The sequence below is a fragment of the Acinetobacter bereziniae genome (genome assembly GCF_016576965.1).
Classification (GTDB): domain Bacteria; phylum Pseudomonadota; class Gammaproteobacteria; order Pseudomonadales; family Moraxellaceae; genus Acinetobacter; species Acinetobacter bereziniae.
Map to the genome: position 1 here is coordinate 3805956 of NZ_CP066119.1, position 57671 is coordinate 3863626.

At 37.9% G+C, this 57671-nt stretch carries 49 protein-coding genes and 1 pseudogene (2 of these 50 cut by a window edge); 23 read left to right on the forward strand and 27 right to left on the reverse strand.

Features of this window, described 5'->3' with window-relative positions; translation table 11 throughout:
- Together rhtC and I9192_RS17725 are read right to left on the reverse strand one after the other, a co-directional pair.
- On the reverse strand, positions 1-38 hold the 5' portion of the coding sequence (gene rhtC, locus I9192_RS17720) for a threonine export protein RhtC (protein WP_005033578.1). Its footprint begins 583 nt before the window's first position; the window shows 38 of its 621 coding nt (coding positions 1-38); the start codon lies at positions 36-38; its stop codon lies beyond the left edge, outside the window.
- A gap of 155 nt (positions 39-193) precedes the next feature.
- Entirely contained in the window at positions 194-3316 is a 3123-nt protein-coding gene (locus tag I9192_RS17725; RefSeq protein ID WP_005033581.1) for a DNA translocase FtsK, read from the reverse strand.
- Between the two features lie 311 nt (positions 3317-3627).
- On the opposite strand from I9192_RS17725, the gene trxB reads away from it, so the two are divergent.
- The 4 genes from trxB to I9192_RS17745 all read left to right on the forward strand — a co-directional run bounded on the left by trxB (position 3628) and on the right by I9192_RS17745 (position 7880).
- Positions 3628-4581 carry a thioredoxin-disulfide reductase gene (trxB, locus tag I9192_RS17730; protein WP_200149961.1) on the forward strand — a complete coding sequence of 318 codons (954 nt, stop codon included), beginning with the start codon at positions 3628-3630 and terminating at the stop codon, positions 4579-4581.
- A 109-nt stretch (positions 4582-4690) separates the two neighbouring features.
- Entirely contained in the window at positions 4691-6241 is a 1551-nt protein-coding gene (locus I9192_RS17735; RefSeq protein ID WP_005033585.1) for a class I SAM-dependent methyltransferase, read from the forward strand.
- A 69-nt stretch (positions 6242-6310) separates the two neighbouring features.
- Entirely contained in the window at positions 6311-7042 is a 732-nt protein-coding gene (gene aat, locus I9192_RS17740) for a leucyl/phenylalanyl-tRNA--protein transferase (RefSeq protein ID WP_005033587.1), read from the forward strand.
- Positions 7043-7064: 22 nt separating this feature from the next.
- The gene (locus I9192_RS17745; protein WP_005033589.1) at positions 7065-7880 is read left to right on the forward strand and encodes an arginyltransferase; all 816 of its coding nucleotides are present in this window, start codon (positions 7065-7067) and stop codon (positions 7878-7880) included.
- Between the two features lie 41 nt (positions 7881-7921).
- Here I9192_RS17745 and rimI read toward each other — a convergent pair whose 3' ends face one another.
- The 7 genes from rimI to I9192_RS17780 form a co-directional block, all read right to left on the reverse strand.
- The gene (gene rimI, locus I9192_RS17750) at positions 7922-8380 is read right to left on the reverse strand and encodes a ribosomal protein S18-alanine N-acetyltransferase (protein ID WP_005033592.1); all 459 of its coding nucleotides are present in this window, start codon (positions 8378-8380) and stop codon (positions 7922-7924) included.
- Positions 8381-8488: 108 nt separating this feature from the next.
- Positions 8489-9370 carry a metal-dependent hydrolase gene (locus tag I9192_RS17755; RefSeq protein WP_005033594.1) on the reverse strand — a complete coding sequence of 294 codons (882 nt, stop codon included), beginning with the start codon at positions 9368-9370 and terminating at the stop codon, positions 8489-8491.
- 220 nt (positions 9371-9590) lie between these two features.
- Positions 9591-10781 carry an elongation factor Tu gene (gene tuf, locus I9192_RS17760; protein WP_004718491.1) on the reverse strand — a complete coding sequence of 397 codons (1191 nt, stop codon included), beginning with the start codon at positions 10779-10781 and terminating at the stop codon, positions 9591-9593.
- Between the two features lie 93 nt (positions 10782-10874).
- A complete protein-coding gene (gene fusA, locus I9192_RS17765; protein WP_005033597.1) occupies positions 10875-13010 on the reverse strand; it encodes an elongation factor G in 2136 nt (711 codons plus the stop codon).
- 187 nt (positions 13011-13197) lie between these two features.
- Positions 13198-13668, reverse strand: coding sequence for a 30S ribosomal protein S7 (rpsG, locus tag I9192_RS17770; protein ID WP_004655203.1), 471 nt, complete (start codon positions 13666-13668; stop codon positions 13198-13200).
- Positions 13669-13846: 178 nt separating this feature from the next.
- Positions 13847-14221: a 30S ribosomal protein S12 gene (gene rpsL, locus I9192_RS17775; RefSeq protein WP_002050319.1), complete on the reverse strand. Its 375-nt coding sequence runs from the start codon at positions 14219-14221 to the stop codon at positions 13847-13849.
- A gap of 147 nt (positions 14222-14368) precedes the next feature.
- A complete protein-coding gene (locus tag I9192_RS17780) occupies positions 14369-15835 on the reverse strand; it encodes an EcsC family protein (protein WP_005033599.1) in 1467 nt (488 codons plus the stop codon).
- 348 nt (positions 15836-16183) lie between these two features.
- Between I9192_RS17780 and I9192_RS17785 the strand changes: the two genes are divergently transcribed.
- From I9192_RS17785 to I9192_RS17815, 7 genes are all read left to right on the forward strand, one after another.
- Positions 16184-17275 (forward strand): ATP-binding protein, encoded by a 1092-nt coding sequence (locus tag I9192_RS17785; protein ID WP_005033601.1) that lies wholly within the window; start codon positions 16184-16186, stop codon positions 17273-17275.
- Positions 17275-19845 carry a DUF5682 family protein gene (locus I9192_RS17790; RefSeq protein ID WP_005033603.1) on the forward strand — a complete coding sequence of 857 codons (2571 nt, stop codon included), beginning with the start codon at positions 17275-17277 and terminating at the stop codon, positions 19843-19845. Before I9192_RS17785 ends, I9192_RS17790 begins: the two co-directional genes overlap by 1 nt.
- Complete coding sequence (locus I9192_RS17795; protein ID WP_005033606.1) at positions 19842-21026, forward strand: VWA domain-containing protein; 1185 nt, start codon at positions 19842-19844, stop codon at positions 21024-21026. The genes I9192_RS17790 and I9192_RS17795 overlap by 4 nt, the downstream gene beginning before the upstream one ends.
- Positions 21023-23155 carry a hypothetical protein gene (locus I9192_RS17800; protein WP_005033608.1) on the forward strand — a complete coding sequence of 711 codons (2133 nt, stop codon included), beginning with the start codon at positions 21023-21025 and terminating at the stop codon, positions 23153-23155. The genes I9192_RS17795 and I9192_RS17800 overlap by 4 nt, the downstream gene beginning before the upstream one ends.
- A 114-nt stretch (positions 23156-23269) precedes the next feature.
- Positions 23270-27109, forward strand: a complete 3840-nt coding sequence (locus I9192_RS17805; protein WP_005033610.1) for a DUF4132 domain-containing protein — start codon at positions 23270-23272, stop codon at positions 27107-27109.
- 284 nt (positions 27110-27393) lie between these two features.
- Positions 27394-28626 carry a beta-ketoacyl synthase N-terminal-like domain-containing protein gene (locus tag I9192_RS17810; protein WP_005033612.1) on the forward strand — a complete coding sequence of 411 codons (1233 nt, stop codon included), beginning with the start codon at positions 27394-27396 and terminating at the stop codon, positions 28624-28626.
- Between the two features lie 82 nt (positions 28627-28708).
- Positions 28709-29161, forward strand: a complete 453-nt coding sequence (locus I9192_RS17815; RefSeq protein ID WP_004830008.1) for a CopD family protein — start codon at positions 28709-28711, stop codon at positions 29159-29161.
- A gap of 481 nt (positions 29162-29642) precedes the next feature.
- On the opposite strand, the gene I9192_RS17820 is transcribed toward I9192_RS17815, so the two are convergent.
- The 5 genes from I9192_RS17820 to I9192_RS17840 all read right to left on the reverse strand — a co-directional run bounded on the left by I9192_RS17820 (position 29643) and on the right by I9192_RS17840 (position 35451).
- Positions 29643-30746, reverse strand: coding sequence for an acyltransferase family protein (locus tag I9192_RS17820; RefSeq protein ID WP_200149962.1), 1104 nt, complete (start codon positions 30744-30746; stop codon positions 29643-29645).
- A gap of 243 nt (positions 30747-30989) precedes the next feature.
- Positions 30990-32423 carry an amino acid permease gene (locus I9192_RS17825; RefSeq protein ID WP_005033615.1) on the reverse strand — a complete coding sequence of 478 codons (1434 nt, stop codon included), beginning with the start codon at positions 32421-32423 and terminating at the stop codon, positions 30990-30992.
- Between the two features lie 181 nt (positions 32424-32604).
- A complete protein-coding gene (locus tag I9192_RS17830; protein ID WP_004830021.1) occupies positions 32605-32976 on the reverse strand; it encodes a RidA family protein in 372 nt (123 codons plus the stop codon).
- 10 nt (positions 32977-32986) lie between these two features.
- Positions 32987-34102, reverse strand: coding sequence for an alanine racemase (gene alr / locus I9192_RS17835; RefSeq protein WP_005033617.1), 1116 nt, complete (start codon positions 34100-34102; stop codon positions 32987-32989).
- An 89-nt stretch (positions 34103-34191) separates the two neighbouring features.
- Positions 34192-35451, reverse strand: coding sequence for a D-amino acid dehydrogenase (locus I9192_RS17840; RefSeq protein WP_004830025.1), 1260 nt, complete (start codon positions 35449-35451; stop codon positions 34192-34194).
- 138 nt (positions 35452-35589) lie between these two features.
- Here I9192_RS17840 and I9192_RS17845 point away from each other — a divergent pair, with 138 nt between their 5' ends.
- On the forward strand, positions 35590-36054 hold the full coding sequence (locus I9192_RS17845) for an Lrp/AsnC ligand binding domain-containing protein (protein ID WP_004830027.1): 465 nt from the start codon (positions 35590-35592) through the stop codon (positions 36052-36054).
- Positions 36055-36114: 60 nt separating this feature from the next.
- Here I9192_RS17845 and I9192_RS17850 read toward each other — a convergent pair whose 3' ends face one another.
- Complete coding sequence (locus I9192_RS17850) at positions 36115-36759, reverse strand: HAD-IA family hydrolase (protein WP_004830031.1); 645 nt, start codon at positions 36757-36759, stop codon at positions 36115-36117.
- A 105-nt stretch (positions 36760-36864) separates the two neighbouring features.
- On the opposite strand from I9192_RS17850, the gene I9192_RS17855 reads away from it, so the two are divergent.
- The 4 genes from I9192_RS17855 (at position 36865) to I9192_RS17870 (ending at position 39943) form a co-directional block, all read left to right on the forward strand.
- Entirely contained in the window at positions 36865-37632 is a 768-nt protein-coding gene (locus tag I9192_RS17855) for a hydroxymethylpyrimidine/phosphomethylpyrimidine kinase (protein WP_005033620.1), read from the forward strand.
- Between the two features lie 95 nt (positions 37633-37727).
- Positions 37728-38273, forward strand: coding sequence for an FG-GAP repeat protein (locus I9192_RS17860; RefSeq protein WP_005033622.1), 546 nt, complete (start codon positions 37728-37730; stop codon positions 38271-38273).
- 162 nt (positions 38274-38435) lie between these two features.
- Positions 38436-39242, forward strand: a complete 807-nt coding sequence (locus I9192_RS17865) for a helix-turn-helix transcriptional regulator (protein WP_005033624.1) — start codon at positions 38436-38438, stop codon at positions 39240-39242.
- Positions 39243-39328: 86 nt separating this feature from the next.
- A complete protein-coding gene (locus tag I9192_RS17870) occupies positions 39329-39943 on the forward strand; it encodes a LysE family translocator (protein WP_026040317.1) in 615 nt (204 codons plus the stop codon).
- A gap of 139 nt (positions 39944-40082) precedes the next feature.
- Here the strand turns inward: I9192_RS17870 and I9192_RS17875 are convergent, their stop codons facing one another.
- The 3 genes from I9192_RS17875 to sugE (I9192_RS17885) form a co-directional block, all read right to left on the reverse strand.
- Positions 40083-40562 carry a methylated-DNA--[protein]-cysteine S-methyltransferase gene (locus tag I9192_RS17875; RefSeq protein WP_005033628.1) on the reverse strand — a complete coding sequence of 160 codons (480 nt, stop codon included), beginning with the start codon at positions 40560-40562 and terminating at the stop codon, positions 40083-40085.
- Between the two features lie 42 nt (positions 40563-40604).
- Positions 40605-40922, reverse strand: coding sequence for a quaternary ammonium compound efflux SMR transporter SugE (sugE, locus tag I9192_RS17880; RefSeq protein ID WP_004830040.1), 318 nt, complete (start codon positions 40920-40922; stop codon positions 40605-40607).
- 90 nt (positions 40923-41012) lie between these two features.
- A complete protein-coding gene (gene sugE, locus I9192_RS17885) occupies positions 41013-41330 on the reverse strand; it encodes a quaternary ammonium compound efflux SMR transporter SugE (RefSeq protein ID WP_005033630.1) in 318 nt (105 codons plus the stop codon).
- A 217-nt stretch (positions 41331-41547) separates the two neighbouring features.
- Here sugE (I9192_RS17885) and I9192_RS17890 point away from each other — a divergent pair, with 217 nt between their 5' ends.
- Positions 41548-42039 carry a DUF6985 domain-containing protein gene (locus I9192_RS17890; RefSeq protein ID WP_005033632.1) on the forward strand — a complete coding sequence of 164 codons (492 nt, stop codon included), beginning with the start codon at positions 41548-41550 and terminating at the stop codon, positions 42037-42039.
- A 50-nt stretch (positions 42040-42089) separates the two neighbouring features.
- Here I9192_RS17890 and I9192_RS17895 read toward each other — a convergent pair whose 3' ends face one another.
- The 7 genes and pseudogenes from I9192_RS17895 to I9192_RS17925 all read right to left on the reverse strand — a co-directional run.
- On the reverse strand, positions 42090-43022 hold the full coding sequence (locus tag I9192_RS17895) for a copper resistance protein B (protein ID WP_005033635.1): 933 nt from the start codon (positions 43020-43022) through the stop codon (positions 42090-42092).
- Positions 43009-45045 (reverse strand): multicopper oxidase domain-containing protein, encoded by a 2037-nt coding sequence (locus tag I9192_RS17900; RefSeq protein WP_010591033.1) that lies wholly within the window; start codon positions 45043-45045, stop codon positions 43009-43011. Before I9192_RS17900 ends, I9192_RS17895 begins: the two co-directional genes overlap by 14 nt.
- Before the next feature lie 56 nt (positions 45046-45101).
- Complete coding sequence (locus I9192_RS17905) at positions 45102-45527, reverse strand: hypothetical protein (protein ID WP_228129519.1); 426 nt, start codon at positions 45525-45527, stop codon at positions 45102-45104.
- A gap of 409 nt (positions 45528-45936) precedes the next feature.
- Entirely contained in the window at positions 45937-46623 is a 687-nt protein-coding gene (rpe, locus tag I9192_RS17910; RefSeq protein ID WP_005033643.1) for a ribulose-phosphate 3-epimerase, read from the reverse strand.
- Between the two features lie 268 nt (positions 46624-46891).
- Positions 46892-48025: a M48 family metallopeptidase gene (locus I9192_RS17915; RefSeq protein ID WP_005033646.1), complete on the reverse strand. Its 1134-nt coding sequence runs from the start codon at positions 48023-48025 to the stop codon at positions 46892-46894.
- Between the two features lie 20 nt (positions 48026-48045).
- The gene (locus I9192_RS17920) at positions 48046-49152 is read right to left on the reverse strand and encodes a YjgN family protein (protein ID WP_005033649.1); all 1107 of its coding nucleotides are present in this window, start codon (positions 49150-49152) and stop codon (positions 48046-48048) included.
- 171 nt (positions 49153-49323) lie between these two features.
- A pseudogene (locus I9192_RS17925) lies at positions 49324-49722 on the reverse strand (alpha/beta hydrolase-fold protein); the annotation flags it as partial.
- Positions 49723-49820: 98 nt separating this feature from the next.
- Between I9192_RS17925 and I9192_RS17930 the strand changes: the two are divergent.
- Genes I9192_RS17930 through I9192_RS17950 form a run of 5 tightly spaced genes read left to right on the forward strand, consistent with a single transcriptional unit; the run spans position 49821 to position 55709 of the window.
- Positions 49821-51203: a tyrosine-type recombinase/integrase gene (locus I9192_RS17930; protein WP_200149963.1), complete on the forward strand. Its 1383-nt coding sequence runs from the start codon at positions 49821-49823 to the stop codon at positions 51201-51203.
- A 5-nt stretch (positions 51204-51208) separates the two neighbouring features.
- Positions 51209-52999, forward strand: coding sequence for a hypothetical protein (locus tag I9192_RS17935; RefSeq protein WP_200149964.1), 1791 nt, complete (start codon positions 51209-51211; stop codon positions 52997-52999).
- A complete protein-coding gene (locus I9192_RS17940) occupies positions 52992-54992 on the forward strand; it encodes a site-specific integrase (protein ID WP_200149965.1) in 2001 nt (666 codons plus the stop codon). Before I9192_RS17935 ends, I9192_RS17940 begins: the two co-directional genes overlap by 8 nt.
- The gene (locus I9192_RS17945; protein WP_200149966.1) at positions 54985-55401 is read left to right on the forward strand and encodes a hypothetical protein; all 417 of its coding nucleotides are present in this window, start codon (positions 54985-54987) and stop codon (positions 55399-55401) included. The genes I9192_RS17940 and I9192_RS17945 overlap by 8 nt, the downstream gene beginning before the upstream one ends.
- Before the next feature lie 11 nt (positions 55402-55412).
- Positions 55413-55709 (forward strand): hypothetical protein, encoded by a 297-nt coding sequence (locus tag I9192_RS17950; protein WP_200149967.1) that lies wholly within the window; start codon positions 55413-55415, stop codon positions 55707-55709.
- Between the two features lie 31 nt (positions 55710-55740).
- On the opposite strand, the gene I9192_RS17955 is transcribed toward I9192_RS17950, so the two are convergent.
- Positions 55741-55950 (reverse strand): helix-turn-helix domain-containing protein, encoded by a 210-nt coding sequence (locus I9192_RS17955; RefSeq protein WP_200149968.1) that lies wholly within the window; start codon positions 55948-55950, stop codon positions 55741-55743.
- A gap of 85 nt (positions 55951-56035) precedes the next feature.
- Here I9192_RS17955 and I9192_RS17960 point away from each other — a divergent pair, with 85 nt between their 5' ends.
- Positions 56036-56521, forward strand: a complete 486-nt coding sequence (locus I9192_RS17960) for a hypothetical protein (RefSeq protein WP_200149969.1) — start codon at positions 56036-56038, stop codon at positions 56519-56521.
- Here the strand turns inward: I9192_RS17960 and I9192_RS17965 are convergent.
- On the reverse strand, positions 56513-57671 hold the 3' portion of the coding sequence (locus tag I9192_RS17965; RefSeq protein WP_200149970.1) for a putative phage abortive infection protein. Its footprint extends 221 nt past the window's final position; only the last 1159 of its 1380 coding nucleotides appear in the window; its start codon lies beyond the right edge, outside the window; the stop codon is at positions 56513-56515. The two genes, I9192_RS17960 and I9192_RS17965, sit on opposite strands and share 9 nt — an antisense overlap.

A 57671-nucleotide genomic window follows, 5' to 3' on the forward strand; every position in this document is an offset into this window, starting at 1 on the left:
AAATGAATAAAGATTAAAGTGCTTAATGCAATCAACATTTGCTAAATTCCATTTAAAGATGGCTGTTTTATATTAGTGTGAAAATTCATGTTTTACCACACATGTATTTCAGCTTTTTATGCGAAGTATAATTGAAATTTTTTATATAATAGTGAAGTTGCAATCGGTCGAAACCCATTGCAACTTGATCGAGTTAGACCAGAATATCCCGTTTACCGTTAGGTCCTTGTTCGCTGACAATGCCCTGCTCTTGCATTTGATCGACAATACGTGCAGCACGGTTATAACCTAAGCTAAACTTACGTTGTAACGATGATACTGATACCTTGCGGGTTTCCAATACAAAGGAAACACATTGGTCATACAGTGCATCACGGTTTGGATCACCATCCCCGTCCTCAAAACCACGTGAGGTCGGTTCCTCATCAAATGGGGTAAGAATTTCATCGATATAATTTGGCTCACCACGTTCACGCCACGCATCACAAATGCGGTTTACTTCATCATCGGAAATAAATGCACCATGCACACGTTCGGGATCAATTTTACCCGGCCCGAGGAAGAGCATGTCACCGTGACCGAGCAAATCTTCTGCACCACCACCATCAAGAATTGTGCGTGAATCAATTTTACTGTTTACGCGTAATGCTACACGGGTTGGAATGTTGGCTTTAATTAAGCCTGTAATTACGTCTACAGACGGACGTTGTGTCGCTAGCAGTAAATGAATACCAGCCGCACGTGACTTTTGCGCCAGACGTGTGATCATCTCTTCTGCCTTTTTGCCCACCTGCATGATCATGTCTGCAAATTCATCCGCCACAATCACAATAGATGGGAGAGGTTGCAAACGTGGTGCGCGTTCCTGCGTAGCAGAATCACTGGCTTTCCACGTTGGGTCAATCAAGTCCTCGCCATTGGCAATAGCTTCTTCAACTTTACGGTTATAGTCCGCCAGTTTACGAATCTTCAAGAATGACATCAGTTTATAACGACGTTCCATCTCATTTACACACCAGTTCAAAGCACTTACAGCATCTTTCATGTCTGTAACAACAGGGGTCAATAAATGAGGAATATCATTATAATTTGCCAATTCTAATTGCTTAGGGTCAATTAAAATCAAACGTAATTGGTCTGGCGTATATTTCAATAACATCGATAAAATCATCGAGTTAACTGCAACCGACTTACCCGAACCCGTTGTCCCTGCAACCAGCATATGGGGGGCTTTACCTAAATCAGTAATCACTGGATTACCTGAAATATCTTTACCCATTGCCATTGAAAGCAAACCGTTTGGATCTCTAAAAGCAGGAGTTTCAAGCAACTCAATCAAACGCACCATTTCACGGCTGCTATTGGGCACTTCAATGCCGATATACGGTTTACCTGGAATAACTTCAACAACACGCACCGAAGCCATAGACATTGAACGTGCTAAATCTCGTGAAATATTGGTGACTTTGGAAGCTTTAACGCCTGGTGCAAGATCCAACTCAAAACGTGTTACTACAGGTCCAGGTTGTGCTTCAATGACTTTTGCTTTGACATTGAATTCTTGTAGTTTAATTTCTAGCAATTCAGATAAACGTGAAAGTTGTTCAGCTGTAAAGTTAACCTTTTTATTTGGATCAACTTTATCCAGTAACTCAAAGCCTGGCAAAGTAGGTAAATCACGACGCTTTTGGGCAACCTGCATTGCTCGTGACATTGGTCGACCAAAAGCGTCTGTAAGCGGTGCATCTAAGTCGAAGTCATCTTCAAGTTCTGCAAACTCAGTCTGCAATTCATCTTGAGGTTTACCTGCTGTTTCTTGCCACGCCTCCCTAAACGCATCTTTATCGGAAGAAATCAGAGATTTCTCTTCTTCGCTCACCAAAGTTGATGCTGCTAAATGAGTTTGAATATTGGCACGGGTAAACGGCGAAGATTGGGCATAACTACTGGTGGTTCTTGCCTCAGCCGTTGTTCTAGGCTCAATGGAAGACTGCTCTGAATGCGTTATATCATGTGCTTCAGCAAATGGATCATCAGCAAGTGAAGCAAGTTCATCCAGTTCATGGGCTAAACCTGATGTTGTCACAACAGTCGGTGCAGTCGCTCCAGCAACATTGGCAAAACTCGTGGTGGGCTGAATTGTATCTGTAGATTCAACTTGCGTATGTGCTGTATTGGCATTGAATGGTGTATGAATATCTGTTGCAGTTTGCCCATTCGGAACAACAGATAATAATTCATCAAAAACTTGATCATCATCCCAGTCAAGTGATGATTTTTGTTTTGTCTCCACATGACTTACTGATGTATGTGCATGCGGTAAATGATCAGGATATTTATTTTCAGTTTGATCTTCTGAAGCTCTTAATAATGCATCTATATCACGATTGTGATCTTGATCTTGATTCAGTGCTTTCCATACTTCACCAGATGAAACCGTACGTTGACTGTCTTGTTCTAAACGATGCGCCTTTTCTAAAGTGCGTTCCAAGGTTTCATCATCGATATCATCTCGATCAAAGTGAGTCTCTTGATGAGCTTTATGTTCTTGTTCAATCATGTCATCAAACAAACGCTCAGCCGTTTGATTATGTTTAGTATTTTTAACAATTAAATGTTCTTTAGGCTGTTGCTCTTGATCAGCTTCAGTAAATTCTGCCTGTGCTGTAATCGGCTCAGCTTTATGCGAATGCACTTTATTCTTTTGTGGTGAAGTTAAATCATAGGCTGACTCACTTTCAGGCACATTTTTATAAAATAAATCTTGTAAATATGCAGGTGTGGCTTTCAACATTGCCCATGTTTTATTCCATTGGATTCCAAAAGCCAAAGTAAATAACACAATGAGTAAAATCAGGATAAAAATTACAGCACCATAGATGGTCATCAGTTGAGATAGACTTTCACCTAATTCATAGCCAATAATCCCACCCGAGGCATTTGCCAATGTATCTGCAGGCACATTCCATAACAAATACAATAAACTCGATGTCGCCAGCAAAATGAAAAATTGAGCAGCATAACGAAATGGACGACTCACAAAGCTTCGTGGCCACCATACTTGTATGGCTTCAATAAACATAAATACAGGGATAAGTAGACTTGCCCAACCTAAGAAACCAAACAATAAATCAGCAATCCAAGCACCTGCAACACCACTGGCATTTGAAACCTGTTGTGTATCACTGGAAATATGCATCCAACCTGGATCAAATGGGGTATAAGTCACTGTTGCAAGGAACAGATAGATCCCAAATGAAATCAAGAATATTGTTGTTAAAAAGCGCTGTGCATAAACATTTGACACCGCAGTCATATACGATCCTGTAACCAATTATTCAAATTACTCTTTTCTGAAGCTTTTAAGCTTTTCTTGAGAGAAGAAATTTTTATATTATGCACCTGTTCTTAAAAAAAAGATGCACTATTATTTACTTGTGTTGTAAAGCATTGTTAGAAATTTAAAGTTTTATTTGCATGAAAATGCTCAACAAACTTATTTCGTCTTTCTATATAGCTCAATTCGATTTAGATGATCAATATTATCGACATTGAAGCCACACAACTTTGACCAAGTTTCACGTATAATTCGAGCAATTGCTATATTTTTTATAAAAAGGATGACTTATGAGCGCTCGTCACTCTCGGTTGATTATTCTCGGTTCTGGTCCTGCGGGTTATAGTGCGGCAGTATATGCAGCACGCGCCAACTTAAAGCCAACATTGATTGCCGGTATGCAGTTGGGTGGTCAATTAACCACGACGACTGATGTTGAAAACTGGCCGGGCGATGCTGAAGGTTTAACAGGTCCTGCATTGATGGAACGTATGCAAGCCCATGCTGAACGTTTTGGTACTGAAATACTCTACGATCACATCAATGAAGTTGATTTGAAAGTGCGTCCATTCGTTCTCAAAGGCGACATGGATGAATACACCTGTGATGCTTTAATTATTGCGACTGGTGCAACAGCACAATACTTAGGTTTAGAGTCAGAACAAGCCTATATGGGTCAAGGTGTCAGTGCATGTGCAACTTGTGATGGTTTCTTTTACAAAAACCAAAAAGTCATGGTTGTGGGTGGCGGTAATACTGCGGTCGAAGAAGCATTATATCTTTCCAACATCGCATCACATGTAACGCTTGTACACCGTCGTGACAAATTGCGCTCAGAAAAAATTCTTCAAGATCATCTCAATGAGAAAGTTAAAGAAGGAAAAATTTCGATCATCTGGAACCATCAGGTTGAAGAAGTTCTCGGTGACAGCAACTCAGGCGTAACTTCTGTACGTCTTAAATCAACCCAAGATGACTCATTACAAGACGTTGATGTTTCAGGTCTGTTTGTTGCGATTGGTCATAAACCAAATACTGCGATGTTTGAAGATCAACTTGAATTGCGTAATGGCTATATCCAAGTCCGCAGTGGTACAGCAGGTAATGCAACAACAACATCTGTTGCAGGTGTATTTGCTGCAGGTGATGTGGCTGATGATGTGTATCGTCAAGCAATTACTTCGGCAGGTTCAGGCTGTATGGCTGCACTTGACGCAGACCGTTATTTAGATGGCTTAGAATAATTTCATTATTTTTGTAAAAACAAACCGCCTACATGGCGGTTTGTCTATTTTTGATTTATAAATAAACAAGATCAATGATTTTAAATAAATATCAATTATAGGAAAAAAGATGACAACAACGTGGACCGATGGCTACCAGACTGAAGTAAATTACACCTATGGCTACTACAAAGATCTTAGCCCCAATTATCAGAAATTTTGTTTACTACTCAATGGTGTAGATTGCCCACCTGCAAAAGATGATCATAAACATTGTGAACTCGGTTTTGGACAAGGGGTCAGTCTGAATATCCATGCCACTTCTAGTTTCGGCTTATTTTTTGGTACTGACTTCAACCCTGCACATGCAGCACATGCCAATGTTTTGGCTGAACAAACGCAAGTTCCGCACCATTTTTATGATGCCAGTTTTGAAGAATTATTGAATAAAGATCTACCGATGTTTGACTCCATCAGCCTGCATGGTATTTGGAGTTGGATCAGTCATGAAAACCAACATATTATTTTACAGTTCATCCGAAAATTTTTAAGCCCAAACGGGATTGTCTATATCAGTTATAATTGCTTAACGGGTTGGGCAGCCAATATGCCGATTCGAGAGTTATTTCATAGTCATTTTAAATTTAACAGCACCAGCACCAACCCACTGCAAAAAGTAAATGACTCACTTGAGTTCAGTGAAGCCTTACTCACTCAAAATCCGTTATTTGCACAACGAAATCCCAATGCACTCAATAAAGTTCAAGACCTCAAAAAACAAAATCCCAATTATTTGGTTCATGAATATCTCAATCAAGATTGGCAATGTTTTTCATTTCAACAAGTGGTACGAATCCTAGAAGAAATTAAACTGACCTATGCAGGTTCAACTGATTTAAATACCCATTTAGATAATATTAATTTTAGTGATCAACACCAGCAGTTTTTAAATACCATTGAGCATCCGATCTTTAAAGAACAATGTAGAGATTACTTTGCCAACACTCAATTTAGAAAAGATCTTTTTATTCGTGGTAAAAATACCCTCACCCCACTCGAAATTCAACATCGTCTGAGAAATACAGCTTTTGTGCTATTGATTGCACCTGAAAAGCTACCTACCACTATTGCTGGCTACTTAGGTGAATTTGATTTGCTCCAAGAAGTTTACCAACCTTTAGGCGCACACTTTAAAAATTCTGACTATCAGCCACAAACCCTTGCTCAACTCGAACAAGTCATGCCTGATATTACCTATGCCAAACTGTTAAATGCGCTGGTGATCTTGTGTCACTTAGGTTTAGCTCAGCCATGTCAGCACCAATTATCTGACGAAACAATACAACAAGCACAAAAGTTAAATCACTACTTCCTCGAACAAGCCAGTTATCATACCAATTATCAGGTTTTGGCATGCCCACTAACTGGAATTGGTATCCCAAGTGATCAGTTTACTCAACTTTTCTATCGTGCCCATTTTGTTGATGGTTTAAATTCTGCATCAGAGTTTGCTCAATATGTTTGGGATGTCCTCACACAATTAAGATGGTTGGTCTTGGATAAACAAGGGCAGCCTGTTTCTGACACTGAAACCAGCCTGAAAATTATTGAAGAAAAAGCACAGTTCTTTTTAGACAGCGATAAACTCAAAATTGCTCAACAATTGAAACTTTTTGCATAGCTTCTATTTAGACATCTCTATTCAAGATCAGCTAAGATAAAGCTGATCTTTTTTTATTGATGATATTCCGTGAACTCATTAGCACCTTCACAATTTATTTTCCCCGATCCAATAGAAGCTGATCCAGACGAACAAGGTTTAATTTGTATTGGCGCAGATTTAGATCCATCAACACTCTACGAAGCCTATACCCATGGTTTGTTTCCGTGGTTTTCTGAAGGTGAGCCGATTTGCTGGTGGAGCCCTGAACCAAGATGTATTATTCGTCCTCAAGACTATAAGCCCAGCAAATCACTGCTGCGCAACATGAAAAAGTTTGATTATCAAATCACCATTAATCATGCTTTTGAACAGGTCATTCGTTCGTGTTCACTGCCCCGTCAATATGCCGATGAAACCTGGATTTCTGAAGAAATTATTCAAGGTTACTGTCAGCTTTTTCAGGCGGGTTATGCGTATAGTGTTGAAGTTTGGGACCAAGACAAAATTGTTGGTGGGCTTTATGGGGTCAGTATTGGGCACGGTTGTTTTGGTGAGTCCATGTTCAGCACACAAACGGATGTCTCTAAAATGGCGTTTTATACACTGATGCTCTTAGGTCGCGAAAATGATTTGCCATGGATTGACTGTCAGCTAGTCAATGATCACTTAATCAGCTTAGGTGCTTGCACACTTTCTCGCCATGAATATCTTAAATCGTTACAAGATGTAATAAAACAGCCCCCTATAGATTGGAAAAGTTATCAAGAGCGTGTATTTTCAAGTAAAACAATAGCGAATTTTTCGCGCTTAATGGAATGACAATAAAAGGAGGGGCTGATTTATGAATTCTTATCATCCTAAGTCCCTATTGAACGACTTACAGTACTATATTACTCCACCCCATGATTGCAGCTATCTAGAAAATAAATCTGCACGTATGGTTTTTCTCGATCCTGTACATCGCATTGATGTGGTCACGCTTTCTGAATTATCACGCGTGGGTTTTAGACGCAGTGGTGACTTTGTTTATCGCCCTGAATGCCATCTGTGTCGTCAATGTTTATCTTGCCGCGTCCCCGTTGCTGAATTTCAAATGAACAGTGCGCAAAAAAAAGCATGGAAACGCAATCAAGATCTCACAGTAAAAATTATTTCCACCCAAGAGGCGAGGCAAATACATTATCAGCTTTATGAACGTTATATTATTGAACGGCATGCTGATGGTGATATGTTCCCTCCGAGCTATGATCAATTTGAAAAATTCTTGATCCACAGCTGTACCAATAGTTTCTTTCTTGAACTGTGGAAAGATGATCGTTTAATCAGTGTGTCTACCTGTGATCAATTGGATGATGGTGTCTCTGCGGTCTATACCTTCTTTGATCCAAGTGAAAGCAAACGCTCACTTGGCGTTTTTGCGATACTAAAGCAAATCGAATATGTTAAATCGTTGAGCTTGGATTATGTCTATTTAGGCTATTGGGTTCCACATGCCAACAAAATGAATTACAAATCCCAATATGCCCCATTTGAATTGTTACTAGACGGACAATGGCGTCGTATCAATCGACATTTGGACGCCAAAGAAATTCAAGAGTTAGGCGATATGTTAATGACCACACTCCCTTCTGAGTGGAACGAGCCAATTATTAAATAATCGGCTTGAGCTGTTATTTAAACTATTTTTGTTAAATCATTTTATTTAAATAACTTCGAAAAATCATCACTACATGTTTTGACCATAATGATGGCATGCTCACGGCTACCATCTTTATTGGGATAGTAGTTTTTGCGCAAATCAATCTGATGAAAGCCAGATTTTTCGTACAATGCGATTGCTGCTTGATTTGACTCACGAACTTCAAGAAAGATTTGTACAGGATTATTTTTTAACAAGGTTATCGATTCCTCTAACAGTTGATAACCTAACCCTCTCCCCTGCTGACTTGGATGAATAGCCATGAGTAATAGATTTGCCTCATCTAGCACAGGTTGCAAAATACAAAAACCAACAACTTGATGGTTCTGTTCAATTACCGTGCTCACATAGCTTGTGATGGACTCCTCGAATTGACTTATTTTCCAAGGATGGCTTTGTACTTGATTTTCAATTTCAGCCACAACATGTAAATCTGAAGCTTGCATTAAACGAATCATCTTCGTTCATTAACTCAATATAAAAAATGAATTATATGTAATTTATACAATTAGTCGAATAAAAAAGAGCAACAAATGTTGCTCTTAGATAATGCTCTCAATGAAACATTAAAGCCCTAATTTTGCTTTCCATGTTTCAAGCAAACTAACTGTATCTAAATCATTTGGATGAAATCCAGGTTTAAAGTAAGCCAACATCTCTTTGGTCATGCCTGTAATAATGCCTTTTGAGGGGCTATAAGCATATTTATAAATGATGCCGAGCTCTTTTAGATTAAGCTTTCCATCCTCTTTTAATAGACGTACAACAAATGAAGATTGCGCCATAAAGATCAGTACCATTGAAACCACCAAGGCTGTTGTACGTAATCCATAAGCTTTAATGCCTTTACCAAAGACCGCTTCATACACATCAAAAGCCACCGCTTTATGCTCATTTTCCTCTACCGCATGCCAATACCACATATATGACATGGTTGGATCGGTCATGAGCTTTTGAATATGTTCATTTATCAATAGTTGAGAGGCTATCGTGGCAGTAAAGTGTTCTAATGCTGTTGTCGCAGTCAAATCAACCATTTCTTGAGTCATGCCAAATGGTTTAACAACTCTTGCAAACCATTTTCGTGCACCTTGAATAAGCGCACCTGTTTCACGTTCATACTTCTCAACATCGTGTCCAAATCGTTTTGCGGATGCATTAAAGTTTTCATGCTCTTTGGTGTGCATGGCTTCTTGACCAATAAAAGCACTGATTTCTTTTTGCAATGCTTGATTGTCTTTAATTGCTGGGTGATAACGCACTGCGCGTACAGAATCAATAAATAACTTTTCACCATCTGGGAACAAAGCAGATAATGCCGTCATGAAATGTGTAATACCTGCAGAGTCATTTGCCCAGTATTCAGGTACATCGTCAAAATTAAAATCCATACGACGTACAGGGAAGGTTGCACCAGCACGGTTTGAAATATTCACTTTTGCATTCATTGCAGTTACTCCTATTAAGCGAGATATCACTTAAATTCTTTATGTTTGTTTTTCTCTTTCTTTATCTTACTTTTTTATAATTTTTGGATAATTGCAGATTAGGTCACACAAATATCAGTTAAGGACAGCTTTAGACTGTAATTGTCTGACAATTTATAGGTTTTGTTTTAGCCATAAAAAAAGCGCCCCATAGGAGCGCTTTTTTATACACAATCAGCGATTATGCAGTTACTTTAGCAACTACACCAGCACCAACTGTACGACCACCTTCACGGATCGCAAAACGTAGACCTGGGTCCATTGCGATTGGGTGGATCAATTCTACTGACATTTCAACGTTGTCGCCTGGCATTACCATTTCAACACCGTCTTGTAATTGGATTGCACCAGTTACGTCAGTTGTACGGAAGTAGAATTGTGGACGGTAACCGTTAAGGAACGGAGTATGACGACCACCTTCTTCTTTAGAAAGTACATATACTTCTGCGTCGAATTTAGTGTGCGGCTTGATTGTACCTGGTTTAGCAAGTACTTGACCACGTTGTACGTCTTCACGCTTAGTACCACGTAAAAGTACACCACAGTTCTCGCCAGCACGACCTTCGTCTAGAAGTTTACGGAACATTTCTACGCCAGTTACAGTTGTTTTAACTGTATCTTTAATACCAACGATTTCAACTTCTTCGCCTACTTTAACGATACCAGATTCTACACGACCTGTTACCACTGTACCACGACCAGAGATTGAGAATACGTCTTCGATTGGCATCAAGAATGCTTTGTCGATTGCACGCTCTGGTTCTGGGATATAAGAGTCAAGCGCTTCAACAAGTGCAAGAACTGCAGATTCGCCATACTGACCAGCATCACCATTAAGTGCAGCAAGTGCTGAACCACGGATGATTGGAGTGTCATCACCTGGGAAGTCATAAGTAGAAAGAAGTTCACGAACTTCCATTTCTACTAATTCAAGTAATTCTTCATCATCAACAAGGTCACACTTGTTAAGGAATACAAGAATATAAGGTACACCTACTTGGCGAGAAAGAAGGATGTGTTCACGAGTTTGTGGCATTGGACCATCAGTCGCAGCACATACAAGGATCGCACCGTCCATCTGAGCAGCACCAGTGATCATGTTTTTAACATAATCGGCGTGTCCTGGGCAGTCTACGTGAGCGTAGTGACGGATTGGAGAATCGTATTCTACGTGTGAAGTATTAATTGTAATACCACGTGCTTTTTCTTCTGGTGCAGAGTCGATTGCTGCGTAGTCTTTAGCTTCACCGCCGTAAGTTTTTGCACAGATAGTTGCAATTGCAGCAGTTAAAGTTGTTTTACCATGGTCAACGTGACCAATTGTACCCACGTTTACGTGTGGCTTATTACGTTCAAACTTAGCCTTAGCCATGAGAGCTTCCTTTTTTAACTACTCATGCAGGGTCACTGCATGAGCACTTGGTTTTTAACTATGAATTAGTTTGGGCTTATAGTAATCGAAAGATTACTCGTCGTCACCTTTTTTACCGCCAGACTGGAATTTAGAAATGATGCCTTCAGCCACGTTACGTGGAGTTTCAGCATATTTAGCAAATTCCATAGAGTATGTCGCACGACCTTGAGACATAGAACGCATTTGAGTCGCGTAACCAAACATCTCAGCAAGTGGAACTTCAGCACGAATTGCTTTAGTACCGCCAGGTAAGTCATCCATACCTTGAACCATACCACGACGACGGTTTAAGTCACCCATGATATCGCCCATGTAGTCTTCTGGAGTTTCTACTTCAACTTTCATGATCGGTTCAAGCAAAATCGGATCTGCTTTCATGAAACCATCACGGAATGCGTAAGAACCTGCCATTTTGAACGATAATTCGTCAGAGTCGACATCGTGGTAAGAACCGTCAAATAATGTCGCTTTGATACCCACAACAGGGTAACCAGCCAAGACACCATTCTTCATACGTTCTTGAATACCTTTGTCAACTGCACCGAAGAATTCTTTAGGTACAACACCACCAACAACTTCTTCAGCAAATTCGTATTCTTTACCAGCTTCAGGATCAAGCGGTTCTAAACGTACGTATACGTGACCGAACTTACCTTTACCACCAGTTTGACGAACGAATTTACCTTCTTGTTCAACAGACTTTTTGATTGTCTCACGGTAAGCAACCATTGGTTTACCAATGTTCGCTTCAACACCGAATTCACGTTTCATACGGTCAACGATGATGTCAAGGTGAAGCTCACCCATACCCGCAATAATTGTTTGACCAGATTCTTCGTCAGTGCGAACACGGAACGATGGATCTTCTTTCGCCAAACGACCTAAAGCAATCGACATTTTTTCTTGGTCAGCTTTAGTTTTTGGCTCAACTGCAAGTGCAATTACTGGCTCAGGGAATTCCATACGCTCAAGTGTGATGACATTTTTCTCATCACAAAGTGTATCACCTGTAGTTACGTCTTTAAGACCTACACACGCAGCGATATCACCCGCACGGATTTCTTCAACGTCTTGACGATCGTTTGCGTGCATTTGCACGATACGACCAATACGTTCACGTTTAGATTTCACTGGGTTATAAACAGAATCACCTTGTTTAAGAACACCAGAGTAAACACGTACGAATGTCAAGTTACCTACGAACTTGTCGTTCATGATTTTGAACGCCAACGCAGAGAATGGAGCTTCGTCAGATGCTTCACGAACAGCTTTAGTTTCAGCTTTATCGTCAAGTACACCTTCAATCGCTTTCACTTCTGTAGGTGATGGCAAGAATTCAATTACAGCATCCAACATACGTTGAACACCTTTGTTTTTGAACGCTGTACCACAAAGCATTGGTTGAATTTGACAAGCTAATGTTTGAACACGTAAACCAGAAACGATGTCTTCTTTATCAAGATCACCATTTTCAAGGTATTTGTCCATTAACTCTTCAGAAGCTTCAGCAGCAGCTTCAACCATGTTTGTACGCCATTCTTCAGCAGTCGCTTGAAGATCAGCTGGAATATCGCCGTATTCGAACTTCATACCTTGAGAAGCTTCGTCCCAAATGATCGCTTTCATTTCGATCAGGTCGATAACACCTTGGAAGTTTTCTTCAGCACCAACTGGAATCACAACTGGTACAGGATGTGCACCAAGACGTGTTTTCATTTGTTCAACAACACGGAAGAAGTTTGCACCTGTACGGTCCATCTTGTTCACGAATGCTAAACGAGGTACTTGGTACTTGTTCGCTTGACGCCATACAGTTTCAGACTGAGGTTGTACACCACCTACAGCACAGTAAACCATACAAGCACCGTCAAGAACACGCATAGAACGTTCAACTTCGATTGTGAAGTCTACGTGTCCCGGTGTATCAATTACGTTGATACGGTGTTCAGGGAACTGTTTACTCATACCTGACCAGAATGTAGTCGTAGCAGCTGAAGTGATTGTAATACCACGTTCTTGCTCTTGTTCCATCCAGTCCATTGTTGCTGCACCATCATGTACTTCACCGATTTTGTGAGATACACCTGTGTAGAACAAAATACGTTCTGTAGTCGTGGTTTTACCAGCATCAATGTGCGCAGAAATACCAATGTTACGATAACGAGAAATTGGGGTTTGACGAGCCATGATTTCTTGCATTCCTAAATTTTGTTGTTTAAAACAGGACGCATCAATGAAGCATTGATGCGTACGGATACTCAATACGTAATGGGCAACTTAAATACCCGCAAATCCCCCACTTTGGTAGAGGGCGATGTTAAATCGAGCTGCAATACGCATGAGTATTCTCCTGATAAGGGACTGTTTTAGCCGCTTAGAAGCGGTAGTGAGAGAAGGCTTTGTTAGCTTCAGCCATACGGTGCACATCTTCACGTTTTTTGATCGCTGCGCCTTTACCTTCAGCTGCATCAAGCAACTCACCAGCAAGACGTAACGCCATAGTTTTTTCAGAACGCTTAGCAGCAGCATCTACTAACCAACGCATAGCCAAGGCAGTACGACGGGATGGGCGTACTTCCATAGGTACTTGATAAGTAGCACCACCAACACGGCGTGCTTTTACTTCGACCATAGGACGAACTTTTTCAAGAGTAGTCTCAAAAAATTCAACTGGGTCAACTTTGTTTTTTTCTTGAACGCGGTCTAAAGCACCGTAAACGATACTTTCAGCAATAGACTTTTTACCATCTTGCATTACGTGGTTCATGAATTTAGCGATTGTTTGGCTACTGAACTTAGGATCCGGAAGGATTTCACGAGCAGCAACTACGCGACGTCTTGGCATTTTAATCTACCTATAAATATGACACTTCAGGTTTATCCAGCATCAGCACAAAGTGTCATGTGCTATTCGCTGGCCTTACTACACGTCGCTTGAATTTCACAAAATTAATGCAGAAATCAGACAAGCGAGACGATAAAGGATTGTGGTTCTATCGGCTTAAGAAGCGAATCTCGAAAGATTATTTCTTAGGACGTTTAGTACCGTATTTTGAACGAGACTGGTTACGATCTTTAACACCAGCACAGTCCAAAGAACCACGAACGGTATGGTAACGTACACCTGGTAAGTCTTTAACACGACCACCACGGATAAGAACAACACTGTGCTCTTGTAGGTTATGACCTTCACCACCGATATAGCTAGAAACTTCAAAACCTGAAGTTAAGCGAACACGGCAAACTTTACGCATTGCTGAGTTAGGTTTTTTAGGTGTAGTTGTATAAACACGTGTACAAACACCACGACGTTGTGGACAAGCCTTCAACGCAGGAACTTTTGATTTTTCAACCAAAGTTGTACGACCCTTACGGATCAACTGATTTGTTGTTGCCATATGGCAATTCTCCCGTTAATAAAAAGCCTCAAAAAATTACCACTTTTTGAGGGCATGCAATTGTAAGCCAAGATGTAAAAATGGTCAATATTCAACGTACTGTCAAATATTGACCATTTCGAACTTTGCAGATAAAACCAAGCAAACTTATTCCGGCTTATTTTCTGATTTTTTATCAGTAGCTTCTGCGTTTTTTCCAGTGCCTTTTACTGCATTTTCAGCATTAACTTTCGGTTTGGCTGGTGTACGTTTTTTTGTTACAGTTTTTGCGGCTGTCGTTGCCTTTACCGCAGAAGTTGAAGTAGCTGTAGCTGGCTTTTTCTGTACATTGCGGCGAGGTTTTGCCGGGATCGATTTTTCATCCAACTGTTCAGACGTGTTTTTTCCAATATGCGTATCAGCTAATTTCTGAATACCCTGCTCAACTTTTTCTACAGGATTTGAAACAACATCTTTCTCATTGGGTTTTTCTTTCACTTCAACTTGAGTAATGGTTTTGTTCTCAATTTGTGTGTCTGTTTTCTCTGGATTACTCTTTTGCGATGAATCCACTAAAAGTAATGGATTGGCATCAGACAGCAACTGAGTAAACTGCTCATAAGCCTCTAAAGTATCGATTGTTTGATCAGGGTGCTGAAGCAAATATTGACGTGCTCCTGAAAAAACGATTTGAGCTTGCGCTGTGGCATCATCCACCAATTTCCAACTATATACAGCGCTGATTCCCATCGTGGCTAAAGGTGTTAAACGCGTCAACAGATTAAACTGTGGAAGATTATTCATCCATGATAATTTAAATGAACCATCTTCATTGGCAATCCATTTTTTTAACAGCTCAGCATCATTTGCTGAACCTAATAATTGCTGGAGTTGATTGACATTATGGGTTTGCAAAACACCCGCAAATGTTCGAATTGCCGCAATTAATGCCTGCTTTTCAGCGACAGTCCCAAGGTCAATCTGTTTAAAAATATATTCTACAACGGTATGGTCTTTAGCCTGTAACTCAAAACCATATGCTCGCCCAGTATGGTAAACACTGCGTAGCGCCAGAGCCAAGGAAGTTGGTACATCAATAATCGCACCAACGCCTCCAACCGCACCTGTCAATGTCCCCTGAATTGCGGCAATAATCTTATTTTGATTCGCTAATGCAGTACTGATCCGTCGTGAACGTTCAGTATCTTGACTAAGTTCTGCTAGATTTTTTGCACCAACCTCTTTTAATACGGACTCAGCAGAGGTCAACTCAGAGACAAAATCATTGAGTTTATCGAAAAGGAAATCTGACAGTTTTTCATTTAAGTCTGGGGAAATAAATGAAGCAACATGATTGATTTTTTTTGAATGTTTTCCCAACAGTTTGCCAGTTACATTGGGTAAATGCTCACGCATCATTTGCTGAGGATTTTCATATTTTTTTCGCTCAAAAGCATTTTTTTCTTGGGCTGTACCTTGAACAACTGAGTCTGCTTGAGGGCTTTGTGTAAGCTTACTGACTGTTCCTGGCGCGACATGCTGAAGCACATTTAAACCCGTTTCACTGAGTTTTTTTGCTACACCAAAAGCATTTGAAATAAGTCCGCTTGAATGTTTTTTATTGGAATTTACCATCTGCATCCTCTGTAACTATGTTTATATTACTAATACTAAGACATATACCCTGAGTCTGCTGACAAATCATCTACGATGGAATCAGCAACACCCCCTGTACATTAATGTACCGAATCATTCACCAATACAATTACTATTTCATAAAATTTCAGTACAGATCAGTATACGATACAATTATAAACAATCTGAACGCTACTCGATGGCGATAAATCAATATATTTTCTTATAAACAATAAGATTAACAAATAGATGTCACAATTTGTCGCGAACAACAATTGAACGGGTGGTGATCTTGGCTTTTGCCAGTTATGATAGTTTTATTCCTTCAAATATATTTACTCAATGATTATGAAACAGAATTTACAGAGTCAAATTAAATACAGTTCAGAACAAAAATATCAAGCAGAACTTGAGCGTTTAAAAGAACAGGATCAACACAGAAAACCAGCAGGTTGGCAACTTTCAGCGTATGCGGTTCGTTCATTTATTTTAGGTGATCACAAACTTGATATTCAAAAAAAGTTTTATGGCGATGATGCACTTGTTGACCGTGCCTTAGTCACATTGATGGGAAATCAAGGGCTGATGCTGGTAGGTGAACCGGGGACGGCTAAATCCATGCTTTCAGAACTGTTCAGTGCAGCCATCTCTGGAAACTCTCATCTCACTATACAAGGAACTGCGGGTACAACCGAAGACCACATTAAATACTCATGGAACTATGCCCTGCTATTGTCAGAAGGTCCTACTGAAAAATCACTGATTCCATCCCCCTTATTTCACGCCATGAAAAATGGTCAAATTGCACGGTTTGAAGAAATCACCCGTTGCCCACCAGAAATTCAAGATGTTTTGGTGTCATTACTTTCAGAAAAACAAATGATGATTCCAGAAATGGGACAAGATTTTAACTTAGCTGCAACTCAGGGTTTTAATATCATTGCCACAGCCAACTTACGTGATCGTGGTGTACATGAGATGTCAGCTGCATTAAAACGCCGCTTTAATTTTGAAACCGTCAAAGCGATTCGTGACCGAAAGTTTGAAATTGAGCTGGTTGGATTGCAGCTGAAACAGCAGCTTGCAGAACTTTATCAAGAAATTCAAATACGCCCACAAATCATTGAGCTATTAGTCACTATTTTCAATGAATTAAGAACAGGGCAAAGTCTACAAGGTGCAAGCTTAAAAACACCTGATGCGGTCATGTCTACAGCCGAAGCTGTAAATATCGCCCATGCCGCAGGACTTCAAGCCATCTATCTGAGTGACGGTATTTTAAAAGCAGAGCATATTGCACAACAGTTGGTTGGGGTTGTCTTTAAAGATAATCCAGATGATGCCAAACGCTTGCGTTATTATCTGGACACAGTAGTAAAAGAACGGGCACGTAAAGATGCCGATTGGAAAAGTTTTTATGAAGCCAGTCGAGAGTTTTAATGATGCAACTACTGGACCCAATCACAGTCATTGATGAAATGCCCGCTCGATTAAAACAAGCATTTCACCTTAAACAACAATTGGCACAGCAAAATGTATTCTTTGCACCTATTCGCCATCATAGTCCAGCCTGTGCTTTTGCTTTAAAACAATACATCAATGAAATCAAACCCACACATATATTGATTGAAGCGCCAACCAGTTTTGAGTTCTTGATTCAAAGCTTACAAGACCAAGCCACCGAGCCTCCGATTGCGATCTTCGCGCAAGCACAATCTCATCACAACGGTTCCCCGTCTCGCGCACAACAGGATGAACAACATCAAGCCAATCAATCTCAACCTGAGTTTTTTTCTGCCTATTTCCCCTTTTGTGAATATTCACCAGAATGGGTGGCGATTCAAGCGGCAAAACAGCAGCATGCAGAAGTTAAGTTTATTGACTTGGATTGGACTCAGCAAAGCATTTTAAAAAGTCAGCAAAAGGATGCTGACTGGCAACAAAAAAGTTTGATGTCTGAACGATATTTTGCACATAGCCAATATATTCAAAAACTTGCTGAAAGCATGCATTGTCGAAATCATGACGAACTATGGGATCATTTATTTGAACTACAAAACGCCAGTCAACTACAACAGGCGCAACGTTTTTTTGATGATGTGTTTGTGTGGTGCTCATTGGCGCGTTTGGATTATGAACGAGAGGTACTTTTACGAGAAGCCTCTTTACACCGTGAAGACGTGATGTGGAATTGTATCCAAAAGGTGATGAATCCCGAACACAAAGTTTTAGTGGTGACAGGCGGGTTCCATAGTATTGCCTTAATTGAAAATTTGAGTGATACCGCTCAGGCTGAACGCTTTATTGTTCAAGACTCAACTCAAAAGTGGCAAGAACAAGCATGGCTGATTCGTTATAGTTTTGATCGTCTTGATGCTCTGAATGGTTATGCTTCTGGAATGCCATCACCAGCCTACTATCAATACCACTGGCAAAACTTAAATACTCAGAACACCCCAACACCAGCAGATCAACAACAAGTTTTTTTTCAGTATTTAAATGAATTGTGCCATTTTTTAAATCAACAAAATGCGCTTGATATCACCCCATATATTGCACTTAAAAATACTGCGGAAATCGCATGGCAATTGGCGGTACTGCGCGGACACAATCAACCTAGCCGTTATGATCTACTCGATGCATTACAATCTGCACTGATCAAAGGTGAAATGGATGATGGGCAACAACACTTATTTACCCATATCTTTCAATTTTTAAGTGGACAACGACTTGGTAAAGTTGCACAGAATCAACATAGTCCAGCCTTACTTCAAAATACCTATCAACAAATTAAGACTTACCGTTTTAATCTCAATGACACTATTTTACGTCATCGAAAACTCGATATTTATCGTAAACCATTGCATCAAGAAATCAGTCAATACTTACATTTATTGGAATTTATCGGCTGTCATTTTGCACAACGTATTTCAGGACCTGATTTTGTGCAAGGGGCAAGCTTGGACCTTCTATTCGAGGAATGGCGTTATGCATGGACCCCTAGTGTTGAGGCACGCTTAATTGAACTAGCTGAAATGGGCAATCAGCTTGAACAGATTGCTTTGATTAAAATGTGCAAGTTGCAGCAAGAAAATGAAAAACAGGGTATGGGGCAATCTGCATTTGAAACTGCTAAGTTATTGGCTCTCGCCTGCCGTTTGAGATTGAAACAGCATTTAAAACTGTTGAATCAGCAACTCGATGGATATCTTGAAAGCGATCAAAACTTGGCTTCAGTAATTGGCGCAGCACAACAACTCTACTATTTATGGCATGGTAGCAAACTACTCAAGCTTCCAGAACAAATGCTATTAAAAAGTTTAAGCTTTGCAGTCTATCAAGCCTGTTTTTTACTTGATCAACTTTATGATACCCATGAAGAAAAAGTTGAACAAAATCTGAAAAACCTAAAAAGTTTACATGAACTGATTTTAAACATCCAACAACAGAAGATGCCGCTTGAACATCATGTATTTAAAACGCAAGACTTCGATTTATTGAGTTTGATGTATGAACAGATTGATCTAACAAAACTGGATGAGTTCCATCTCAATGCATTGAAAGGTGCACTGCATACTTTACAGTTTTTAGATCATCAAATCGAGCAACAGCAGCTTCAACAATACTTACAACTGGCGTTTGCCGCAGGCAGTTCTCCTGAAGATTCGGTGCAGTATTTACATGGCATGTTTTTTATTGCACCAGAAATCTTTGTACAATCAAAAGTAGCAATTGATGCATTACATCAATTGGTCAGCCATTGGACTGAAGATACCTTTATTCAGATTTTGCCTGATTTACGTTATATCTTTAGTCAACTCACGCCTAAACAAAGTACACAAGTGTCTAAACTTATCGCCCAAATCACAGGGCTTGGAAATGACACCATTCTGGATCAGGTATTGAGTCATATCAGTGAGCAAGATGTATTACAAGGCGTTCAACTGAATCAGCAACTTTATAAAATATTTGCATATGACCATTTAGAACACTGGGGAGCAAACTCATGAGCCAATTGCCTCCTGAACAAAATCAACATGACAACTCAGACAGCCATGTTTCGCTTGATGCAATGGATCAAGCACGTCGCTGGCGTCTGATGTTGGGTCGTTACGCGGATCAAAATTTATCTGCTGCTACGCTCTCTGGCGAGCAATTGAAGCTTGAACGCAATCTCGATTATCTCTATCAAAATGAATATAAACATCGTGGAATCCAACAAGGTAAAAATCGTCATGGTGGTTTAGAAGCATCCCAATTAAATGCAATTAATTGGCTGAATCAAAGTCGCAAACTTTTCCCAAAATCGACTTTTGAACGCATGCAAAAACAAGCGATTGAACGATATGAATTAACCGAGTTATTTAAAAATCCTGAACATGTTCGACAACTTGAACCCAATCCAGCTGTAGCCAAAGCCTTACTGAGTATGCGTGGTCGTTTAAACAATGAGATGAAAGCGGCTATTCGAGAGCTGATTCAAAAGGTGGTTGAGGAATTACTACAAAAAATTCGTACACAATTTTTACAAGCCTTTCAGGGGCGTCGTAATCGTTTTAAACGTTCGCAGCTAAAACAGGCACAGAATTTTGACTGGAAACGTACCATTCAGTCCAATCTGAAAAACTACCAGCCTGACTTACAAAAACTGATTATTCAAACGCCTTATTTTAATGCCCGTGTCCAAAAGCATTTGCCTTGGGAAATTGTCCTCTGCGTGGATCAAAGTGGTTCAATGATGGACTCGATCATGTATGCTGCGATTTGTGCCAGTATTTTAGCTGCACTGCCTGCAGTAAACATCAGTCTGGTACTGTTTGATACTCAAATTGTTGATCTCAGTCATTTGGCGCATGACCCTGTTGAAGTTCTACTCACCATGCAACTTGGAGGAGGAACAAATATTGGGCAGGCTTTACAATATTGTCAAAAGAAAATCAAACAGCCTCATCGCAGTATTTTAGTTTTGATCAGCGATTTTGAAGAAGGAGCATCTGTTCAACAGATGCTCAATACCACCAGTCAACTCAACCAACAAGGTTGTAAATTACTTGGACTTGCAGCACTCGATCAAGCTGCCAATCCCGTTTATGACAGTAATATGGCACAAAAACTCCAAGAACGTGGCATGCAAATCGCCGCAATGACACCTGAACATTTAGCGACTTGGTTTGCAGAGGTAATGCAATGAGTTGGCAGATATATACCCTATACGATGAAGATAGCCTCATTATGCACAGTAATGCAGGCTTATTAAGACGTGCACGAAAAGCGCTCAATGACGTTGAATTACTTCAACACAGTGATGAACAACTACTTTTTAAAGTTGAAGAATGTGAGGTTCTATTACCGATAAAAGGAATCACTCAGGCGCAATGTAATTGCCCTGCTCAAGGTTGTTGCAAACATATTTTAACCAGTATTTTATGGGTTCAAGAAAACGTCGCTCAATTTTCAACAAATCAGCTTGTATTGGAAAATACGACTGAAAGTACAACTCTGCAACAAAGCTCCAATACATCCGTTACCTCTGAGCACGCCACAGCATCTGCAAAAGAACAACTCTTGGACTTTGATCCAAGCAAAATTCAAAAGCAGGCAGGTAAAGCCAATATTCGTTTAGCTTATGAATTTATTCAAAATTGGTTAGCACAACCCGAACAATGTCAGATTGACATTCAAACCAATAAAATTTCTTTTCAAACAGATTTAAGCCCTGATCCTGTTCTACTCTACCCTGCAACTGGATTTGAAGGCATCTTGTCAGAAATCAATCACAAACAAAAAATTGCGGGGCATTTAGCATGCGTCGCTTATTTCTTTTTGCAATATGCACCAGAAAAATGGCAATGGTCGATTGAGTTAAACGAACAACAAAACAATCCAAACCAACAACTTGCTTTGGATGATCGTGAGTTCATCGAAGAACTTAAAACAATTTGTCAGAACTTTATTCAACACGGTTTATCTCATCTTGCCAAAGAAAGCGTTATGTCACTGCATATTTTAAATATGCAGGCACGCGCCCAAAACCTTCCTCGCCTAGGCAGTTTATTACGTACACTACATGGCACTATGCGGCAATTTTTAGAGGACGATATACAGGTTGATGAACAACAGATTTATAATCAATTGGCACATCTATATGCTTATTTGACTGCACTTTCAGAAATTGAGTCTTTAAACCCAGAGTTTCAAACAGAAGCTTTAGCCAAGCTTCGCGGTGTGATACAACGTGATTATCAAAATGAAACGATTGCTCATTTGATTCCACTGGGTTGTGAATGGTGGAGTACCGACAGCGGTGCGCATGGTTTAACGGTGTGTTTTTGGGATGTTTCTGAACAACAAATCAAAGAAGTCACTCAAGCTAGAGCCAATCATTTAGACCGCACTTTTGATATGCATAGTGCAGCTAACACAGGAATTTGGGGAAGCTCTTTAAACTTTTTACTTCAACACCAACTTGAACTGACCCATGCAAAATCAAGTTCAGATACTCAGCTCAGTGCAAGCACAGATACCCGTTTTTTACAGAAAGGTTCATTCAATGAGTTGAACATTTCTGACTTAGACCAGATGAATATCGGCGTATCTGAATGGCAAACTTTACAAAAGATGTTTGTCCCACATTCAAGTCTAGAACAACTCAAATCACGTTATGTTCTGTTGCGCCATCGCAGTATCAATGCACCTGAACTTAACGAGCTTGAACAATATTTTGAATATCGCGTGACAGACCAACAAGACATTGCGTTGAAATTAGTGATTCCAATCGAAGCAGAATATCTTGTTCGAATTAAGCATCTTACCCATCTTATCCAAAATGAAAAAATCCTTGCAACCTTGGTGCGTGTTAAAACAACACAACAACAGTTGCAATTCATTCCATGTAGTGTGATTTGGCAATCCTCCAAAGGATTAAAAATTTTTAGTCTTGACTATGACCATCCAATACAAAAGAAAAGTAGTTTGGCTGAACTCATCACAGGACGAATTGAAAAGCTTCTGGAACAGAAAAAACAATGGCAAAAGCAACAACATCTGTCTGCTTTAGAGGTGTTGGTTTTAGAAACACAAACATTGCTTGAGTTTTATGCCAATACAGGTCGTTCTCAATTTGATCGTGATGATCAAGATAAACTCAATGAGCTTGCCCAACAATTTGCAGACTTAGGTTTAAGTTTTATTCGCAACACATTACAAATGGGTTCTACTCAAGACGCTCTTGCAACGCAACTTTTAAAATGGCGACATGTTTTATTACAACTACAACGTTTAAATCAAAGAATCGTTTTAGAAGGACAAGTTACGTCGTGATAAATTAGTCCTGGTATTTAAATTGATGATATTTTTCTATAATTTTGCTGAACAACCTAGCGAAGTATTAAAGACTATAGAAAAGCAACACGCAGTTGCTCAAAAGGAATGTATATGTTAAATCAACTTTTTTCAAAAATAGAGTCTATGTTTTCGAAGCCTGAAGATAAAAGCATTCAAGCACAACAGGCAAACTCATCCCCAGCTGAAGATATTGACAAATATAATGAGAACCTCAAAAGTAAAGTAGAAAAGCTTTATCATATTTTTAGCCCTTTGGCTGTCATTGAAGAACAACTTGATCAGCATGTAGTTTTATTTATTTTGGAAGGTGAAAACCCAGAAATTCTCATCAAACTACAACAGTACACCGATGAAAAAGCGTTACTTTTATTGGGCAAGCCTGGCACTTATAGCTGGTATTGGCCTCAAAATAGTCAAGCACTAGATAAAAAACAAAACAAGCTTGCTGATGCAGCATTAAAACTACGCCGTCGTTATTATGGCGAGATTTTTGATGAATTAAACGCTGATCAAATTACCCGTTTTGCCAAAGTGCTCGAAGCCGCCACCAAGCAAAAAAATTTCACCAATATTTATGAAAAGGTACCTTCTTGGTTTATCTACCTCACCGTAGATGCATTTATCACTGCTTTTGACAGCCAGCATTTTAGTGAAACTGATCCAAATAAATTATTAAAGCAAAATTGGACACAACAAAAACTGGTCGATTTACTTGAAAATGAACAGCAAGGTTTAGGGCAAGAGCTGTTAGCTTATTTATTTGAACGTCAAAATATAGACAGTTACCATGCCAATAAATTAGAAAAATTATTGCTCTTAAAAGACACCAAAGAATTTATTATTGAACGCCTAGAACAATTAAAAAACATTATTCCCAATCTAAGCATTATCGGACAGGAAAACTTTTTAGATTATATTGTTAAACAACCTTCTCTAATCAAACAGGTACCTGACTTAATTGTAAAACTCGCGATAGGTAAGTCTAAAACGATCCGTACCAAGGCAACCAGTTTGCTGAGCAATCTCAATGCTGAAGATAGTCAAAAATATTTACAGCACAGTTTACTGGAAGGTTCTAGCCAAGAACGTGGCTTTTCAGCAGATTTATTGGCGCGTTTAGGTGCAGACAATCTTGCTGTTTTAGAACAAGCTTTTGAGCAAGAAAAGCAAAAGTCCGTACAACAAATCCTACAAATGGCAATTCAACGCTTAAGATCCGTTGACAGTGCACAACTTCAAGAAAATATTGAAACCCCTGAATTTAAGCCCTTTATCGAACAAAAAATTCCACAGAGTTTTTCAGAGGTTATTTTAGAAAATTATCAGCAAATTTTAGCAAAAGCTGAACAAAATGCGCTTGATGAGATTGAAGAAAATAAAACTGCCAACTACAAGCGCAACTGGGCACAAGACCATTTAAAACAATTGAAGAAGATCAGTCGAGAGAGTTTATTGGCACTTGTGGATCAATTAAATGGTGATGCACCATTTAAAAATTTTCACAATGTTGAAAATATTATTACCTATAAAAACAAATATAAAAAATATCCTGAGTTTTCGATAATCCACGCTGCTCGAATTGTTTCTACACGAAATCGAGACTGGATCTATTGGCCAAACTTATTTGAAATGCTACGTCCAGAGGAATATGCTCAATATGAGTTGCGTCACATTGTCCAAGCTTTAGAGGCAGCTAAATTTTTCAGTCCTCAACGTAAAGTTGCTAAAGGTATTTTATCGTCATCATCTTATTATGAAAGTTTGCAGGATTATATTTACGACGCAGATAAAATTTGGCCATTCTTTGCTGAGAATCAACAATACTTAACAGAAGCTTTAGGGCTTTCCCCATCACTCGAAAAAAATGAATATCAAAGCTTTACCCCATCTGATGCAATTTTTGTGTTGAAATGCTTCCCGTCATTGCCAACTCAATTTATTCCACGTTTATTGGAATTTGCCTTAGGTGAAAACAAACGACTACGTTATGAAGCTCAAGAAACCTTGCAACACCTTCCTGATATCCATCAGCGTGCGATTGAAGCGCTAGACTCAGGTAAACAAGAGATTCGAATCACAGCAATTGAATGGCTCGCACGATTACAAAATCAAGATGCAGTCAAGCCACTAAACGCTTTATTGAAAAAAGAGAAAAAAGAAATTGTACGTGCTGCACTATTAACCGCTCTAGAAAAATTAGGGCAAGATATTAGCGCCTATCTCAAACCAGAAGTATTACTCAAAGAAGCAGAAGACGGACTCAAAGGAAAACTATCGGCAAGTTTTACTTGGTTTGATTTTGAAACACTGCCAAAAGTGAAATGGAAAAATGGCAAAGCTGTCGATCCTAAGATCATCAAATGGTGGGTGATTTTGGCTGAAAAACTGAAAGAACCAAAAGCCAATGAATTATTACAGCGGTACATGGGCTTAGTTGATGAAAAAGACCAAGTTCAACTGGCAAACCATTTATTACACAGTTTTATTCATCAAGATACTTTGCAAACACCACTTGATGAAGCAACACAATACGCAACCAAAGAAGCGCCTAGTCGCTTAAGCTCTTATCGCGATGCCTATAAACGCTACGGTGAGAAATATCCTGAGTATTATGCCAAATACGCGACCATCACTTTAGAAGAGGTGATTGAAGAAATTAAGCGTGAACGTTTAGGGCTCTATCTTGGTTCTGCAATCAAGAGTAAAGGTATGCTTTCACTCACAGCTAATGCACAAGGAAGTTTTGCAGTCAAACAACTCCAAAACTATATGAAACAGCACTACCCGCGTCGCTCGCAAATTGAAGCAATGATCAGTGCATTGTCCATCAGCAATGATCCTTTGATTATCCAGCTATTGCTTGCACTTTCTCGCCGTTATCGTACTGCTTCAGTACAATCCCTTGCGAATGCTTTAGTCGCCGAGATCGCAGAACGCAATCAATGGACCAGCGATGAACTTGCTGATCGCACCATTCCAACTGCCGGCTTAGACGAAAATGGTGTATTACAACTACAATATGGCTCACGTAACTTTACTGCCATTGTGGATGATAAAGACAAATTCATTTTAAAGAATGAAGAAGGAAAAGAAGTTAAAGCCTTGCCTGCTGCACGGCAAAATGATGATGAAAGCTTAATCAAAGAGGCTAAATCACTATTCAGCACCAGTAAAAAAGAATTTAAACAAGTGGTTGATATGCAAACAGGTCGTTTGTATGAGGCGATGTGCAGTGAACGTCAGTGGAATGTTGCTGAATGGCAAGAATACATCTTTGAACATCCAATTATGCGTCGCTTGATTCAACGTCTGACTTGGCTTGAAATTAAAAGCAACGGTGATAAAGTCAGTTTTAGACCGAGTGATGACGGTGCACTGTTGAATTTGGACGATGATGAAATTGAACTCAGTCCTGACAGTAAGATTCAAATTTCACATGCGGTTTTAGTTGGTAAAGAAGAAGCCCAAGCTTGGATTGCACACTTCAAAGACTATAAAGTGAAGTTTTTATTTGAACAAATGACTCATCATTTACCTCAATTTGAAGATGATAATGTCACAGAGATCAGTGATCATAAAGGTTGGCTAACCGATACATTTACCTTGCGTGGTGTAGTGACCAAGTTGGGATATCAGCGTGCCAGCATTGAAGATGGTGGCTCATTTGACCGATATACCAAGCCTTATAAACAACTGGGAATCGATGTCGAAATTACATTCAGTGGCAGTTATGTTCCTGAAGAGAACATTCCAGCAGTGCTATATGAATTGGCATTTAGTAAAAAAGCCAGCCGCTCTTGGAACAATAATGAACTCCCAATCAAAGAGATCCCACCTATTTTACTGGCAGAAAGCTACGCGGATTATTTAAAAGTCGCTGCAGCAACATCTGGTTTTGATCCAGAGTGGGAAAAGAAAACTCCGTGGTAAGCCATATTTCTTTAAAGTTGATTTAAGAAACCACCAATCAAAACCATCTATAATGACTTGTTGTTATGGATGGTTTTGCCTAATTGATGTAAATTCTCATGATTCATTAAAATGCTAAACCACGCCATAAAATCTTGGGTTTTCAATCAATTAAACAACATTTAATCCTTGAAGTTAATCGTGTAAATGATGCCTGAGAATCAGTATCTTTCGCCATTGAACTGAAAAACTAAACGCGTTTAAATGTGACCATTCATTCTGTATTCTAAAATAAAGGACTTTGCATGAACCGTCGTGTTGTGATCACTGGTATGGGTATTAACTCATGTATCGGTAATACATTGGAAGCTGTTAAGCATTCTTTGGAAAATGGTATTTCAGGAACACGTCATAATTCAACCTACGAAGAACTTAATTTTAAAAGTCATGTCAGTGCTGCGGCTGAACAAGATTTTGATGCTATTGACCGTAAGCTGAAACGCTTTATGGGTGTTTGTGCCATGTATGCGTATAATTCAGCGCTTGCAGCTGTTGAACATGCAGGTTTAACTCCTGAACAAATCGGTGGTAATCCTCGTTATGGTATTGCAGGAGGCTCAGGTGGTAACTCAACTGCTTCTGTCGCAGAAATGGTTAAGCTTTTAGAAGAAAAAGGTGCACGTAAAATCGGACCTTTCTTTGTACCGCGCAATATGTCAAACACAATCACCGCCAATGTCGGTGTTGCATTCAAACTACAAGGTGTTGCACATTCCATTACCAGCGCTTGTGCAACTTCTGCTGATGCCATTGGTTATGCTTACAACCTGATCCAATTGGGTAAACAAGATTTAATGCTTGCTGGTGGTGGTGAAGAAGATCACTGGTCACAAAGTTTATTGTTTGATGCAATGGGCGCACTTTGTTCTAAATACAATGAAACGCCTGAAACAGCCTCTCGTCCATACTCAGCTGACCGTGATGGTTTTGTTATCGCTGGCGGTGGTGGTTTCGTTGTACTTGAATCACTTGAACATGCCCAAGCTCGTGGTGCAAATATCCTTGCTGAAGTTGTTGCTTATGCGGCGAACTCTGACGGCGCGGATATGGTTGCACCATCAGGTGAAGGTGCAACACGTTGTATCCTTATGGCACTTGAAGAAGCTAAACAACATGGTGTAGACAAGATTGACTATGTCAATACTCATGGTACTTCCACTCCTGCTGGTGATGTAACAGAATTATTGGCTATGGGACGTGCGTTCGGTGAAGGCAATGTACCTCCACTCAGCTCAACCAAATCTATGACAGGTCATAGCTTAGGTGCTGCTGGTGTTCAAGAAGCAATTTACTCTGTATTGATGATGCAAAACGATTTTATCGCACCAAACATCAATGTGACTGAACTTGATGAAGGTGCAAAAGGTTATGACATCGTACTTGAAAAACGTGACGCAAAATTGAATACTGTGATGAGTAACAGTTTCGGTTTTGGCGGTGTAAATGCTTGTCTCATTTTCAAAAAATGGGAAGGCTAATTTAAGCAATTCTGATCATTCATGGTTTATCTATACTGTGAATGATCAAGTTTTCGCACACTGCCCTTAAAAGGGTAAATTGATGGATGCTCCTTCTGAAGCTTTCCTTTGGGTTAAAGCTTTACATATCATAGCAGTCGTGTGCTGGTTTGCTGCATTGTTCTACCTTCCCCGCTTATACGTTTACCATGCAATGAGTGAGGATACGGTCAGTCATCAACGTTTCGAAATTATGGAACGTAAGTTGTATCGTGGCATCATGTGGCCATCAATGATTGCAACACTAATTACTGCGCATTTTTTAGTGGATTGGGGTGATGCCACACGCCACTACCATGAAGCATTATGGTTTTATCTCAAAGTTGGCTTGGTTGGTCTGTTGGTGATTTACCACTTTGTTTGTGGTTATTACCGTAAAAAACTGATTGGCAATGCCCATTATAAATCACACAAGTTTTGGCGTTTTTTTAATGAGATGCCGACATTAATTTTATTTGCTGTGATTATTTTGGTGGTGGTTAAACCTACGTTTTAACTAAAAAATTCAAGCCTCATGCTATAAAAGCACACTCAAAGTTAGACATTTCGTCCAATTTAAAGTGTGCTTTCTATTTGAATAAGTTTATGCTGAGTGAAATCAGTATCTTTAAACTAAATATTCAATCAATAATTTCTTAAAATTTCATTGTCAACATCATTGATAAAAATAGTTTTTTTGGAATTTCAACGATCTCATGAGTATTTTTTCTTCAAAAATACTTTGTGCATATTTGTCCAGCCATAAACAAAAATATCTTTTTTGGCAATATCGATAGAATCATCCATTTTGAGTAAGTTCGTTAGCATCAATTCAAAGTCAGAAAAATATCGAATGAATTTATTTTAGAGTTTAATGCTTGTAAATGAATGAATGTACAATCGGCAATACAAAATGCCACAATCAAGCCAGATTAAATCAATTCCTTCATACTCCTTACTTTGTTTAATTTTCATGAGTATGCATCTAACTTTAAATTCTACTTAATCAACCAACGTCTAATTTTCAAATTCAAAGGTGCTGAATAATACTTTTCGATTGCCCAACTCAATATAAAAACACCTATAAAATAAATGGGCAATAGCATCAATTTTTCGGCGGGTAGAGTTTCTTTGGGAAGATAAAAAACTTTAAACATACCTAGAATAATCAGATGAAATAAATACATCTCATAACTACGCTGCCCTACCCACTCCATAGCTTTGGAGAGCATAGAGGATGATTCAGCTTGCGGATGTTGAGCAAAACAGAAAATTAAAATCGCAGACAATAGCGCAAAAATAGACACTCCCCATGTACTGACATCTTTAATTGGGGCATAAAAGTACAACATAATCATCAAAATACAAACCACAGGCACGATGATTTTTGGAATATCAAGCTTTGTCCCCACCTTTTGAGCAATTAATGCGGTCAAACACCACATTGCAATGCCATCGAAACTCGAAAAATAGTGATATAAATATGCCCCACTTTCTTCAGCAAAATGTAAAGAACGAAAGTAAGGTGCATAACAAATAACCACCAACAACAATGCAATAAAACCTTTCCCTCGCCCTAAAGCCAAACAGAGTATTGGAAAGGCTAAATAAAACACCTCTTCAACCGACAATGACCATAAGACACCAAGTGCATAATTCACCCAACCATTCTCAATGATCAATATATTCATCCAAAAGGTAAAAGCAGAAAATACAGTGAGCCCATAAGAGACTTCAATGTCATTGGGTGCTTGATTCATAAATGGTTTAAGTCCCATCGCACCAAATATCGTGACCAAAGCAACAAGCAGGACTAAACAAGGTATAATTCGTGCAATACGGCGAACATAAAAGTCTTTTACTCTGATATGTCCTAACGATCCACTTCTTTGTAAAGTGTGCTGGGTAATCAGAAAGCCTGAAATGACGAAAAACATCGTCACCCCATAGTTGCCATTACGCGCAATCAAATTATTAAGACTTTCTCCAAAAATTTGTACACCTAAAAATGTGTCGTGTAATTTATAAGGAATATTAAAATGATGAATCAGCACCAATAAAATTGAAATGCCTCGTAATAAATCAATCTTGTTATTGCGCATAGATATTTTTGTTTACCTAAAGTGGTGCTATTAAACGTGTTTTTTATTTTTATTTCAGTATTTTATTTTGAACAATTTGTTAATAAATTGATGTAGCCTATGGATTGCGAATCTAAAAATAATGCCAATCAAGACATCGTGAACTATATAAAATTTATAACGAAATCAATTTAATTAGAAAAAATATACAGGAGATGACCTAAAACCATCTCCTGATCAGTTAAAAGTTGACGATATTCAACATTAGTCTTGTTGATGACTACGTTTTCTCATACGCGGTTTATACATGAACTGATAAGTGACCGCCAAAATAATCGCCCACAACGGACTGATGATGAGTGCCTTTAAAGTATCAGGCTCCAAGCTGAGAATCACCAATGTAAACGCAAGGAAGACCAATACAATATATGACATCCATACGCCACCTGGCATTTTAAAGTTTGATTTTGCATGCAGTTCTGGGCGTAATTTACGATAGCGTATATAACATACCATGATGATACTCCAGATGCTGATGAACAAAATCACGCACAGAGAACTTGCCAGCGTAAATGCTTCAACAGTATTCGGTACAAAATACTGTAAGGCTGCACCAGCCATAATGAAACCACAAGAGAACAACAACCCTTTTGCAGGAACAGCACGCTTTGATAGCTCAGCTAGCTTTTCAGGCGCTTGACCTTCTTTGGCTAAACCAAAGAGCATACGACTGGTTGAAAACACACCACTGTTCATTGATGACATCACAGAAGATAACACCACCAGATTCATAATAATGGCAGCACCACCAATACCTGCATGCATAAATAACGATACAAAAGGACTTTGGTCAGCTGGAATTTCTGTCCAAGGTGTTACAGACATTACAATAAACAATGCCAATACATAGAACAAAATAATCCGTGTAGGAATTGCATTGACCGCTTTAGGCAAGTTCTTTTCTGGATCTTTGGTTTCAGCCGCCATCGTACCAATCAGCTCAACCCCCACAAAGGCAAATAAGGCAATTTGGAAGCCTGCTAAAAAGCCAGTTCCGCCTTTCGGAAACATTCCCCCATATGACCACACATTGCTAAAGCTGGCAACGGAGCCACTTGGCGCTTGAAAGTGGCTAAATACCATATACCCACCAATCAAAATCAAGCCCAGAATGGCTAGAATCTTAATCAATGCAAACCAAAATTCAATTTCACCGAACAATTTTACGGTAAGCAGGTTAATCCCGAGGACCAAAAGCACGCAGCCTGCACTAATCAGGGCTTGCCCCATGGGCGTAAAAGCAACGCCATCGGGTAACCAAAAATTCAAATAATTAATAATTGCAGCTAAATCAGCAATACCAACCAAAATCCAACCCAGCCAATAAGACCAGCCGATGTAGTAACCTGCACCAGGACCAATCAAGTCATGTGCCATGTCGATAAATGATTTGTAATGCAAATTGGAAAGTAGAATTTCCCCTAATGCACGCATTAAGAAGAAAAACATGGCACCAATAATCATATAAATGATTAAAATCGAGGGACCTGCTAGAGAAATTGTTTTCCCTGATCCCATAAATAAACCTGTACCAATCGCACCGCCTATGGCAATTAATTGCAAATGACGATTTGATAGTTTCCGTTGCAGCTCATGTGGCGACGATGGTGCGTCATCTGTATGGCTTGAAGTTGTCATAAAAATATCCTTTTTGACAATTTTTCTGGAGGTAAAACTTGCTTGTGGCAACAGAACATTCCCGTTCTATTTTGTTTTACCCAACTTGAGCGAAAGCACATGGTTTACATGTGCTTTGGCTTTGTTTCTAAATAAGTACGATTTAAGTCATGCAGTGATCAATGCGTAGACATTAAAAAGCTTATTTCTGTGCTGCAGTGACTGCAATTTCAATCAACCAATCTGGATTCACCATATCTGCTTGAATTGTGGCACGAGAAGGGGCAACACAACCTTTTAACCAATCCACCCAAACAGCATTGAATGCTGGAAAGTCTGATAAATTTTTTATGTAAACATTTGCAGACAATAAACGTGATTTATCAGTATCGGCTTCAAGCAATAGTTGATCGATGGTTGCCAAGATATCTTTGGTTTGACCCACAACATCAAGTTGCGTATTTTTAGGTACTTGACCAGATAAATAAACCACTTTATTAAAAATTGTGACTGCACTCATCACTTCATTGCTATTCAGTTTCTGAATATCAGCATGTTGAAGATTATTTGACATCTTTATTTCCTTATTTCGAAATTTTGAAATTAACGCGTGCAGTGACACCACACATGAGTTCATAACCAACTGTGCCTGAACTTACAGCAACATCATCGATCGGCAGTACAGCACCGTCAGAAGATTGTCCCCACAACACCACTTCACTGCCAATGTCAGCATCCGTAATATGAGTTAAATCAACTGCGAGCATATCCATACTGACTCGACCAATGGTTTTAGTCAGTACAGAATTGACCAACACTGGCGCATCCATAGAAATACGCTGATAACCATCAGCATAACCACATGCAACAATACCGATTTTCATCGCATGGGGTGCTGTGAACTTTGAACCATACCCCACTGTTTCATTTGCCTGTAAATCTTGAACTGCAATGATTTCACTGCGCAAACTCATGCTTGGTTTAAGATTCCAGTCTTGGATTGAATGGGTAGGATAATCAGGTGAGCTACCGTAAAGCATAATGCCGCTACGAATATAATCTGAATGTAAATCTTGTGAATGTCTCAGGATGGCAGCGCTATTTGAGACCGAGCGGTCACCCGCTAAATCGTGAATCGTCTCATCAAAAACACGTTGTTGATATTCAATCCCAGATTTTCCCAAACGCTCTCCATCTGCATCTGAAAAATGCATCATATGGGTGATGGACTTGACCGCAGCACACTGTTTCAATCGTTGCCACATTGTACGATAAACCTCTGGTTTAAAACCCAGACGATTCATGCCCGTATTCATTTTTAAAAATACGTCGAATTGGGTCTGTGATCGAGCATGTTGTGTTTGGAACTGCTCTAACCAAGTAATTTGTGCTGTGTGATGCAAACTAAAGCTCAATTGGTACTTTTCACAATCCATTAGATCTTCTGCGGAGAAGATACCTTCTAAAAGCAAGATTGGACCTGTCCAACCTAATTTTCTTAATCTTTTTGCTTCATCAATATCCAATAAAGCAAAACCATCTGCGGATTTAAACGCTTCATAAACACGCTCAATTCCATGCCCATATGCATTGGCTTTGACCACTGCAAAAACCTTACTTTGAGGCATAAATTGACGAGCAACATTTAAATTATGCTGTAATGCATCATGATGAATGACAGCAGTAATTGGTCTAGGCATGTTATTCGTCCCTGAATACGAATCTGCAATTAAAGCGTTTATCTCTAAACGCCTTAATACAATGTGAATAATAAAAATGAATGCAGTTTTTAAGCTGCGTGAGGATAACGCTGAATAGATAGACCTTCTGTACTAATATCTGTTTGATGATTCAATACAAGATCACTGATCAATTTTCCTGAACCACATGCCATCGTCCAACCTAATGTGCCATGACCTGTATTTAAGAATAAGTTTTTAAAACGTGTCGCACCAATAATCGGTGTACTGTCTGGTGTCATTGGACGAAGACCTGTCCAGAACGATGCTTGTGCCAAATCACCACCTGGGAATAAATCTTGAGTAACCATTTCTAAAGTGCCACGACGGTCAGCATTTAAACCATGGTTAAAACCACTCAGCTCAGCCATTCCACCCACACGGATACGTTGATCAAAACGCGTGATTGCAATTTTATACGTCTCATCTAAAACTGTAGACTGTGGTGCAAATGTTGGATCAACAATCGGAATGGTTAATGAATAACCTTTTACAGGATAGACTGGTAAATTTAACTCAAGAGGTTTTAAGAAATCCCGTGAATAGCTACCAAATGCCAATACATAACGATCAGCTGTCAATACTTGACCATTGACCAGAACCCCCTTGATTTCATCACCTTCAACCACAAGTTTTTCAACATTTTGGTTAAATTTAAAATCTACGCCCAAATCTTTGGCTAAGTTGGCTAAGGCATTGGTAAATAAATAACAATCGCCTGTTTCATCATTTGGAAGATGCAAACCACCCACCAATTTATCTTTCGCATGTTCGAGTGCTGGCTCAACCTTAGCAAGATCATCTTTAAGCAATAGCTCATGAGGAACGCCACACTCTTTCAGTACAGCAATATCACGTTGAACCATCTCTAATTGTGCTTCATTACGGAAGACTTGCAGGGTACCTTTTGAACGGTTTTCGTATTGAATACCTGTATCTTTACGAAGCTCTCTTAAACAGTCACGGCTATATTCAGCAACACGTGTCATACGTTCTTTATTGATGGCATAACTTTCTGAATTACAGTTTTTAAGCATTTGCGCCATCCACTGTAATTGCCACATGCTTCCATCGATATTGATTGCCAGCGGTGCATGGTGTTGAAACATCCACTTCACAGCTTTGAATGGGATACCGGGTGCAGCCCACGGCGTTGAATATCCTGGGGAGATTTGACCTGCGTTACCAAAGCTGGTTTCTTCAGCAGGACCTGCTTGACGATCTAAAACTGTAACTTGTGCTCCTTGCTGCGCGAGGTAATATGCACTTGCTACACCAATCACACCACTACCTAATACGATTACACGCATTTCTTATCCTTTACGCATTTACTAGTTTATTTAACTAGTATATTTTTGGTTCAATAGTTTATTTCACTATTTTTAATGTTAAAATTTAGGTGTTTTAATTTTTTGTCGTGAAAATTCACCAAAAAAAGGAAATTATTGATGCGTAAATTAGACCGTATAGATCGAATGATTTTAGAAATTCTTCAGAATGAAGGTCGCATTGCCATCAGTGAATTGGCTTCGCGAGTTAGTTTATCAACAACACCTTGTTCTGAGCGAGTTAAGCGTTTGGAACGTGATGGCATCATTATGGGCTATCATGCGCGCCTCAATCCAAAACACCTCGATCGTAACTTATTGGTTTTTCTTGAAATTAGTCTTTCTGCAAAATCTGGTGACGTTTTTGAACAAGTCGCGAAAGATTTAATGGAAATACCAGAAGTACAAGAGTGCCACCTCATTTCAGGGGACTTTGATTATCTGGTCAAAGCCCGATTAAAAGAAATGAGTGCTTACCGTCGTTTACTGGGTGACTTACTTAAAAAACTTCCCTCTTCCGCATCTTCACATAGTTATATTGTGATGGAAGAAATTAAAGAATCACTGTACCTTGATGTCAAATAAATAAATTATTTTAACAACTTACAACAATTCACTTAATTTAGCTCATCAACATGGATCGTATCAAACAAAATTGAGCAGTTCAGCAAAGCTTTTGATCCGAGCCTTTGGCTGAGCAAGATCTAACTCCTGCTGACTTCCATAACCATATTCAACTGCAATTGTTTCAATGCCATTTTTGCGAGCACCGAAAATATCATGCTCTCGGTCTCCGACCATAAGACATTGTTCTGGATTGAGCTGTTCTTTATCTAAAATATAGGCAATCAATTCGGCTTTGTTGGTTCGTTCACCATTGAGTTCACTTCCATAAGGATAGTCAAAATAACTCAATAAATCGAAATGATCTAGAATTTGACGCGCATAGACTTCAGGTTTTGCTGTTGCTAAAAACAGTCGATAACCTTTATTTTTCAGTGCAGCTAAGGTCTGCGCAACATCCTCAAATACATGATTTTCAAATAGCCCAGTAACAGCAAAACGCTCTCGATAACCCAATAAAGCTTGCTCAGCCAATACATCATTTACATCAATATTCAACAATTTTGCTAAAGATGCTTTTAGCGGTGGACCAATGATCCAATCAATATTTTCAGACTCAGGAATAGGATGTCCTACTTTTGCAAGACCGTATCGTGCAGATGTGGTAATCCCTACCTTTGGGTCAGTGAGTGTTCCATCCAAATCAATTAAAATATTCTTTATCATGGTCCAATCCTTTAAATCTGCGTTTCAAACAATTATCAAATTACTATCGAGTGTTCTCTCAAAGTTGCCTATACTAACGCAAATTTGAGAATTAAGGACATCATCGTGCGCCCTACTGTACTTTGTTTTTCAGGTCTAGACCCTTCAGGTGGAGCTGGCTTACAAGCTGATATTGAAGCAATTGGTCAAAGTGGTGCGCATGCGGCAATTGCTTGTACAGCATTAACCATTCAAAACTCTCAACAAGTCTTTGGTTTTGAAGCGACCTCAAAACAACTCTTACTTGCTCAAGCCAATGCTGTTGTTGGCGACTTACCGATTAAAGCGGTGAAGTCTGGGATGCTGGGAACTACAGATAACATTGCCGCTTTGGCTGATTTTTTAAGAGAACATCCAGACTATCTCTATGTGCTTGATCCAGTTTTAGTGGCGAATAGTGGTGGTTCTCTAGGTAATCAAGAGACCTTAGTTAAAGCCTTTGTTGAACTGATTCCGTTAGCAACTGTCATTACCCCAAACACAGTTGAGTTACGTGCCTTAACAGGTGAAGATAATATAGAACAGGCAACCCAGAAACTCTTTGAAATGGGTGCTCAAGCCGTTTTAGTTAAAGGTGGACATGAAGATACACCTGACTATATTCGCAATGCTTTATATGTAAATGGTGAAATGATCACTGAATCGAAATGTCCGCGTTTAGCAGGTGAATATCATGGCTCAGGTTGTTCACTTGCGAGCTTTATTGCTGGGCGCTTGGCACTGGGTGATCAACTTAAAATTGCGGTACAACACGCCGAAACATGGTTATTTGGTGTATTGAAAAATGCAGAAACACCCATCGAAGGTGGGCAAAAAATTCCAAAACGTTTTTAAACCTAATGATCCTAAACAAACTAATGTCCAAAATTTTATCCATTCATTTATAGGTAAGGTTTTGGACAATTGATCAAACATAACAGAGAACAACAATGATTAAAAAAAGCTCAATCATCTTGGCTTGTGTTTTTTCCCTCAGTCCACTCACTTTTGCCTTCCCCCAACAACAAACTGTTACAGGGAATTTAAACTACACTGTAAATGGACAAAAAACTCAATTTTTATTTAAAAATGGCGATGAAGAGTTAGGGCAGCTCACCATTAAAACTGCATCAAAACGGCAAACATTCCCACTGCAAGAATTGCCTTATCAACGCTCCTACCAGATCTATTTTAATGATTATAATTTTGATGGATATACCGATATTGCAGTGTCTGCTCCAGATATGGGTATGGGGGTTTATGCTGTCTTTGATATTTTTCTTTACCAACCCAAAAGCAAAGATTATCAAGTATTAGATCAAAGTAAGATTGATTTTAGCCATGCCCAATGTTCTATATTGGCAGATCTCAAATTGATTCCTCAGAAAAAACAAATGACCAGTTCATGTCGAGGTGGCGCAAGATGGTGGGTTGATACCTTTGAATTTAAACATGGGCAATGGAAATGGTTAAAATCTAAGGCAGAGGATGAATGATTCAACAATTTTATGATCAGCGCGTCTTAAAAAATCAGCACAATAAATAGCAAGGACCAAAAACTTTACCCACCCCATATAAAAGCGTAAATTAATAACTTGAAATGGTGATCATGCTTTTTCAATGAAATTAATCATTATAACAAAATGAGAAGATAACGATTGTCCAAACGTATTCATCAAATCACCCCATTAAGCCTTCCTATTGCTGGCACAGAAGCAATATCGTTGTTGACGGAGCACTCTTTTCCTCGGCATTCACATGATTACTTTGGTATAGGTATTATTACACGGGGAGCACAACGTTCTTGGAGTTTAATTGGTCAAGTGGAAGCAGCATCTGGTGATGTCATTATCGTAAATCCCGGTGAAATTCATGATGGTATTCCTATTGATGGACCACGTTGTTGGCAAATGATTTATTTTCAACCAGAACTATTGCAACAAGAATTGCTTGCTGAAGGACGCTGTGCAGATGCCATATTGCATCCACTCATACATGATCAGTTATTGAGTCAGCATTTATCTCAACTTTTTAAACATATGTCTCAACCTGACATTGAAAGTGTTGCATTAGAAGAAATGCTTTTGTTTAGTTTAATGCATACAAGTCGTCATCACATACTCTCGAAAAAACATCGACCCACGCAACACTTTTCTGTAAAGCGTGCTAAAGAATATCTTGACGAGATGTCTGGATATACAGTTACTCTGAGTGAGCTCGCTGATTTATGCGATATCAGTCGATTTCAACTACTCAGAAGTTTTTCGCATGAATTTGGCATTACACCACATGCTTACTTAATGCAACGACGTGTTTGCCAAGCGAGAAACTACCTATTACAAGGAAAAACTTTAGTTGAAGCTGCTTTATTTGCAGGCTTTGCCGATCAGAGTCATATGACAAGAGCCTTTGCACGTCAATTTGCAATGACGCCAAGTCGCTATCAAAAATATTATTTGTGTTAAAAGTATCCTGCAATTTTATTCAAGACTTTAATTTTATATCTTTAAGATAATCAAGCTTCATTTATATTTGGAGCAGGCTCATGTACATGAGTTTCGAATTTTTAATTACATCACTTATTGTTGTTATTTCACCGGGTACAGGTGCCATTTATACCATAGCCACAGGGATATCACGTGGTACAAAAGCCAGTTTGATTGCTGCAATTGCATGTACATTAGGGATTATTCCCCATATATTCATAGCAATCCTCGGACTGGCGTTCGTGTTTACCATGAGTAGCTCAGTATTTATGATTTTAAAGTTTCTAGGTGTGACTTATTTACTATATATGGCTTGGTCAACACTCCAAGAGAAAGGCTCCTTTCAATTTGAACAAAATGAGACTAAGCACTCCTCTCTTAAAATTATCAAACACGCAATATTTATTAATTTATTCAATCCAAAACTTCCCTTGTTTTTTTTAGCTTTTTTACCTCAGTTTATTTCTAGCCATACCGCTCAACCTATATTGGACATGCTCGGCTTAAGTCTAATATTTATGCTGCTTACATTAGTTGTTTTTATTTTCTATGGGTGTTTCGCTGCAATGATGCGCCGATATGTGTTAGGAAAACCGAGTGTACTAAAATGGCTTAGGCGCATATTTTCTATGAGTTTTGTTGGTTTAAGTATGAAACTCTTATTTAGTTCAAAATCATGAAAGTTTTACTCTCTTTCTAAGTGTCTAAATCATATATACGATTTGATCAAAGTGAAGAATTGAAAAGCTATTTATAGCATTGCTCAAATTTAATTTCGTTTTGACGGAGATTAAGTCAAAAAATTAATTCAAATTTGAGCTAAATTTTCTCCAACTTTAATAACACATCCTTATTTTCCAAACCTCCGGCAAAACCTACCAATTTACCATTTGCACCCACCACACGATGACATGGTGCAATAATAGAAATTGGATTTTTACCATTCGCAGCGCCGACTGCCCGAACGGCTTTCACGTTGCCAATCTGTTCAGCAATTTGCTTATAACTTCGCGTTTCACCAAATGGAATCGTAAGTAAAGCTTGCCAAACCTTTTGTTGAAACTCTGTTCCAGCAAAATCTAGGGCTAAGTCAAATTGGGTTCGATGTCCTTGAAAATATTCATTCAATTGTTGCTGTGTTTCCAACAAAACAGGATGATTTTTATTTTCAATCAATTGTGCTAAACGAACACGTTTAGGATTTTCATTTTCCCAAAGTACTGCAACCAACGCTTGATCGTGGGCCACTAGTTTTAATGTTCCTACAGGTGAATTCATTTCCATAAATGAAAGCTGCATCAATTGACTCACTGTTGCTGATATCTATTTTCACAGATTAACTTAGCTTGAAGATAATTTCATCAACACTAAACCGGAAATAATCAGCACAGCAGCCAACATCCGCATGGCAGATGCCGGTTCACCTAAAAAGAAGATACCGACAGCAAATGAACCCACAGCGCCAATTCCTGTCCAAACCGTATAGGCAGTACCAAGTGGTAAGCTTTTCATTGCATAAGATAATAAGGCAAAACTTGCGATCATAAAAATAAGGGTTAAAACACTAGGAATCAGTTTACTAAAGCCATCTGAGACCTTCATAAAATATGCCCAAACCACCTCAAATAACCCTGCAACCGCCAATAAAACCCATGCCATTCGATATTCACCATTTTCTATATGTTATTTCTCAATATGATCACACAAAAAAGTGCCATCCCCAATCAGGATGGCACTTCGATATTCCAATTAACTGGATGAAAGCTTCATCAGCACTAGACCGAAAATAATCAGTACAGCTGCCAGCATACGCATTGCTGTTGCAGGTTCACCGAGGATAAAAATCCCCACTAAGAATGAACCAATTGCACCAATTCCTGTCCAAATGGTATAAGCCGTTCCCAATGGCAAGGTACGCATCGCATATGCCAATAGACCAAAACTTAAAATCATAAAAAATAAAGTGATAATGCTCGGTGTGAGCTTAGTAAATCCTTCAGACATTTTCATGGTATATGCCCAAACGATTTCAAAGATACCTGCAAAGACGAGAACAATCCAAGCCATGACCAGCTCCAAAATTAAATTAGAATCAGGTCGTCCTGACGATTTTTCTCAGATTGAGGGAGGTCGTTCCTCCTAAAGAATCCTAATTATATCAACTCATCTGACTAAATTTATTAAAATTTACAAAATTTGACCTTATTTACATTTGAATGGTACTTTTTCATCAGGCTTGCTTTATGATCATTCACAGTCATTATAAAAGCGGAGTAGATACGCCATGAAACATGATTATTGGGGTGAAATTCATCCAAGTTGGGCAGGATTTAGTTCAGAAACTTTTTTTTCACATACATTTTTTAATCAACATGCAGATCGAGAAATTTTTTTGGGAGAAGAGTTCGATGAAGAAGGTAATGAAATAGAACAAGAACCTGATCAAGAACAACTTAATGCATTCGCCAAAACATATCAAAAATTTCTACAAAATTTTGAACAACACCTCAAAACAATACAGCAACATGCTTTCGAACGTTACCAAAAACTTTATGCACACCACTATGAAAATCCTGAAAAGTCAGGAGAAGCGGCTTTAAGTATTCACGATGTTGAGTCACATAATCCTTATATTCAAACCATGTTAAATTTACGACTAAGTTCACCAGACATATTAAGGCTATCCATTCATTATGATTTGGATACTGAGCACGGAATGGAGTTTAAGTTTGTCAATGATCAGCTTGAAACCGTAGCAGGTATCGCTGAAACATAAAAGGTCACCTCCTCAGAAGTGACCTTTTATTTATTTTTGAAAATAAAAAATTAGAATCTTAAACGCAACCCTGCACCATATAACCAACCGTTTTCTGAATCAGTTGCTGTTTGCCATTGGGTTTCTTTATTACCCTTAGAGTAAGTATAGGCAACACTGACATAAGGCATGACTTTTTTGGTGATTTCATAACGTGTTTCTAAACCCGTCGTCATACTGTTTAGACCTGACTTTTTTGCATATCGAGAGTCATCACTAAAGACCACATTGAGATCTAAATATGGCTGCAAAATCAGTTTTTGAGTTAACAGTAAATCACGTGAGGTTTCTAAACTAAACGCCACTCTGCTGTCTTGACCAAAATAAAGATAAGCATCTGTTTCAAAGAAATACTGCGCCAAACCATGCAAACCGAGTGCAGCATCTACACGTTCTTGATCAGTTTCTCGTTCAGGATTATCACTATAACGCACACCCGCTTGAACATCCCAGAATGCTGCAATATTACGGCTATATAAGGCACTCAGATCATATTCAGCTTTGCTTGATTCGGCTTTACTGGAACTTCCTTTAATAAACAGTTTATTTTCATCTGTTCCAACTCTGAGTTCGAATGAAGAATCCAGAGTACCTTTACCATCCTCATCCAACATCCAGGCATTGTCGATCGTTACCCGTTGATATACTTGTCCACCATGCTCCTTTCGATGGTCATGTGTATCATGGGATAAACCCGTATTTGCTGAGTCATTACTCTGCTCAGCATCCATTTGATGTTGAGAATGATCAACTGTTTGGTTTGGGTTTTCCATTGAGTTCATTTTGGAATGATCCATGGATGAATTGCTCATCGTCGTGGTGGATTCAGTGATTGCATTCGTTACACCTTGCAGCTGATGACCTTCATGGGCGATTGCTAAACCACTGACTGACAACAATGAAATATTTAAAACTGATTTTGAAAAAAGATTAATGATTCGCATGTTCGCCTCCTTTCATTTCAGTTTTTTGATTTGCTTTTGTTGCTTGAATAGGTTGTGTTGACACTTTGCCATCACTGACATTTGCAACAATCAACTTATTCATCATGCCTGACGTCATGTGATACAACAGATGACAATGGATTGCCCATTCACCTAATTCATCAGCAGTAAGCAATGCCGTCACTGTTTTACCTGGCGGTACAACAACAGTGTGTTTATTTGGCATATCTACTGGAGGTTGACCATTTTCCAACTGCATAAACATGCCATGCAAATGCATTGGATGCGCCATCATGCTGTCATTAATAAATTTAATACGAATGCGCTCACCGTATTTCACTTTAAGCGGTTCAGCCTCGCTAAATTTTTTACCGTTAATCGTCCAGACATAACGCTCCATGGTTCCACCTAAACGCACCACCAGTTCGCTGGTCGCCTCACGCGTATCTGGTTGTGGTGTGAGTGACTTTAAATCACTGTATTGAAGCGCTTTATCTCCTTGAGGTGTTGAAGCATTTGCCCAACCATAAACCACTTGGTCATTCTTAGACTTTGAGGCTTGGTCATGCTGAGAATGATCCATGCCTTGCATACTGTCAGCACTCATCTTCGAATGGTCCATGCCCTGCATACTGTCAGCATTCATCTTCGAATGGTCCATGCCCTGCATACCGTCAGCACTCATCTTCGAATGGTCCATGCCCTGCATACTGTCAGCACTCATCTTCGAATGATCCATGCCCTGCATACCGTCAGCACTCATCTTTGAATGATCCATGCCCTGCATACTGTCAGCACTCATCTTCGAATGATCCATGCCCTGCATACTGTCGGCACTCATCTTTGAATGATCCATGCCCTGCATACTGTCGGCACTCATCTTTGAATGGTCCATGCCCTGCATACTCCCTCCTCCCATACTGGAGTGGTCCATTCCCATATCTTCCATGGTCAACAGTGAACGTGGACGAGCATTAGGCATATGAATACCAGAGGCTTTAGGCATCAATTCATTATGCAGTGTTCCAATCGCAAATCCTGAACGGTCAATCGACTCAGCCTCAATTTGATAATGATTGCCTTTAGGTTCAACGATTACATCATAAGTTTCAGCCGTTCCTATGCGGAACTCATCAACAGCAACAGGTTTCACTGGTTGCCCGTCAGCACTGACAACCGTCATTTTTAAATGAGGAATTCTGACATCAAAAAATGACATTGCTGATGCATTCACAAAGCGTAAACGTACTTTTTCATTTGGTTTAAACATACCCGTCCAATTCTGTTCAGGGGTTTTGCCATTGACCAAAAAGGTATAACCCGTCACATCAGACATATCTGTTTTTAACATACGCATCTGATTCCACATTTTCCGATCAGACCACGTGGTCTTTAAACCATCACGCTGTATTTGTTTCCAAACATCAAAAACCGTTTCTCGTCGATTTTGGTAGTATTCCGCTGAGACTTTTAAATTGTTTTGAATTTGATCACTGGTCTGCTTATGAAAGTCCGATAGCATGACCACGTAATCACGTTCTGTTCGTTCATGCGCTGCCAAAGGTTTTCTATCTTTTGGATAAATGACTAAAGAACCATATAAACCGTCTTGTTCCTGTCCTTTTGAATGCGCGTGATACCAGTAGGTTCCACTTTGACGAACCTTGAACTTATATACATATTCTTCGTTGGGTTTAATTCCATTAAAACCATTAAAACCTGGAACTCCATCCATAATTCCAGGAAGTAACAGACCATGCCAATGAACAGAGGAATCCTGATTTTTTAATTTATTGGTGACACGAATAACAGCATCATCACCTTCTTCAAACTCTAAAAGTGGTGCTGGAAACTGACCATTCACAGTAATACGTTTTAAGGGCTTGCCAATAACATTGACCATTCCTTCATCAATCGTTAATCGATACTCTCTCACTGCCGCCATTCCCCATGTTGAGGAAAACAAACACAATGAGACAAGCAGGCTTTTCGCCAAACGTTTTTGAACTAAATAAATAGACATAACTTAACCTAAATTTTAAAAATAAACTTTACGAATAAAAAGTTTCTAAAATCAGGCTAAGCTTTGGGTGGACGTAAGATTTCTTGCCAAAAACCAGCAAGATGCTGTGCTCTGTAAGTTGCTGGATAAGAAGCACTATTTTGAAAATGATCAGGTATGGTCAATTTGGGGATATCACTATTCAACCAAATCACGGTAGATTGACAGGATAACAAGCTACAATCTTGGCACTTAAACGCTTGTGTTGGCTCAGATTGACTCACTTGCTGATGACAATCATTTTGATCCGTTATCGCTTGATCATTATTTGTATGCTGATTTTGTCCATTTTTATTCTTATTTATATCTGTACAAAGATTTTTAAGCTGTTGTACAGACCCATATTCCTTTTTTGTTTGATGCCCATCGATGTGATGAGATGATGACATCATTTGTTGATGCTGCATACTCATCTGCATGACTTTTGCAGATGCAATAGACACACCACTCCACCCTATGGCAAAAACCATAAGACAAACAAACCACAGCTGTTTGCGGAGTTGTATAAACAAAACTTGAACCTTGTTAAGCCCATCATGAGCCTAAAGCATAGCCAATAATCTCGATTTTGGCAAATATCGCACATTTCAATGCATAAGTACTGATTGGATAAATCTTCAGCACGTTATTTTTTATACAATGCTGAATCATTGAGCAGGTCAATAAACAACACATTTCATAAAAAAAGAGCGCATATGAACTCTTTTTAAACGATTCTTGATGAACGACTAAACAATTGACAACTAATTGTTTAATCTATACCCAGCTTATCCATATGCTTATCAACATAGTTATCCATATAGTTAATCACAATGTTATCCACAGGGTATTTTCAATTTTTGTGGAAAACTTCTAAACTGAAACTTGACCTACTTTGGCTAATTCAGCTCGCATTTCATTGATTACCGCTTGATAGTCGGGTTTTCCAAAAATCGCTGAACCTGCCACAAACATATCTGCACCCGCTTCCGCAATTTCACGAATATTGGCAGGTCCAACGCCCCCATCAATTTCTAAACGAATATCACGACCTGAAGCATCGATAATCTTACGTGCCTCACGGAGTTTTTCTAAAGTCTTTGGAATAAATTTTTGACCGCCAAAACCAGGGTTAACACTCATCAATAAGACTTGATCTACTTTATCCAACACATAATCTAAATAATGTAATGGTGTTGCTGGATTAAATACTAGACCCGCTTTTGCGCCACCATCTTTAATCAGTTGCAAAGAACGATCAATATGGTGTGTTGCCTCAGGGTGAAAGGTAATAATATCCGCACCTGCCTCAAGAAAATCACCAATCATACGATCTACAGGAGAAACCATGAGATGCACATCAATCGGTGCTTTGATGCCATATTTCTTTAATGCCTTACACACCCCAGCACCAAAAGTTAAGTTTGGAACATAATGGTTATCCATCACATCAAAATGGACAACATCTGCGCCTGCAGCCAATACATTTTCAACTTCTTCACCTAAACGGGCAAAATCAGCAGACAAAATTGAAGGGGCAATTAGAAATGGCTTGGACATGAAACAACCTAGCAGATATAAAAATTTTTCCTATTATAACAAACTTACCTTACAAGGTTGATTTAAAAGTAGACAGCTTTAATCTTCATCAGTATTTATAAAATAATTCTAATGCAGACCATCGATGAATCCTGTGTAAATTGTTTCCAACTACAATAAATGATACTGCAAACTTAAAATATTTTCTTTTAAGCATTTTGGATAACCAAAAAAATCAAGGGCTTTAACAAGCCCTTGATCAAATCAGTCGTTATCTAAAGATAGAAGATCATTTGGACTGCTGATGCTTCTCTTGCTGTTTTTTCTCAAAATCGCGAACCATTTGAATGCGTTCTTCAGTTGCAGGATGCGAAGATAATGCATCCAGAATTGCTAAAGACTGATTTTTATCCGACTCTTTTTGCGATGAAGGCGAACTAGCGGATGCCTTTTTATCAGCATTGGCAGTTTGACTCGCATTGTCAGCTTTTTCTGAATCTTCTGTTTCATCACTTAAACGTTGTAAGAAATTGGCAAAATGTGAGACTTCAATGCCCTTTCGATCCATCAACTGTAAAGCATATAGATCAGCTTCAGATTCAAATTTACGTGAATAATTTGCACCAATCATTGCAGCAGGTAATGAAGTAAATAAGTCCGAACTATCTCCCGTCATGGCAATATACAAGACGCTAAGCCCTAAACTGGTTAAGCCTTGTTGTAGGCTATGGCGCTGAATTAAGTGACCTTGCTCGTGCGCCAAGACGCCTAAAATTTCTTGATCACTATGTGCCATTTCGATCAATTCATCCGTGATAATGATGGTATTGTTGGGCAATGCCACCGCATTGGCACCCAAGCGCCCTCCTTCACGAAAAACCAATTTGGCAGGTTTGCCTTCAGCCACTGTATTTAAATATTGTTTGGAAATTAAATCCTTTTGACCTTGAGCCAATTGGCTGGGCGCTGTCCAATTATTTAAAACATAGGTTTCGGCTTCATCCCCTAATTTTTTCAAACTATTTTCAGGCAATTGAAAAGCCACATAATGTGAAGCAGCTGGAACGCCCCATTTGACTAAGGCAAACACAAAAGCAACCACAAAAATCACGCTAAAAATGATCAGGCTTGGTGAACGTTCAAGTTTCCAGATTGAATGCTGAACTTTTTTAGTTCCATAATTAAACCATTCAGGTAATGCTCCATGAAACTCGATACGCGCATCGTCTTTTAATTCAATCACAGGATGTAATTGCCCAAGCGCACCAATCAATGCCATATCTGAATATTGATAGCGCCGATGCTGCTCTAAACGATCACCATAGCGAATCAGAACTTCAGACTCAGATTGAGCTGAAATCTGTGCATGGTGCGGTTTAGACACCACACCATCATAGAAAATAATATCTACTGGTTGTGACATAGATTATTCAACTCATATCATTATAAAGAAATATCAATGTCAAAAATGTCACTGATTTCTTCGGCTAAAGCGCTTTGTTCTTGCTGTGCCAAATTCATCATTTGATCTGGATCATCATGCAAAATTAAGCTCATCGACTCAACCTGATATTTGTGAATACGAATCGCAGCCCAAGCAGACATCAATCCTATGCTTAAAATTTTGACAATCCAGTTTGAGGCAATAATCCATGCGTAACGCCACTGATTGCAATCTGTTTTAAACTGGCTATTGCCCACTGTGGTATTGTTCCATGTGGTAATAAAAAGACGTGCAGCAATCAATGGATAAATAAATAATCCAACCACTGCATACATGATAAATATCCCAGTAATAAAAAAGCTTGGTGAGAAACCTGCAACAGTGCCAATGATGCCGAAATAAACCACAGAAAATGCAATAATTACACCAATCGACATAAAAATAGGCACATAGACAGCCGCCATATAAGCAGACCAATCTGCATTTAATTTAAAGTTTAACTGCCCTGCATATAAATGATTGAGATAATATTTTTTATATAGCCATATCGCTACAGGCGAAAAGATACCCAAAGTAAAAATATACACCAATATGCTCAAGAAAAAGACTTTATAAGACTCTTTAGTGGTTCCAGCAAAATAAAATCGGCTGTTTCCGAATTTACTGTTTCGCGCAGTAAAACGCATAGTTGCACGAATCAACCATGGGACTGCAGCATATAACACAACCAACCCAACCACAGTTGCTATCATTGAATAGTGGGATGAAATGGAAAATGCTGCGTAGATCCCCAATGCGATCAAACGCCCTATTAAAATTTTGGTTGGTATACCCGTAAAGTCAAAGCGTCGCTGAAAAAACTCCGTGTTTCCATAAAAATAACGTAAACGACGAACCTTTGCCCAAGGTGCATACAAACTTAAAGTCACAATGGTCAATAGAATATTGACAATCCATATTCCAAAATACTCCATTGCATCACCATGAAACTTAAAGCGGTGAACTTTAGGGTATTGTTGGTCTGTATATTGCGGAATAATGGGTGGTGTGACCTGTTGATCCACATTCAAATGATCAGGAAATGGAGGTGGAATTTGATCTTGCATATTATTCTCTTTATTCAAATTATGATGGTGAACTCAAGTTTTTCATAATAAAAAATATCAGTGCCAGTGTATATTTTTTCTAAACTGAAAGAAATAGAGTAAAAGCAAACAACTATTTACTTTTACTCAGCATCAATTTGCTTTTTTTAATATTTTGAGATAAATCGTATTCTATTTTTGCAATTGTAAAGCATGGAATTGCAAATGATCATCCATAAAACTTTGGATAAAATAATATCCATGATCATAGCCTTCGTGAAATCTCAGGCTGATCTTTTGCCCAACAGCATTACACGCTTGCTGAAATTTCTCAGGATTCAATTGACTATAAAATTGATCTTTTAAGCCTTGGTCTATCAAAACCTCATCAAACAGTGAACCCTTATTAAGCAACAACTGTGTGGCATCATGTTGGCGCCATACTGATTGGTCATCCCCTAAATAATGGGAAAAAGCTTTTTCACCCCAAGGACATTCACTTGGTGCGCAAATTGGCGCAAAGGCAGACACAGATTTAAAATAATGTGGATATTTCCATGCCAATGTTAAAGCGCCATGTCCTCCCATACTCAATGTACTTTATGTAGTATGCTTCTGCAATGTGCTATGAAAACTATATGGAATTTCGAGCATGTTGTAAACAGGTACTAAACATAGAGTAAGGAAAGATGGGTAACAAATCAGAATCTTATTTTTCAAAATCAAAAGCGCACATCAACTTTATTACTGAATATCGTCCGACCTATTTTAATTCTGCCAGTGACAGCTTTGATCAGATGGGAAGCATCTATTGCCCGAGATTTCCTTCTTTAATCAAAAGCGACAATACTGTTTGGCATCTTGCTTCTGCATATTTTAATCATTTACTAATAGATCAAAGGAAGAGCACAGCATTATTAGAATCTGTTGCATCCGATCTGATAGATTTTCTTAGATTTCTAGAGAATACAGAATTAGACATTTTATATTTACCTCCTAAACCTGAAAAAAGAGTCACTTATCAATTCCATACGTCACTTCTGCAAAGAATTCGACTGGGTTTAATTTCTCCAAGTACTGCTCGTCAAAGGATGAATAGGATTCTACGCTTCTATGATTTCTTAATTTCAGAAAATGTTTTTACGTCAGAAGAGCTAAAAAATAGGCCATATGAGAAAATTAGGACATATGTATCTTGTATTTCAGCGACAGGTGATGTCTATAAAAAACAGGTTGATACTTCAAATTTAAAAATTAGACATAGCCCCCGTCCCTCATATGGTGATGAAATTATCGATGGAGGGCGGCTTCACCCTCTTTCTATGATTGAACAACAAATTTTTCTTAAGTATTTAGAACAATACGGTTCTAGGGATTTTCAACTTATTTGCTATATGGCTCTATACACTGGGGCAAGATTACAATCTATCTGTACGTTAAGAGCATTTCATATAAAAGAGTTACTTACCAAACAAATGCCGAATAGTGTTGATGATACCTACAGCATTCGAATAGGTGGAAAATCAATTATTGATACTAAGGGTGGCTATGAACACAATTTGAAAGTACCAGCATGGTTAATCCAAGATATAGATCAATATTTAAGTTCTGAATCTTGGAAGCAAAGAGCATCTCAGAGCCTTTATAAAGTTGAAGATGAAAATTACGTCTTTCTTACTAAGCATGGAAACCCATACTACACATCCATCAAAGAAATTGAGGATCGTAATCTTCAATTATTTTCAAAAAAAATAAAGTTTTCAATACATAGAGGTAATGCAGCCAGACAAGCACTGACTAAATTGATTAATCTTATGCACAAAAATAAAGAGGATATCAAGACATTCACTCTACATGATTTACGTGCAACTTTTGGAGTCAACTTGCTTCTATCGGCCTCAAAACATGTTAATGATATTGATAAAATTTTACCCTACATTCAAAGCAGAATGGGGCATCGAAATATCATGAGTACAATTCACTATGTTAGGTACATTGCTTATTCAAAATCTAATGCTGAAGTAGACAAAAAATTTGAAGAAATACTATTTGATTATCAAGGAATTAATTGAAGATCATGTTTGAAGAACGAGAAATTAAATATCTTTTCCCTGAAGATTATGAAGCCCTATCAACCTCATTTTTACCTAATGTCGTTTTAAAATTAAAAGTAGTAGGAAAAATATCATATCTAGATTTTGGTACAATTTTTTTTCAAAACCATACAGCAGTGAGTAGACGAACACACTACGCATTAGTTGATAAAAACTCATTGTTCACAGGATTAATCTCACCATTACATGAGTATATGTTGGATATGGCCCAAAAGTATTCTCATGCCTCAATTAAACACTTTTTTAAAGTTATTAGAAATGTAGTTAAAGATCTATACTCTCGTTATGGCATATTTGAATTACAGGAAAGATCACAAGCATTAGATATATATAAAGAATATACACAATACCTAATTATTGATCGAGCAACTAAACTTAAAAATTCGATTACAGATCTTGGTCAATACAATAGGAAGCAACATGTTTTTGCAGAAATTTTATCAAGATCACTGGAGATTGATATTAAAGAGGTAAAGAACTCTTATATAGAAATCGCATCCAAACATAAAGAACATAATATTCCAGTTGATGAGCATAAATTTAAAAAATTCTTCCAGATAAATGAAACAATATTTTTAAATTTTTCTGACTTCTTGATTAACAAGAAAAACCTACCAATTCACATAAAAAATAAAAATATTGATATTTCATTTTATGAAGTATTTAATAACAAGAAAATAGAACGGAACAACATAAATAAGATTAATAAAAATAATGCAAAAATTTTAAATTTAGCAATCACGGCATTTATAAACTGTTTTGTATCAGCATCAGCACTAAACACATCACAAATATACAGTTTAAAAGTCTCTGACGTAAAAGACTTACACTCTTCAACAAAAGGGATGAGAGTTATTACCACAAAGCCGAGAGCTGGCTATAAAAATATTGAATTAACTTTACCTTTGAAATTTAGAAAATTACTATTGGATTATTTAAACCTTAGAGAGTGGATAATAAAAAATTATAAGTTTGATGATGATATAGGTGAAAGTGAAAATTTACTTTTCATAGGTTTAAATAACACTAAGGCTATTTATAAAGATAACTTTATTATACCTTACTCTGAAAACCAACATAATATATTTAGAACTTGGTTTATAAAAAAATTTTATGAAATAGAGTGGATTCCATTATCAAAGCTAAGATCCACTATTGCAAATATTTATCATAATGAAAGTAAAAACTTAAATATAGTAGCTAAAAAATTAGGGAATACTCCTCAAATCATTGCCAGCTCATACACAGAAGCTACTGAATCTCAAGTCTTAACTGAAATGACTAATACCTTTCAAAGTATCTCTACTTCAGCACTGATCATATCAAATACTGCTTCAACGATAAGGCTAAACTTGGCTAACACGTTAAGTACTGACATGGGCCATTGTTTCACTAAAGCACCTAAACTTCGTAGTATTTATCAAAATATTGACCTAGATACACCCAATTGCTCAAACCCAATTTCATGTTTATTTTGCGAAAACTATGTCATTCATACAGACAAAGAAGATATTCATAAGCTTTTATCGGCTAAAAAAGTTTTTGAAATGGCGAATTCTAACCAAAACTCAGAAAATATTTTTCTTGTTATTCAAAAAATAAATGATGTTTTGGATTCTATTCTTAATAACGACCCCAAGAATGAACAAACTATTATGCTTAGCTCTGAATTAATAACCACTGGAAAATTAAGCCCTTTTTTTGAAATTATGCTCAATACACTTACAGATTTAGGTGTGAATTTTTATGAATAATATCCCTGCTATTGCAGATACGTTTGGTGCATCGAAACAAGAATTTAATCACCACCCTAAAAATGATACCGTCATTAGCTTAGATCAATTAGGAAAACCACTTAGCTACTTCGAAAGTGAAATTTGGGAATTGGGTTGCTACGCACATAATTACACTGACCAATCTGAAATTAATTTTTATCTAGACCACACATCCGCCCAAAAATATACGTTGTCACATCAAACAAAAATTGTTTTATTTTATCTAATGTTCTCAAGAAAAAGACGAGACAACAATATTACATTAAAAACTATCCAAGGTAATTTCTTTATCATTAGAAAAATTGCATATTTATGTTTAGACTTCAATTGTGATTTTACAAATATTAAAAATAATGGAATTTTTCTAAAATCTTTAAAAAATCATCTATCGGAATTAAGCTGGGAAAGTAAAAAGAAATATATAAACATATTAAATTCAATTAATAAAGCAGGTATGCTTTATCAAATTGATAATTTTGGATTTAGTGAAAAATATATTCAAGAAATAAAAGCAGCTCAACATTCTGAAATGAAAGAACACAAGCAGACTCTTTTAATTCCATCTAGGATTTATGGGCAGTTTATTGACAGTGGCTTAAAATTCTTTGATGAAATACAACCATTTATGAATGGAATTCATAATTTGGTTCGTGAAAATGACTTTCATACACATAAAGAAGGGAATAATCATCGTCAGAAATCCAAAATATTTAAAGCAATGCTAGAAAAGCACGGACTAACCGAATTAAGCGCAAAATATGACATGAGGTTTAGTCAACGTGTCTTATTCTTCATCCAGTCTATTCAAAATTTAGGTGCCTTTCTACTACTATGCTTTAGCGGAATGCGCCGATCAGAAGCATTAAATTTAAATTATGTATCATATCAGGAGATAAAAAGAAGAAATCTACCATCGGCATGGGTTCTAAAAGGAACTACTAGTAAGTTTACTCAAGTTGGAGCCGTCGCAACGTATTGGGTTTCGTCTAGTGTAATTCACCATGTTATTGATGCATTGCAGAAACTGACAAAAATACATCAATCATGGTCTGCTAAACGAGGAGTCATTTCACATTTAGAACTTGAATCGTATCCTCTGTTTCCATCATTCGCCATTAAGCATGAAAAATCATTCCATCCCATTTTTGAGATGCCTTTAGGCGGATTTATGGAAGATCATTATTCAATTTATAGAGCGATAGATCCCATCATTTTCACAGAAGATGATTTACATGAGTTAAATATTTTTAATCCATTAATTAATTGGTTAGATGACTATAAGCTTGAAATTGGAAAGCCATGGAAGTTTACTAGCCACCAGTTTCGTAGATCTTTGACGGTATACAGTGCTCGAAGTGGTTTAGTGAATATTCCAACACTAAAACGCCAATTGAAACATATCACTTATGATATGACATTGTACTACGGCAAAAACTATATGAATGCTCAAAATATCATACAAGATCAAAACCTTTCGGATAGGGAGTATGAATCTAGCCTAATTAAAGAATATAGAAATCAAACCTTATATGAACAATTATCTGATTTCACAAAAGATGTAGTACAAAAAGATACACCTTTATTTGGAGGTGAAGGTACTAGACTACAAGTACTTAAAGATCAAAATAAAGCTCCTGTCTTTTTAACCGATAAAAAACAGACCGAAAAGTATATTTTTGAAGGAAAAATTGCTTATCGGAAAACAGTTCTGGGTGGATGCTCTCGTACTTCAGGTTGTAATAAGTTAGGATTTTCTTATATCACCGCATGTATCCCTTGCTCTTATTCAATTTTCAACGAAGACTCCATTGATGCTCTGGAATTAGCAAAAACCGCCTACGCTAAAATTGCTGATGAAAAATTAAACACAAACGAGTCTTTGTTATATGAGCAGTACATACAAGAAGTCAAAGCAGTCGAACAACTTCTAGAAAAACTTCGTAAGAAATACATTGAGGTAAAAAATGTCTAAAGCTTTGGTGAATCTTAATGAAGCGCTGAATCGTCTAATTATGAATACGCCTATTAGAGTGCTTAAAGGCTCAAAAATCAATAATGATACAGTTGCATTAGAAGCTGGTTTGAAAAGAGGTGCTGTAAAGCGCTCTCGTCCTGAACTTGCAGAGTTATTAGATAATATTAGAGAAGCTGAAGCAAAAAGACTTGGCAAGGAATATAGTAAGAAGAACTCAAGAATTGTAATGCAAAATGAAACTTTAAAGCTCAAGCAACAGTTAAAACAACTTCAGGAAAAATACGATGTTCAACTTAGCCAAATCAACTCTTTAATCTTCGAAAATCATAGATTAAAGCAAGAAAATCAATTCCTAAATGAGGAAAATAATAATAAAATCATTAGCTTTAAGATCAATAAAAATTAGAGAAACTCTTCATGAAAGACTGGTTGATTAATGAGTTTTATACATTTGTAGAAATTGTACATAGACGTAAATCAATTTTAATTTTACCTTGCCTTGGTGTGATTCTATTTACCTTACTAGACATATGGATGCAACACTTACTTTTAGACACTGTAAATAAGGCATCAAAGTCTATCATTGATTTGACACCTATTTTTGTAAAGCACTATGAAAAAATGCGTCGAATCGCTTTTTTCGAAATTGTTCTCGTTGGTAGCATCTTATGGTCAATCAAAGAATATTTAAAAATGAGAAAAAGATACTATTAGAATTAAAACCAATACTCAATTGAAGCATGTTTTAAGGTATTAAATTCTTGATATCTACGTTCAGCACATGTGCAATTTGAGCCAATTTTTCAACGGTTACACTCACCTCTCCTCTTTCAATTCTACCCAAATAGCTACGATCGATACCTGTCAGAAGTGCCAATTGTTCTTGGCTGACTCTCTCTTGCTTACGCACCTTTCTGATTTGAGAACCTATGGATTCTGCAAGTTCTTGATTCATGGCTAATGCCCAAATACAAGAACTATCAGGAATTGAAGGTTTTTAATCCACGGACTATAATCCTCATTATTTATTAAAGATCATTATGAACTTAGAATCCTTACCACTTTTCCCTCAGTTCATGAGGGTACTATGCAGCTATCAAATTTCTTATTTTCAAGTCAGTGATATATTTTCTAAAGTGCTGTTGTTAGGAGTTGAAAACAATAATATTAATTATCAGAATATCTACCGTTTGGTACAACGATTTGTAAAAGAGGGATATTTAGCAATTGATGACACCAAAACTTCCTATAAAACCTATTCTGAAACAGGAGAAATGAGGAGGCTTAGAGATCGGCTATGCAGTGAATCAAAAGATACAATTGATGCGCTTATATCCGAAAAGGAACAGCTGGAATTAGAAATCTCAAGCCTTAGCAGTGAAATTGAGTTATATGAAGAATTAAAACAATCCTATCCAAATTTACAATTTATAATTGAACAACTTAAGGAAAAGAACACAAAACATTTATCTTATTTAAAAAATAAGAAAAATGCTTTATGCTCACTTATCATGCATTTACCTTAATTTATCATCAAAATACTTAAAGTAATCCTCATAATTAATATGATACTTAGTTAAAGCATAAATAGCTTTTAAATACTCCATATTATTTATATTTTTTATTTCTTCTTCAACAGATTCTATTTGCTCAATAGTTCTACTCTTAAAGACTTCATCATTAGAGTTAGCTACTTCTCGCAACCTCATATTTATAAAATCTTTTTTACGAGGAACTACTTTCGACTCAATCAAATTAATAAAACCATCAAAATCTCCACCTTTAAAACTTAAAAGTTTAGTTTGATTATCTGGATAAAAACTATAAATAATATTATGATCAATCAAAATACAAACCAAATCATCTATAATATTAAAATCGAATTCACGATTAATCCCATTTAGATCTTCAAAATAAACATAAAAATAATCATTATCACAGAATGCACACTCATCATACATATATGCATATTGTGTTAAGAATCTAATCAAGCCATCTTTTCCCACATCAATTAACAAAGGCTCAAACAAACCATATTTTTCAATTATTTTCTTATATTTATTATATCCATTTAACCCATTAAAAAATAATGACTCCAACTCAGATTGTTGTAAAGTGGCCTTAAATATATCAAAATATTGTTTTTGTTTATGTGAGTATCCTTTACCATCAAAATCATCAAAATTTTTTAAAGCATCATTATTATCAATCAACCTAACAATTTGATAGCAAACTCTAAAATAAGTACTAAATGAGCCAACTAAAAAATTTTCATAATACTCTTTCCAAGTACCTTCAAAATTGGTTTTAAAATATTTAATGTGATGGCTTATAGCCTCTTTTCCACGAAGCTTAATTATTTCTGAGCCTGATTTATTTTCTAATGTAATACGTTTATATTCACATGTAATATCTTGGATAACATCATTCTTCGTCTTTAATAGTTCAAAGAAGATATTCTCAAAATTTTGAATAGCAATCTGTTGTTGTTGTTCTATAGCTGATTGAATCTGTTTTTCTAAGCTATCATTTTGTAATATTAATATTTTTTCCTGAGTCCGTACATTCTGTTCTTCTAAAAGAGCAATAGTTTTTTGATGATCGGAAGTATCCTTTAGTACATCTCTGGTATCTCGTAATTCTTGAAGCTGCAATCTGATTGATGAGGTTAACCAA

Coding starts and splice junctions, on each gene's coding strand:
- I9192_RS17875 (WP_005033628.1), bottom strand. CDS start 40,562: ATGCAGCTTTCATTTATGGAAATGAATTCACCTGTAGGAACATTAAAA.
- sugE (WP_005033630.1), bottom strand. CDS start 41,330: ATGGCTTGGATTGTTCTCGTCTTTGCAGGTATCTTTGAAATCGTTTGG.
- I9192_RS17890 (WP_005033632.1), top strand. CDS start 41,548: ATGAAACATGATTATTGGGGTGAAATTCATCCAAGTTGGGCAGGATTT.
- I9192_RS17785 (WP_005033601.1), top strand. CDS start 16,184: ATGAAACAGAATTTACAGAGTCAAATTAAATACAGTTCAGAACAAAAA.
- I9192_RS17850 (WP_004830031.1), bottom strand. CDS start 36,759: ATGATAAAGAATATTTTAATTGATTTGGATGGAACACTCACTGACCCA.
- I9192_RS17805 (WP_005033610.1), top strand. CDS start 23,270: ATGTTAAATCAACTTTTTTCAAAAATAGAGTCTATGTTTTCGAAGCCT.
- I9192_RS17745 (WP_005033589.1), top strand. CDS start 7,065: ATGAATTCTTATCATCCTAAGTCCCTATTGAACGACTTACAGTACTAT.
- I9192_RS17825 (WP_005033615.1), bottom strand. CDS start 32,423: ATGACAACTTCAAGCCATACAGATGACGCACCATCGTCGCCACATGAG.
- fusA (WP_005033597.1), bottom strand. CDS start 13,010: ATGGCTCGTCAAACCCCAATTTCTCGTTATCGTAACATTGGTATTTCT.
- I9192_RS17820 (WP_200149962.1), bottom strand. CDS start 30,746: ATGCGCAATAACAAGATTGATTTATTACGAGGCATTTCAATTTTATTG.
- I9192_RS17945 (WP_200149966.1), top strand. CDS start 54,985: ATGTCTAAAGCTTTGGTGAATCTTAATGAAGCGCTGAATCGTCTAATT.
- I9192_RS17915 (WP_005033646.1), bottom strand. CDS start 48,025: ATGTCACAACCAGTAGATATTATTTTCTATGATGGTGTGGTGTCTAAA.
- I9192_RS17780 (WP_005033599.1), bottom strand. CDS start 15,835: ATGGTAAATTCCAATAAAAAACATTCAAGCGGACTTATTTCAAATGCT.
- sugE (WP_004830040.1), bottom strand. CDS start 40,922: ATGGCATGGGTTTTATTGGCGGTTGCAGGGTTATTTGAGGTGGTTTGG.
- rpsL (WP_002050319.1), bottom strand. CDS start 14,221: ATGGCAACAACAAATCAGTTGATCCGTAAGGGTCGTACAACTTTGGTT.
- I9192_RS17840 (WP_004830025.1), bottom strand. CDS start 35,451: ATGCGTGTAATCGTATTAGGTAGTGGTGTGATTGGTGTAGCAAGTGCA.
- I9192_RS17845 (WP_004830027.1), top strand. CDS start 35,590: ATGCGTAAATTAGACCGTATAGATCGAATGATTTTAGAAATTCTTCAG.
- rpsG (WP_004655203.1), bottom strand. CDS start 13,668: ATGCCAAGACGTCGCGTAGTTGCTGCTCGTGAAATCCTTCCGGATCCT.
- I9192_RS17815 (WP_004830008.1), top strand. CDS start 28,709: ATGGATGCTCCTTCTGAAGCTTTCCTTTGGGTTAAAGCTTTACATATC.
- I9192_RS17900 (WP_010591033.1), bottom strand. CDS start 45,045: ATGTCTATTTATTTAGTTCAAAAACGTTTGGCGAAAAGCCTGCTTGTC.
- I9192_RS17935 (WP_200149964.1), top strand. CDS start 51,209: ATGTTTGAAGAACGAGAAATTAAATATCTTTTCCCTGAAGATTATGAA.
- I9192_RS17830 (WP_004830021.1), bottom strand. CDS start 32,976: ATGTCAAATAATCTTCAACATGCTGATATTCAGAAACTGAATAGCAAT.
- I9192_RS17810 (WP_005033612.1), top strand. CDS start 27,394: ATGAACCGTCGTGTTGTGATCACTGGTATGGGTATTAACTCATGTATC.
- trxB (WP_200149961.1), top strand. CDS start 3,628: ATGAGCGCTCGTCACTCTCGGTTGATTATTCTCGGTTCTGGTCCTGCG.
- I9192_RS17960 (WP_200149969.1), top strand. CDS start 56,036: ATGAACTTAGAATCCTTACCACTTTTCCCTCAGTTCATGAGGGTACTA.
- tuf (WP_004718491.1), bottom strand. CDS start 10,781: ATGGCTAAGGCTAAGTTTGAACGTAATAAGCCACACGTAAACGTGGGT.
- I9192_RS17790 (WP_005033603.1), top strand. CDS start 17,275: ATGATGCAACTACTGGACCCAATCACAGTCATTGATGAAATGCCCGCT.
- I9192_RS17920 (WP_005033649.1), bottom strand. CDS start 49,152: ATGCAAGATCAAATTCCACCTCCATTTCCTGATCATTTGAATGTGGAT.
- rimI (WP_005033592.1), bottom strand. CDS start 8,380: ATGATTCGTTTAATGCAAGCTTCAGATTTACATGTTGTGGCTGAAATT.
- I9192_RS17755 (WP_005033594.1), bottom strand. CDS start 9,370: ATGAATGCAAAAGTGAATATTTCAAACCGTGCTGGTGCAACCTTCCCT.
- I9192_RS17795 (WP_005033606.1), top strand. CDS start 19,842: ATGAGCCAATTGCCTCCTGAACAAAATCAACATGACAACTCAGACAGC.
- I9192_RS17930 (WP_200149963.1), top strand. CDS start 49,821: ATGGGTAACAAATCAGAATCTTATTTTTCAAAATCAAAAGCGCACATC.
- I9192_RS17725 (WP_005033581.1), bottom strand. CDS start 3,316: ATGACTGCGGTGTCAAATGTTTATGCACAGCGCTTTTTAACAACAATA.
- I9192_RS17950 (WP_200149967.1), top strand. CDS start 55,413: ATGAAAGACTGGTTGATTAATGAGTTTTATACATTTGTAGAAATTGTA.
- I9192_RS17860 (WP_005033622.1), top strand. CDS start 37,728: ATGATTAAAAAAAGCTCAATCATCTTGGCTTGTGTTTTTTCCCTCAGT.
- I9192_RS17870 (WP_026040317.1), top strand. CDS start 39,329: ATGAGTTTCGAATTTTTAATTACATCACTTATTGTTGTTATTTCACCG.
- I9192_RS17940 (WP_200149965.1), top strand. CDS start 52,992: ATGAATAATATCCCTGCTATTGCAGATACGTTTGGTGCATCGAAACAA.
- I9192_RS17735 (WP_005033585.1), top strand. CDS start 4,691: ATGACAACAACGTGGACCGATGGCTACCAGACTGAAGTAAATTACACC.
- rpe (WP_005033643.1), bottom strand. CDS start 46,623: ATGTCCAAGCCATTTCTAATTGCCCCTTCAATTTTGTCTGCTGATTTT.
- alr (WP_005033617.1), bottom strand. CDS start 34,102: ATGCCTAGACCAATTACTGCTGTCATTCATCATGATGCATTACAGCAT.
- I9192_RS17955 (WP_200149968.1), bottom strand. CDS start 55,950: ATGAATCAAGAACTTGCAGAATCCATAGGTTCTCAAATCAGAAAGGTG.
- I9192_RS17800 (WP_005033608.1), top strand. CDS start 21,023: ATGAGTTGGCAGATATATACCCTATACGATGAAGATAGCCTCATTATG.
- I9192_RS17895 (WP_005033635.1), bottom strand. CDS start 43,022: ATGCGAATCATTAATCTTTTTTCAAAATCAGTTTTAAATATTTCATTG.